A 47340-nucleotide genomic window follows, 5' to 3' on the forward strand; every position below is an offset into this window, starting at 1 on the left:
GCAGCGTGCCCGAACCAGCCTGCGTCCGCAGTCGCGCGGGCTCCAGCGCGGCCGGGACCAGCACCGCGGAACCGGCCGTGAGCCCGGTGTCGAACAGGGCCAATCCTTCGGCGAGGGAAAGCGGGGCGACCTGGCCTCGGGACACGTCGGTTTCGCGGTCCGTCTGGTTCCACGGTCCCCAGGCCAGCGACACCGCCGGGAGGCTCGCCGCGCGACGGGACTGGGCGAGCGCGTCCAGGAACGCGTTCGCAGCCGCGTGGTTGGCCTGCCCCGGTCCGCCGAGCACCCCGGCGGCCGAGGAGAAAAACACGAAGCAGCCCAGTTCCCGATCGCGAGTGAGTTCGTGCAGGTTCAGGGCGATGTCGATCTTCGGGCCCAGCACCGCGTCGAGACGGTCCGGGGTCAGTGAGCCGAGGACGCCGTCGTCGAGCACGCCCGCGGTGTGCACGACGCCGGTGAGCGGGTGCTCCGGCGGGATCTTCTCCAGCACGTTCGCGAGTGCGTGCCGATCGGTGGCGTCGCACGCGGTGATCGTCACGGCGGTGCCGTACGCGGCTAGTTCGTCCGCTAGTCCCCGGGCACCGGGGGCATCGATGCCCTGTCGGCTGAGCAGCAGCAGATTCCGGATCCCGTGCGCAGCCGCCAAATGGCGCGCCACCGCGCTGCCCGAAGCTCCCGTGCCGCCGGTGATGAGTACGGTGCCCTCCGGCTCGAAACCGGGTTCCCCAGCGACCGCGGACGCCCGCTCCAGCCTCGGCACTCGCACGACGCCGTCGCGCAGCGCGAGTTGTGGTTCGTCCAGGTTCAGCGCGGCAGGCAGCAGGTCGAGCGAACGGTCATCGAGGTCCAGCAGCGTGAATCGGTCCGGGTGCTCGGCCTGCGCGGAGCGCACCAGCCCCCAGACCACCGCCCCCGCGAGATCGTCAACGGCCGCGTCCTCCTCGACGGCGACCGCACCCCGCGTCACCACGACCAGGCGGGCGGCCGCAAGCCGCTCCTCAGCCAGCCACGACTGCAGCACCGACAGGACGGACTCGGTCGCCTCGCGCGCCGTGACACCGGGCGCGGATTCGACAAAAACCACGTCCGGCGGTCCGGTTTCCGCGATCGAGGCCAGGTCGCCGCGCTCGGCGTCGAGCCCGTCGAGCAGGCCGTGCGCAGGACCGGACACCGCCCACCGGGGCCGGGCCGGATCCGCTGCTGTCGACACCTCTGTCCACTTGAGACTGAACAGCGAACTGGCACCGTCCGGACGGGCCGCCCGCAGCGCCTCGGCGGAGATCGGACGCGAAGTCAGCGACCGCACCGCAGCAACCGGGGCACCGCCGTCATCGGCGATCTGGACGGAGACTTCGTCCGGCCCGGTCGGGACAATCCGCACGCGAAGCGCCGACGCACCCGTCGCGAACCGGCTGACCTCGCTCCAGGCGAAGGGGATCGAAGTCTTCTCGGCCTCGGAGACGAGAGCCGTCACGTGCAGAGCGGCATCGAGCAGCGCGGGATGGAGGCCGAACGAATTCGCTTCCACCCCCTCGGCAGCACGGACCTCCGCGAACAGCTCGTCGTCGCGCCGCCAGGCGGCAGCCAGCCCCTGGAAGGCGGGACCGTAGTCCAGCCCGGCGTCAAACAGTCGCTGATAGGCGTCCCCGACGTCGAGCGGAGTGGCGTTCGCCGGTGGCCATTCGCCAAGACCCGCCGACGGTTCCGGGGCGCTCACGGTCAGCACTCCGGTGGCGTGCCGCGTCCAGTTCGTGCCGAGTTCGTCGTCCGCCTTCGCCGAGTGCACGCCGACCGGCCGACGGCCCGCTTCCTCCGCGCCGACCACCACCTGGATCCGCACCCCGCCGCGCTCCGGCAGCACCAGCGGCGCTTCGAGGACGAGTTCCTCCAGCACCCCGCTGCCGACCCGGTCGCCCGCGCAGCCCGCCAGCTCGACCAGCACCGCCGCAGGCACCACCGTGCTGCCGAGCACCACGTGGTCGGCCAGCCACGGCTGGGTCTCCGCGGACAGCCGTCCGGTGAAGACGGTCTCCTCCGACTCCGGCAGCCGCACGGCCGCGCCCAGCAACGGATGCTCCGCGGGGACCAGGCCGAACGAACGCACATCGCCGACCGCGCCGGAAGCCCGCGGCCAGTAACAACGGCGCTGGAAGGCGTAGGTCGGCAAATCGATTCGCCGCGCACCGGTGCCTGCGAAGAACTGGTTCCAGTCCACGGGTGTGCCGTGCTGATGGAGCGCCGCGATGGCCTCTACTACTGCGTGGGTTTCGGGCCGGTCCTTCCGCGTAGCCGTGACCAGCACCGCGTCGACGGTCAAGCACTCCTGGATCATCGGGGTCAGTGCGCTGGAAGGGCCGATCTCGACAAACTTGGTGACACCGTTGGCTTCCAGCGCGCGAACACCGTCGCAGAACCGCACCGTGTCCCGCACATGCCGCACCCAATACTCCGCCTCGAACTCCGAGACCAGCTCACCGGTCAGGTTCGACACCACGGGGATCCGCGGCTTACCGAACTCAATCCCCTCGGCTACCGCACGAAACTCGTCCAGCATCCCGTCCATCAGATGTGAGTGGAACGCGTGGCTCACCCGCAACCGTTTAGTCCGAAGACCCTTCGACTCCCACTCCGACACCGCTTCCTCATCGCCGGAGAGCACCACCGAACCCGGACTGTTCACCGCCGCAACAGACACGCCCGGACCAGGCTCGATCTCGTCCTCGGAGACCTGCACCGCCAGCATCGCCCCGCCAGCGGGCAGCGCCTGCATCAACCGTCCCCGCGCCGCCACCAACCGAGACGCGTCCTGCAGCGACAACACCCCGGCAACATGCGCTGCGACCAGCTCGCCGATCGAATGCCCACCAACGAAATCCGGAGTCACACCCCACGACTCGAACAACCGGAACAGGGCCACCTCAAAGGCGAACAACCCCGGCTGAGCAAACCCAGTCTGATCAACCAGACCCGAATCACCCAACACACCCCGCAACGGCGAATCCAGGTGCCGATCCAACTCGTCGCAGACCTCAGCGAAAGCCTCAGCGAACACCGGGAAGGACTCCGCGAGTTCCCGGCCCATCCCAGCCCGCTGAGAACCCTGGCCAGAGAACAGCACCGCCGTCCGCCCGCGCGTCGCCACTTCTCCCTTGTCCACAGTGGACAGCGCAGTCAGCAACCCCGCGCGGTCCCCCACCACCGCGGCCCGGCGCTCCAGCACCGAACGGCCAGCCACCAGCGAAAACGCCACATCCACCGGCCGCACGCACGGCCGCGCGCGAACGTGCTCCGCCAGCCGCTCGGCCTGGTCCCGCAACGCCGCGTCGCTCTTCGCGGACAACACCCACGGCACCACGTCCATGGCCCGGCCCGGTTCTTCGGCCACCGGCTCCGGAGCCTGCTCCACGATCACGTGCGCGTTGGTCCCGCCGACCCCGAACGCCGACACTGCCGCCCGGCGCGGACGGTCTGACTCCGGCCACGGCACGGCCTCGGTCAGCAGCCGGACCGCGCCCACCGACCAGTCCACGTTCGCCGACGGCGCGTCGATATGCAGGCTCTTCGGCAACATCCCGTACCGCAGCGCGAGAACCATCTTGAGCACGCCCGCCGCCCCGGCCGCGGACTGGGTGTGCCCGATGTTGGACTTCACCGAACCCAGCCACAACGGCTGTTCCCGGTCCTTCCCGTAAGTCGCCAGCAACGCCTGCGCCTCAATCGGATCACCCAAGGTCGTGCCCGTGCCGTGCGCCTCGACAACGTCCACATCGGACAACTCGAGACCGGCGTTCTCCAGCGCCGCGCGAATCACCCGCTGCTGCGAAGGCCCATTCGGTGCCGTCAAGCCATTCGACGCGCCGTCCTGGTTCACCGCACTGCCGCGCACCAACGCCAGCACCTGGTGTCCATTGCGCTGTGCGTCCGACAGCCGCTCCACCAGCAACAAGCCCACTCCGTCGGAGAACCCGGTGCCGTCCGCCGCCTCGGCGAACGGCTTGCACCGGCCGTCCGGAGCGAGACCGCGCTGCCGGGAGAACTCCACGAAGGCGGCGGGAGTCGAGATCACCGTCGCCCCGCCGGCCAACGCCAGCGAGCATTCGCCGGACCGCAGCGACCGCACCGCCAAATGCAACGCCACCAGCGAAGACGAACAAGCGGTGTCCACGGTGACCGCCGGGCCTTCGAACCCGTAGACGTACGACAGCCGCCCCGAGGAGACCGCGCCCGAACTGCCGGTCAGCACATGGCCGTCGGCCTCCGAGTTCCCGGCGAATCCGTTGTCGTAGCCGGAGTGCCCGGCGCCGATGAACACGCCGGTCGTGCTGCCCCGCAACGAATCCGGTGCGATCCCCGCCCGCTCGAACACCTCCCACGAGGTCTCCAGCAACAACCTCTGCTGCGGATCCATCGCCAACGCCTCACGCGGGCTGATCCCGAAGAACCCGGCGTCGAACTCGGTCGCGCCGTCGACGAATCCGCCGGTGCGGACGTAGGACTTCCCGGACTTGTCCGGGTCCGGATCGTAGAGCTCCTCGACCGCCCAGCCGCGATCGTCCGGGAAATCGGTGAGCGCGTCCCGGCCCTCGCGCAGCAGCGCCCAGAACTCCTCCGGGGTCCGCGCGCCGGGAAGACGGCAGCCCAGGCCGACGATGGCGATCGGTTCGTGCTCGCCCTCGCGCAGTTCGCGCAACTGCCGGCGAGTGTCGTGGAGCTCCGCGGCCACTCGCTTCAGGTACTCGCGGAGTTTGCCGTCATTCGACATGGAACCCTGCCTTGTCCGGGGTCGGCTGGGAGTGCTGGTCAGCTGAGCTCGTTGTCGACGAAATCGAAAACCTCCTCGTCCGAGGCCGATTCCAGGAGTTCGGCCGCGGAAAGTTCGCCCGTCTCCGCGTCGTCGTTCAGCGTGCGCAGCAACGCGGTCAGCCGCGTTCGCGCGGCTTCGCGCTGCTCCGCGTGGCTGGCGAGCGCGGCGATCGTGTCCGCCAACCGGTCCAGCTCCGCCTCGACCGCCTGTTCCGGATCGCCGGCCAGTTCGGCGCGGAGAAGCCGGGCGAGCGCGTTCGGGGTCGGCTGGTCGAACACTACGGTCACCGGAAGCGCGAGGCCCGTGGCCGCGTTCAACCGGTTGCGCAGGTCGACCGCGGTGAGCGAGTCGAATCCCTGGTCCTTGAACGCGAGGTCGGCGTCGACCGAATCCCGTCCGCGGTGTCCGAGGACAGCCGCCACCGTCGAGCGCACCAGGTCCAGCAACAACTCTTCCTGCTCGCCGGGAGCCAGCGCGGCCAACTGGCTCGCGAGCGAACTGGTGCCGTCGGTGTCGTTCGCGGACGGCTCGGCGGCCGCGAGGATTCGCTGGGCTTCCGGCAATTCGTCCAGCAACGGTCGACGCCGGGCCGAGGTGAAGCGCGGCACGAAGCGGTCCCAGTCGACGTCGGCGACCGCCAGGAACGTCTCGTCCCGGGCCACGGCTTGCCGCAACGCGTCGAGCGCGAGGTCCGGAGCCATCGGCAGAACACCGCGCCGGCGCAACTGCTCCTCCGCCGAGCGTTCCGCCGCCATCCCGGTTTCGCCCCAGGCACCCCACGCGATCGACGTCGCTGCTTGGCCGCGGTCGCGCCGCTGTTGGGCGAGCGCGTCCAGGAAAGCGTTGGCCGCCGCGTAAGCGCCTTGACCGCCGCTGCCCCACACGCCCGCGTTGGAGGAGAACAGCACGAACGCGTCCAGCTCCCGTGCGCCCAGGAGTGCGTCGAGGTTGAGCGCCCCGTCGACCTTGGCGGCAAGCACCTCGGCGAAATCGGCGAGATCGGTCTCGGCCAGCGGAGCCATCGCGACCGCACCGGCGGTGTGCACGACGGCTCGTACCTCGGGGTGCTCTTCGAGCAGAGCCGCGAGCGCTGCCCGGTCGGCCACGTCGCACGCGGCGACGGTCACCCGGGCACCGAGCGCTTCCAGTTCAGCACGCAGCTCAGCCGCACCGGCGGCGTCCGCCCCGCTTCGGCTGGTCAGCACGAGGTGGTCCGCACCGTCGCGAGCCAGCGAACGCGCGACCCGCGAACCGAGCGCACCGGTGCCTCCGGTGATCAGCACGGTTCCGCGCGGCTGCCATTGCGCCGCGGAATCGGTTTCCCGCCCGGGCGCACGCACCAGCCTGCGCGCGAACGTCCCCGACGCCCGCACCGCGACCTCGTCCTCGACCGGTTCCCCGGCAAGCAGGCCGGCGAACGCGCGCTGGTCGAACGCGGCGGGAAGGTCGATCAGACCGCCCCAGCTGTCCGGGTATTCGAGCGTGGCCACCCGGCCCAGCCCCCAAACCTGCGCCTGCAGCGGATGAGGCAACGGATCCGTCGCGCTGGTGGACACCGCGCCGCGCGTCACGCACCACAGCCGCGCCTTTACTCCGGCGTCGGCGAGCGCTTGAACCGCGAGCACTGTCGCCGCGAGGCCGAGTTCCACCCGGTGCTGCGGATGGTGTCCTTCGGCGAGCGCCAGCAGCGAAAGCACGCCCGAAGGCGGCTCCGCGTCGAGCACGCCGCTGAGCCGGTCAGCGAGCGCCACCCGGTCCAGGTCCGTCGCGTCGACCACCACCGGCACAGCCTTGGCACCCTGCGCGGACAACGCGGCTAGCACCGACGTCACCAGTTCGCTGTCCTCGTGCCCCGAAGGCACGAGAACCGGCCAGCTGCCCGACAGCGGACTCGCAGTGGTTTCCGCGACCGGCCGCCATTCCACCCGGTAACGCCAGCTGTCCACAGTAGACTTGTTCCGGCTTCGTTCCCGCCACGAACGCAACGCGGGCAACACGGACTTCAGGGCGGCCTCGTCCACCTCCAGCAGCGTGCCGAGCGATTCGTGGTCCTGCGCCTCGACGTTCTCCCAGAAGCGATCGTCGACGAACGCGGGCGCGGCGGTCGGCGTGACCTCCGGCCAGTACCGCTCGCGCTGGAACGCGTAGGTCGGCAGATCCACCCGGTGGCCCGAGAACAGCGCACTCCAGTCGACCGGCATGCCGTGCACATGCGCCTCCGCGAGCGACGCGAAGAACCGTTGCGCGCCACCGTCGTTCCGCCGCAGAGATCCCACGACCGTCCCCGGAACGTCCCGCGCGGCCAGGGTTTCCTGAAGAGCGAGCGTTAGCACCGGATGCGGGCTGGACTCCACGAAGACCCGGAACCCGTCGTCCGCCAGCGTCCGCGTCGCCTTCTCCAGTTCCACGGTCTGGCGCAGGTTGCGGAACCAGTAGTCCGCGTCGAGCGCGGTGGTGTCCAGCCATTCACCGGTCACTGTGGACAGGAACGGCACCTTCGCCGGACGTGGGGTGATCGAACCGAGCAGCTCGGCCAGCTCCGCGCGGATTTCGTCCACGTGCGCGGAGTGCGAGGCGTAGTCCACTGGGATCTTTCGCGCCCGGATGTCCTCTTCGGACAGTTCCACGCGCAGTTCTTCCACCGCGTCGGGTTCGCCGGACACCACCAGCGAGCCCGGCCCGTTGATCGCCGCGACGGAAAGCCGATCGTCCCACCTGGCCAGCCTCGGCAGCAGTTCGTCCAGCGGCAGCGCCACCGACATCATCGCGCCCCGGCCGCTCAGCTCGCGCAATGCCTTGCTGCGCAACGCCACGACCTTGGCCGCGTCCGAAAGGGACAGTGCACCGGCCACGCAGGCAGCCGCGATCTCTCCCTGGCTGTGCCCGATGACCGCGTCCGGTTCGATCCCGCACGCACGCCACAACCCGGCCAGCGACACCATCACCGCGAACAACGCGGGCTGGACGACGTCCACCCGGTCCATCGGGAGCGCGCCCCGCAGCACGTCGTCCAGCGACCAGTCGACGTACTCCGACAACGCGGCCGAACATTCCGCGATCCGCTCGGCGAACACCGGCGACGCGTCCATCAGGTCGAGCGCCATTCCCGTCCACTGCGAACCCTGGCCAGGGAACACGAACACGCACTTGCCCGGGTCGCGTTCCCGGCCCCGGACCAGCCCCGGCGCGCTGCCCCCGTCGGCGAGCGCGGCCAGCCCTTCGGCGAGTTCGGCGCGATCGGCGGCAAGAACCACGGCTCGCTCGGCAAACCGCGTGCGGGCGGCCAGGGTCGTTGCCGCGTCGACAAGATCCAGCTCAGGTTGAGTGTCCACAAGGGAGCGAATTGCCTGGGCCTGTTCTCGAAGGGCAGCGTCGTTCTTCGCGGACAGCACCCAAGGCGGGTTCGCGGCGAAGACCGGAGTCGCGGCCGGAGTGTCGGCGAACTGCTCCGGAGCCTGTTCGAGAATCACGTGCGCGTTGGTCCCGCTGATGCCGAACGACGACACCCCAGCCCGGCGCGGCCGTCCCGCCGCCGGCCACTCCCTGGCCTCGGACAACAGCTCCACCGCACCGGCAGACCAGTCCACCTCCGCCGACGGTTCGTCGATGTGCAAGCTCTTCGGCAACACCCCGTGCCGCATCGCAAGCACCATCTTGATGACGCCCGCGACACCCGCCGCGGCTTGCGTGTGGCCGAGATTCGACTTGATCGAACCCAGCCACAACGGCTCGTCCCGATCCTGCCCGTAAGTCGCCAGCAACGCCTGCGCCTCAATGGGATCGCCGAGCCTCGTGCCGGTGCCGTGCGCTTCGACAACGTCCACATCGGACGGTTTCAGCCCGGCGTTCGCCAGCGCCTGCCGGATCACCCGCTGCTGCGAAGGACCGTTCGGTGCCGTCAACCCGTTCGACGCACCGTCCTGGTTCACCGCGCTGCCGCGCACCACCGCGAGCACCTCGTGCCCGTTCCGCTGGGCGTCCGACAACCGCTCCACCAGCAGCACCCCGATTCCCTCGGAGAAGCCGGCTCCGTCGGCGGCCGCCGCGAACGGTTTGCACCGGCCGTCCGGAGCGACGCCCCGCTGGCGGGAGAATTCGGTGAAGATGCCCGGGGTCGACATCACCATCACGCCGGCGGCCAGCGCCAGCGAGCATTCCCCGGACCGCAGCGACTGCGCCGCGAGGTGCAGCGTCACCAGCGACGACGAGCAGGCGGTGTCCACGCTGACCGCGGGCCCCTCGAACCCGAAGAGGTAGGAAAGCCGCCCGGACAGCACGCTCGGCGAGTTGCCGGTGCCCACGTGCCCGGCCGATTCCCCGGAGCCCATCGCCATCAGGTTCAGGTAGTCCTGGCCGCTGGTGCCGGCGAAAACCCCGGCGTCGCGCAGGGTTTCCGGCACGATCCCGGCCCGTTCGAAGGCCTCCCACGAGGTTTCCAGCAGCAACCGCTGCTGGGGATCCATCGCCAGCGCCTCCCGGGGCGAAATGCCGAAGAAGGTCGCGTCGAACTCGGCGGCGCCGGACAGGAACCCGCCTTCGCGGGTGTAGCTGGTGCCGTCCCCGTCCGGATCCGGGTCGTAGAGGGCTTCGAGGTCCCAGCCGCGGTCGGTGGGGAACGCGGAGATGGTGTCGGTCCCGTCGGCGAGAACCCGCCAGAGATCTTCCGGCGACCGCACGCCGCCGGGGAAGCGGCACGCCATCCCGACGATCGCCAGCGGCTCTTCGGACCCGGACGCCACGGCGACCGGTACGGTGGCGGGCGAATCGTCGCCGAGCAGTTCGGTGCGCAGGTACCCCGCCACCGCGACCGGCGTCGGGTAGTCGAAGACCAGCGTCGCGGGCAGCTTCAGCCCGGTGACGGTGTTCAACCGGTTGCGGAGTTCGACCGCGGTCACCGAGTCGAAGCCGAGGTCTCGCAGCGCCTGACGCGGCTCGACCTCGTCCGGGCCGGAGTGGCCCAGCACGATCGCCGCCTGGGTGCGGACCGCGTCGAGCAAGAACCGGCCTTGTTCGGCTTCCGGCACGTTGGCGAGCCGGTGCGCGAAGGACGCTTCGTCCGGCTCCGGGCCAGCCCGGTCCGGCTGCCGGGCGTCAGGCAGGTCCGCCAGCAGCGGGCTCGGCCGGGTCGCGGTGAACGCGACGCGGAACCGGTCCCAGTCGATGTCCGCGACGACGAGGGTGGTCTCGTCATCGCTCAGCGCCTGGTGGAGGGCGGTGAGCGCGAGGTCCGGCGTCATCTCGGGAACGCCATGGCGGCGGAACACTTCGCCGACCGAACCGTCGGCCATGCCGCCGCCGGACCACGGCCCCCACGCGATCGAGGTCGCGACCAGCCCGTTCGCCCGCCGGTGTTCGGCCAAGGCGTCGAGGAACGCGTTGCCCGGCGCGTAGTTGCCCAGCCCCGGCGTGCCGACGACCGCCGACGTCGCGGAGAAGAGCACGAACATGCGCAGCTCACGGTCGCGGGTGAGTTCGTGCAGGTTCACCGCCGCGGTCGCCTTTGCCCGCAGGACCGCGTTCATCCTGGCCGGGGTCAGCGACGTGACGACGCCGTCGTCCAGCACCCCCGCGGCGTGCACGATCCCGTCGACCGGGAACCGGCCGAGCAGGTCGGCCGCCGCGTCGCGGTCCGCCACGTCGCAAGCCACGATCGTTGCCCGGACCCCGAGCGCGGCGAGTTCCGCTTCGAGGTCCGCCGCCCCTGGTGCCTCGCGGCCCCGGCGGCTGACGAGCACCAGATGCTCCGCGCCCTGTCCGGCAAGCCACCGCGCCACCCGTGCGCCCAGCGCTCCGGTTCCGCCGGTCACCAGCACCGTGGACGGTGCCTGCCAACCGCTGTTCCGACCAGCTCCGGCGCGCACTAACCGGCGTCCGAACACTCCGGACGCGCGCACCGCCACCTGGTCCTCGGCGCCGCCGAGCACCGCCGACAACCGGGCGAGCGCACGGTCGTCCAGTGTTTCCGGCAGATCGATCAACCCGCCCCAGTGGTCGGGGTGCTCGAGCGCCGCGACCCGGCCCAGACCCCAGACCATCGCCTGCGCTTGGCCCGCCGGGGGATCGAACCGATCCACCGAGACCGCACCCCGGGTCACTGTCCACAGTGGTATTTCACTGTCCATTGTGGTCACTGTCCGGAGCACGCTTACGGTCGCGGCCAGCCCTTGCGGCACCGCGTCGAACTCCGCGAGCGGCCGGTCGTCGAGCGCGAGCAACGACAGCACTCCGGCCACCGGGCCTTCGGCCAGCTTGCCCGCGATCGTCTCCAGTTCGTCGATCACCACGAGGCGGCCCGCGATGCCGTCCGCCAGCGCGGTAGCCCATTCGGCGTGCTCGGCCGGAGCGACGACCAGCCACGTGCCCCGCGTGGCCGCCGACGAGACATCCGGAAGGCGCTTCCACGACACCCGGTAGCGCCACCTGTCCACTTCGGACTCCTGCTGCCGCCGTCGCCGCCACGACGACAGCACCGGCAGCGCTGCCTCCAGCGACCGCACCTCGTCGCCCTCGGCCGTCAGAGCCGCCGCCACAGCGTCGAGATCCCCGCGTTCGACGGCCTCCCAGAACTCGGTGTCCACCGGCTCGGCCGTCGCGGGCTCGGCTGGTTCCGGCCAGTAGCGCTGCCGCTGGAACGGATAGGTGGGCAGGTCGGCTTTGCGGGCACCGGTCCCGGCGAAGAACCTGGTCCAGTCGACTGTCGCGCCTCGGGTGAAGGCCTCGCCCAAGGAGGCGGTGAACCGGTCCAGGCCGCCCTCGTCGCGGCGCAAAGTCCCGATCGCCGCCGCGGCTGTGTCGATGGAATCGATCGTGTCCTGCAGTCCCGGCACCAGCACCGGATGCGGGCTGACCTCCACGAACACCCGGTATCCGTCGGCCAGCAGCTGGCGGGTCGCTCGCTCGAACTCCACGGTCTGACGGAGATTGCGGTACCAGTACTCCGCGTCCATTGCCGCGGTGTCGAGGAGTTCGCCCGTCACGGCGGAGTAGAACGGCACTTCTCCAGACACTGGCTGGACGGGGGCCAGCAGCTCGGCCAGCTCGTCGTGGATCTGCTCGACGTGCGCCGAATGTGACGCATAATCCACCGGAACCCGCCGCGTCCGGACACCTTCCCGCTCGCACGCCGCGATCAGCTCGTCCAGCGCGTCCGGATCTCCCGAGACCACCACGGAACCCGGGCCGTTCACCGCCGCGACCGAGATCCGCGGGTCTAGCCGGTCCCGCAGCTTCTCCACCGGCTCGGCGACCGAGACCATCCCGCCTTTGCCGGACAGCACCTTCAGCGCCTTGCTCCGCAGCGCCACCACCCGGGCACCGTCCTGCAACGACAACCCGCCAGCCACCACCGCAGCCGCGATCTCGCCCTGGCTATGACCCACCACCGCCGCAGGCCGCACGCCATGGGACTTCCAGACCTCGGCCAGCGACACCATCACCGCCCACAACACCGGCTGCACCACATCAAGCCGCTCCAACGAAGCACCGTCACGAAGAACATCCAGCAACGACCAGTCCACAAAGGACTCCAACGCCGCCGCACACTCCGCCAACCGCTCCGCGAACACCGGCGACGACTCCAACAGACCCAGCGCCATCCCAACCCACTGCGAACCCTGACCCGGGAACACAAAAACCACATCCCCGGACTCCGCAGCCAACTCCGCAGGCACCTCACCCGCCGCTACGGCATCCAAGCCCCGAAGCAACTCATCCCGGTCCCGACCCACCACCGCGACCCGACGATCCAACGCGGCACGAGCGGTCGCCAACGAGAACGCCACCTCAGTCAGGCTCGCCCCATCCGGCAACTGAGCCAACCGCCGAGCCTGATCCCGCACCGCCGCTTCACTCTTGCCCGACAACACCCACGGCACCACGTCCAGCTCACGACCAGGTTCCGCGACCGGCCCGTCCGGAGCCTGCTCCACGATCACGTGCGCATTGGTTCCGCTGATCCCGAACGACGAAACCCCAGCCCGGCGCGGCCGCTCCGACTCCGGCCACTCCCTCGACTCAGCCAGCAACTCCACCGCACCCGCCGACCAGTCCACATGCGACGAAGGCGCGTCAATATGCAAGCTCCGCGGCAAAACCCCTTGCCGCATCGCGAGAACCATCTTGATGACACCCGCGACGCCCGCCGCAGCCTGGGTATGCCCGATGTTGGACTTCACCGACCCCAGCCAAAGCGGCTGTTCCCGATCCTGACCATAAGTCGCCAGCAACGCTTGCGCCTCGATCGGATCACCCAGCGTCGTCCCCGTGCCATGAGCCTCAACCGCGTCCACATCGGACGACCCAAGACCGGCATTAGCCAACGCCGCCCGGATCACCCGCTGCTGCGAAGGACCATTAGGCGCAGTCAAACCATTCGACGCACCGTCCTGATTCACCGCAGAACCACGCACGACCGCCAGCACCTCGTGCCCATTACGCCGGGCATCAGACAAGCGTTCCACCAGCAGGAGCCCAACGCCTTCACCCCAGCCAGTGCCGTCCGCCGCCTCCGCGAACGGCTTGCACCGGCCGTCCGAAGAAAGACCCCGCTGCCGGGAAAACTCGACAAACGTCTCCGGCGTCGACATGACCGTCACGCCACCGGCCAGCGCCAGCGAACACTCCCCGGACCGCAGCGACTGCACCGCGAGATGCAACGCCACCAACGACGACGAACACGCCGTATCCACCGTCACCGCCGGACCTTCAAAACCGAACACATACGACACCCGGCCCGACAGCACACTCGCCGCGTTCCCGGTGATCCGATGCCCCTCGGCCTCGTCTCCGGACCGGTCGTAGCTTCCGTACCCGGAAGAACCCGCCCCGACGAACACCCCGGTCGCGCTGCGACGCAACGATTCCGGGTCGATCCCGGCTCGCTCGAACACCTCCCACGACGTCTCCAGCAACAACCGCTGCTGAGGATCCATCGCCAACGCCTCACGCGGGCTGATCCCGAAGAACCGCGCGTCGAAGTCCGTTGCCTCGTAGAGGAATCCGCCCTCGCGGGCGTAGCTGGTGCCGCGGTGTTCCGGATCCGGGTCGTACAGCGCTTCGACGTCCCAGCCCCGGTTGCCGGGGAATCCCGAGATCACGTCGGCCCCGCTGGAAACGAGGTCCCAGAACTGCTCCGGCGAACTCACCCCGCCCGGATAGCGGCAGCCCATCGCCACGATCGCGATCGGATCGTCGGTGACCGCACCGGCCGAGGCGACCGCTGGCACTTCCGCTTCGTCGCCGGACAACAGCGTGCGCAGGTGCTCCGCCAGCGTTCGCGGGGTGGGATGGTCGAACACGACGGTGGTGCTCAGCCGGATTCCGGTCGCCGCGTTCAGCCGGTTGCGGAGTTCGACCGCGGTCAGCGAGTCAGCGCCCAGCTCTCGGAAGGTCTTGACCGCCTCGACCGACCCGGCCGAACCGTGCCCGAGAACCCGCGCCGTTTCCTCCCGCACCAGGCCGAGCAGCAGACGATCCTGTTCGCCCCGGGTCTGGCCCGCCAGCCGCTGCTGCAGCGAGGACTCGGCGGGACGTCCGGCGGCGGAACGCCGGGCCGGTCGCCGGGCCAGCCCGCGGAAGAGCGAGCCGCTGACCACGCTCAAGTCGAGCGGCACCGGCGCGAGGAGCGCGCGGTCGTTGCCGAGCGCGGCATCGAACAGCGCGAGACCTTCGTCGTCCGACAGCGGCCGGATCCCGTCCCGGGCAAGCCGGGCGAGGTCGGTGGCGCCCAGCAGATCCACCATGCCGCCGGAGTGCTCCCACACGCCCCACGCCAACGACACCGCCGGAAGGCCCTGCGCGCGACGCTGCTGGGCGAGAGCGTCCAGGAACGCGTTCGCGGCGGCGTAGTTGCCCTGCCCCGGCCCGCCGATCAGGCCCGCGATCGAGGAGAACAGGACAAACGCGCGCAGGTCGTGCTCGCGAGTGAGTTCGTGCAGATTCAGCGCCGCGTCGGCCTTCGGCCGCATCACCGCGTCCAGCCGCGCCGGGGTCAACGAATCGAGGAGACCGTTGTCCAAAGCACCAGCGGCGTGGACGACCCCGGTCAGCGGATGCTCGGCCGGAATCGCGTCCAGCAGCCGCGCCAACGCGCCACGATCCGCCGCGTCGCAAGCCGCCACCGTCACCACTGCACCGAGGGCGACCAGCTCAGCGGTCAACTCCGCCGCCCCCGGAGCGTCCGCACCCCGGCGGCTGGCCAGCACCAAATGCCGAACCCCGTGCACGGTAACCAAATGCCGGGCCACCAGACCGCCCAGCGCACCCGTGCCGCCGGTGATCAGCACCGTCCCGTCAAGAGCCAGCTCCGCACCCTCTCCGGCCAGTACCCGCGCCAACCTCGGCACCCGCACCACACCGTCGCGCATCGCGAGCTGCGGTTCATCCAGATTCAGCACCTCGGGCAAGCGCTCCAGCGACGCCGGGCTGTCGTCGAGGTCCAGCAACAGGAACCGGCCCGGGTTCTCCGACTGCGCCGACCGCACCAATCCCCAAACCGCGCCCGCCGAGAGATCCTGGACACCCTCGTCCGGCTCCGCGGCCACTGCCCCGCGCGTCACCACCACCAGCCGCGAGTCCGCGAACCGCGCCGTGCCCAGCCACGTCTGTGCCACTGCCAAGAATTCGGCGGCCGGACGGCCTTCGACGAACACCACTTCCGGCGTCGCACCGCTGTCCACCAGCGCCGCCAGGTCCGGATACCGGTCTGCCTCGATGCCGAGCTCCCCCAGCACCGCCCAGCCGCCGGCCTCGGCCACGGCACCCGTCGGCACCTCGGCCCATTCCACCCCGAACAACGACTCCACGAAGCCGGCTGGACGTCCCAACTGCTGCTGATCAGCCGGCCGCAACACCAAAGATTCGACAGCCGCTACCGGCGCGCCAGCCGCATCGGCGAGTTCGACGGCGAACTCGTCCGGGCCCACAGGAGAAAGCTTCACCCGCAACGTCGACGCACCCGAGGCGTACACAGTCACGCCAGCCCAGGACGACGCCAACTGCGGCTGGTCCTCCCCGGCAACGATGTGCAACGCCGCGTCCAACAGCGCCGGATGTACCGCGAACGCGCCGGCTTCGGTCTCGTCCGGCAAAACGACTTCGGCGAACACCACATCGCCCAGCCGCCACGCCGCGGTCAGGCCCTGGAACATCGGGCCGAACGACCGGCCCTGCTGGGGATAGAAGTCCTCGACCGACACCGCGGACGCACCTCGCGGCGGCCACTCCGCCAGCTCGAACTCCGGCACCGCCCCGCCCGGCGAAACGAAACCGGTGACGTGCTGGGTCCACGGCTGGCCCGCCTCGTCCGGGCGGGCGTACACGGCCAACGGCCGGACCCCGGACGCAGCAGGCTCGCCCACCTTGACCTGGACCTGGACCCCGCCGCGCGGAGGCAGCACCAACGGCGTCCGCACGGTCAGCTGGTCCAGCGCCGCGCATCCGACCTGGTCGGCGGCTCGCACCGCCAACTCCACGAAACCGGCCGCCGGGAACAGCACCGACCCCAGCACGGTGTGGTCGGTCAGCCACGGCTGGGTTTCCACCGACAGCCGACCGGTCAGCACGACCCCGTCCGAATCCGGCAACGGCACCGCCGCGCCCAGCAACGGATGCTCGGCCGGGGCCAACCCCATGCCGCGGGCGTCTCCGGCGAGGTTCGGCATGAGCCAGTACCGCTGCCGCTGGAACGCATACGTCGGCAGCGAAACCCGGCGCGCACCGGTACCCGCGAAGAACGCGTCCCAGTCCACTGTGGACCCGGAGACGAACAACTGGCCGACGGCCTCGGTCAGAGCCTTCGGCTCGCTACGGTCCTTGCGCAGCACCGGAATGAGCGCTGCGGCGGAATCGAGCGAATCCCCGATCATCGCGGTCAGCACGCTTCCGGGCCCGATCTCGACGAATCGCGCGACACCCCGCGCCGCCAGCGTGCGAACCCCGTCGGCGAACCGCACAGTCTCGCGGACGTGCCGAACCCAGTACTCAGCGGAGAATTCGGCGATCAGCTCACCGGACACATTGGACACGACCGGAACGCGCGGTTCGCGGTACTCGACGCTTTCGGCGACCCGGCGGAACTCCGCCAGCATTCCGTCCATCCGATGCGAGTGGAACGCGTGGCTCACCCGCAGCCGTTTGACCCGCCGTCCTCGCGCTTCCCAGTGCCCGGCGATCTCCAGCACCCGGTCCTCGTCACCGGAGACCACCACGGATCCGGGGGCGTTGACCGCCGCGAGGCTCGCCCGCGCTTCCGGCCCGGACAGCATCGGCGCCACCTCGGCCGCGTCGGCCTGGATCGCCACCATGACCCCGCCCTCGGGCAGCGCCTGCATCAACCGGCCGCGCGCCGCGACCAGCGCGACCGCATCGTCCAGATCGAGGACACCGGAGAGATGTGCCGCCGCGAGCTCGCCGACCGAATGCCCGCCCACGAAATCCGGGGTGATCCCCCACGACTCCAGCAACCGGGCCAGCGCGACCTCGACCGCGAACAGCCCGATCTGGGTCCACGCCGTCTGATGCACCAATTCCGCGTCCGGCGAGCCTTCGGCGGCGAACACCACGTCTCGCAATGCCCGCGCCGAAGAAGGGTCGAACCGCTCGCACACCGCGTCGAAAGCTTCGGCGAACACCGGGAACCGCGCGTGCAGTTCCCGGCCCATTCCCGGACGCTGCGAGCCCTGACCGGCGAACAAGAACGCCGTCTTGCCCTCGACCGGCGTCCCGGAACCGGCCATCGAGTCCAATCCGGCCAGCAATTCCGCGGTGGTCTCGCCGGTCACGACAGCGCGATGTTCCAGCGCGGACCGCCCGGCGGCCAACGAGAACGCCACGTCCACCGGCGCGTGCCCGGCGCCGGCGGCGAGCCTGCTGGCCTGTGCCCGCAACGCTTCCGGGGTCTTGGCCGAGAGCACCCACGGCACCACGTCCAGCGTGCGGCTCGGCTCTTCTTCGGGAATCGGCGCGTCCGGAGCCTGCTCGACAATCACGTGCGCGTTGGTCCCGCTGATCCCGAACGACGAAACCCCGGCCCGGCGCGGCCGGTCCAGCGGCCATTCCCTCGCCTCGGACAACAGTTCCACCGCACCGGCGGACCAGTCCACCTGCGCCGAGGGCGCGTCGAGATGCAGGCTCTTCGGCAGAATCCCGTGCCGCATAGCCAAAACCATCTTCATCACCCCGGCCACCCCGGCCGCGGCTTGGCTGTGCCCGATGTTCGACTTCACCGAGCCCAGCCACAACGGCCGCTCCCGGCCCTGGCCGTACGTCGCCAGGATCGCCTGCGCCTCGATCGGATCACCGAGCCGGGTGCCCGTTCCGTGCGCCTCCACAGCGTCCACATCGGACGGTTGAAGTCCGGCATTGGCCAATGCCGACCGGATCACCCGCTGCTGCGAAGGACCGTTCGGTGCCGTCAATCCATTCGAAGCACCATCCTGGTTCACCGCGCTGCCGCGCACCACGGCCAGCACCTCGTGCCCGTTGCGTCGAGCGTCGGAAAGCCGCTCCAGCAAGAGGATTCCCACGCCCTCGGAGAACCCGGCACCGTCCGCGGCGGCCGAGAACGACTTGCACCGCCCGTCCGAAGCCAGCCCGCCGTTGCGCGCGAATTCCTCGAAAACCGAGGGATTCGACAACACGGTCGCCCCGCCCGCCAGCGCCAGCGAGCATTCGCCGGACCGCAACGACTGCGCCGCCAAATGCAAAGCCACCAACGAAGACGAGCACGCGGTGTCCACCGTCACCGCAGGGCCCTCGAAGCCGAACACGTACGAGACCCGGCCCGACGCGACGCTTCCGGCGCTGCCGTTGCCCAAATAAGCCGCCACACCATCCGGAACCGCGCCCAGCCGAGCCCCGTAATCGTGGTACATCAGGCCCGCGAACACACCGGTCGCACTGCCCCGCAACGAATCCGGATCGATGCCCGCCCGCTCGAACGCCTCCCACGACGTCTCCAGCAACAACCGCTGCTGCGGATCCATCGCCAACGCTTCGCGCGGCGAGATCCCGAAGAACGCGGGGTCGAACTCGCCCGCGCCGGAGAGGAAACCGCCCTCGCGGACGTATCCGGTGCTCGACATCTGCCAGCCGCGGTCGGCCGGGAACGCGGACACGGCGTCGCGGCCTCCGTCGAGCAGCTCCCAGAAGGCTTCCGGAGTGTCGATGCCAGCGGGAAAACGGCAGGCCATCGACACGATCGCGATCTGTTCGTCCGACGCCGCGCGCGCCACCGCCGGTCCGGTCGGCTCAACCTCGGCGCCGAACAGCTCCGCGCGCAGGAACGCGGTGACCGCGACCGGGGTCGGATGGTCGAATTGCAAGGTGGTGGGCAGCCGCCGACCGAGGGCGGTGACCAGCTGATTGCGCAGTTCTACCGCCGTGAGCGAGTCGAAACCGAGTTCGCGGAAGGTCAGGTTCGGTTTGATCGCCTCGGCGTTCTCGCGCCCGAGCACCGCCGCTGCCCGGGACCGCACGAGTTCGAGCAGCGCCTCCTCCCGCGCTGCCGGAGCCATCGCGGTCAACTGCCGGACGAACTCGGTGCCGTGCACGACGGATTCCGCGGTGTCGGTGCTCCGCAGGACTCGCGCGGCGGACGGCACCTGCCCGAACAAGGCACTGGGACGGCTGGAAACGAAGGCCGGAAGGAACCGCGCCCAGTCGACGTCGGTGATCGCGACCGCGGTCTCGCCTTGGCCGACCGCTTGCGCCAATCCGGCGAACGCGGTGTCCAGGTCCATGGACGACAGCCCGTGGCGGCGTCCCGATTCCCGCTCTCGCGGATTCGGCGACTCCAGCATTCCCCACGCGACCGACGTCGCGGTGTGCCCGTGCTCGCGACGCTGCCGGGCCAGCGCGTCGAGGTAGCTGTTCGCGGCGGCATACGCGCCGAACCCCGCGCCGCCCCACACCCCGGCGACCGACGAGAACAGCACAAACGCGTCCAGCTCCTGGTCCCGCAGCAGAGCGTCCAGGTTGGCGGCACCAACTGCCTTCGCCGCGACGCTCTCCGCGAACTCCTCAGGGCTGCTCTCAGCGAGCGTCGTCGGCCGGAGCACCGCTGCGGCGTGGATCACGGCCCGCACCCGATCCCCGTCGGCGGCGAGACCGGCCAGCAGCGCTTGCAGCGCGTCGCGATCGGTGACGTCACACGCGGCGATCGTGACCCGCGCGTCCAGCTCCTCGCGCAGCGCGGCCATGCCGTCTGCCGCCGCGCCACGGCGGCTGACCAGCACCAGATGCTCAGCGCCCTGCCGGGCCAGCCACCTGGCGATCGACGGTCCGAGTTCCCCGGTCGCCCCGGTGACCAGGACCGTGCCCCGGGGCACCCAGGTCTCGCGGCCGTCCTCGCCGAGCGGAGCGGGTTCGAGACGACGGCCGAGCAGCCCGGACGAACGCACCGCGAGCTGATCCTCGCCCTCGATTCCGCCCAGCGCGTCGGCCAGCCGGGCGCGGGCGCGGTCGTCGAGGACCTCCGGCAGATCGATCAACCCGCCCCAGCGACCGGGGTGTTCAAGTGCGGCGACCCGGCCGAGCCCCCACACCATCGCCTGCGCCGGGCTGGTGCCGGACTCCGCACCCGCGGTCGCGACCCAGATCCGCGCGGGACCGACCTCGGCTCGCACCAGCGCGAGCGTCCCGGCCAGCCCCACGCTGAGCGCCGGATGCCGGGGATGCGGTCGCTCGTCCAACGCCCACAGGGACAACACCCCGGCGAACGGTGCCGATTCGAGCAGCGCGGCCAGGTTCTCGGTGTCGTCCTCGCTGACCTCGACCAGCCGAGCCTCCGCGCCGCGCTCGGTCAACGCGCGCACGCACCCGTCCACGCGAGGATCGTCGGCAAAGCCTTGCGGCACCAGCACAAGCCACAGCCCCGCTACAGCCTCCGCAGGACGACCGGTGACCGGCCGCCAGCCGACGCGATACCGCCATGAGTCCACTGTGGACAAATGCGTCTGCCGGCGGTGCCAGGACGACAGCGCGGGCAACGCCGCGTCCAGCGTCGTCGCGCCGTCCACGTCCAGCACAGATGCCAGCTCGCCGCGGTCCACCGCGTTCCAGAACTCGGCATCGAGCGGACGCCCGCTCGGTTCGTGTGCCACCGGCTCCGGCCAGTACCGCGCGCGCTGGAAGGCATACGTGGGCAGGGCGACCCGACGGGCCGCGGGCAGCGCCGCGGTCCAGTCGATCCGGACGCCGCGAACGTGCGCCTCCGCGGCCGAGGACAGCAGCCGCTGGTGGTCGCCTTCGCCGAGACGGAGGGTGTGCACGGCGGCGACCTGCGTGCCGTGGTCGTCGGCGATGTCCTGGACCGGAACCGACAGCATGGGGTGCGGTCCCGGTTCGACGAAGACGTCGAAGCCCTCGTCCAGCAAGGTGCGCACGGCCTGGTCGAAGCGCACGGTCTGGCGCAGGTTCCGGAACCAGTAGTCCGCGTCCAGTTCGGCGGTGTCCAGGAACCCGCCGGTCACGGTCGAACAGAACCGGATCGGGCAGCTCCGCGGCGCGATCCCGGCGACCGCCTCCCGCAGTTCGGCGCGGACCGATTCGATCTGCGGCGAGTGCGAGGCGAAGTCCGCCTGGATGCGAGCGGCCCGCACCCCGGCTTCGGCCAGCGTCTCCGCCAACCGGTCGACGGCCTCCGGGCTGCCCGCGACGGTGACCGTGCGGGGCCCGTTCACCGCGGCGACAGCCAGCCCGTCGCCCGCTTCCGCCAGCAGTTCTTCGACCTCGGCGACCGGCGCGGACACCGACAGCATCGCACCGTGCCCGGACAGCTTCGCCGCGATGAGCTGGCTGCGCGAGGCGATCAGCCGCGCCGCGTCCTGGAGCGTCAACGCCCCGGCGACGTGCGCCGCGGCGATCTCGCCCTGCGAATGGCCGATCACCGCGGACGGCACGACGCCCAGCGAGCGCCACACCGCCGCCAGCGACACCATCACCGTGAACAGCGCGGGCTGTACGACATCGACCCGCGACAACGGCGGTGCACCCCGCCGGCCCCGCACCACGTCGGTCAACGACCAATCCAGGTACGGCTCGAACGCTTCCGCGCACGCCGCGACCGATTCGGCGAACACCGGCGACGAGTCCCACAGGCCCCCGCCCATGCCCTTCCACTGCCCGCCGGCACCGGAGAACACCAACACCGTCCGGCCGCTGGCGTCCGCCGTGCCGCGGACCACGTCCGGGTGCGCCCCGCCAGAGGCCACGGCGTTCAGCCCGGCCACCAAGTCATCGCGATCAGTTCCGACCACGACAGCGCGCTGCTCGAACGCGGACCGGCTCGTGGCCAGCGAATACGCCACGTCGGCCGTCGCGAATTCCGGATGTTCCCGGACCTGCTCGGCCAACTCCGCCGCCTGCGCGCGCAACGCCGCCTCGGAGCGGCCGGAAACCACCCACGGCACCGGGACCTTCGCGGTGTCCGTTTCGGGCACCTCCGATCGCGGCGGCTCGGCGAGCACGACATGACAGTTGGCGCCGCCCATGCCGAACGCGCTCACTCCCGCGACGAGCGGCAGGTCTTCCCGCGGCCAGTCGGCCAGCTCGCGCTGGACCCGTAAACCCAGTTCGGGCAACGGGATCGCCGGGTTCGGGGTTTCGTAGTTGAGGCTCGGCGGAATCCTCCGGTGCTTGATCGCGAGCACGGACTTGAGCAGACCCGCGATCCCCGAGGCAGCGCCGAGATGGCCGATGTTGGTCTTGATCGAGCCGACCCGCAACGGAAGGCCGGCGTCGCGCCCGGAGCCGAGGACCGCGCCCAGCGCGGCGGCCTCGACCGGATCGCCCGCCTTGGTGCCGGTGCCGTGCAGTTCGACGTACTGCACGTCCGACGGAGCCACCCCGGCGTTCCGGTACGCCGACCGCAGGTTGTCCTCCTGCGCAACGGGATCCGGATCGGTCAGGCCGTTGCCCCCGCCGTCGTGGTTCACCGCGCTGCCGCGGATCACGCAGTGCACGAGGTCGCCGTCCTCGAGCGCGCGGGACAGCGGTTTGAGAACGACCGCGCCGCCGCCTTCGCCGAGCACCGTACCGTCCGCCCTGGCGTCGAAGACAAAACAGCGGCCGGACGGGGACAGCGCGCCGAGTTTCGCCAGCGTGGCCGTGTTTTCCGGGGTCACGGCCAGGTTCACGCCACCCGCGATCGCCAGCGAGGACTCTCCGCGGCGCAAGCTCTCGCACGCGAGATGCACGGCCACCAGCGAGGACGCCTGGGCCGAATCGACCGTGAGGCTGGGGCCGCGCAGGCCCAGCACGTACGAGACGCGGTTGGAAATGATTCCGCGGTTGGTTCCGGTGGCGGTATGGTGCGTGAGCCCGGCCGAACCGGCACGCAGCAACAACCGTTCGTAATCCCCGGAACTCGCGCCCACGAAGACTCCGGTGCGGCTTCCGCGCAGGCGATCGGCGGCGAGGCCGGCTTCTTCGATCGCCTCCCAGGCCAGTTCGAGCATCAGCCGCTGCTGCGGATCCATCGCCACGGCTTCGCCCGGCGAGATGCCGAAAAAGGCGGGATCGAATCGGTCGATACTGTCCAGAAAACCGCCCCGGCGATATTCCTTAATCCCCGTTTCGGGAAACTCCGGATTATCCCATCGGCCAGCCGGAATCTCGACAATACCGTTCGAGCCATTTTCGAGCAATCGCCACAGCGCGGCCGGACCGGAGGCACTCGGCAGCCGGCACGAGATACCGACGACCGCGATCTCCTCGCCGGTCAGATCCGGCCTGGAGCTTCCCGTGCGAAACAGATCTGTCACGGCAGTACTCGACCCCACAATCCGCACGTCGTTGGCATATTCCAGCAGCAGCGACGAACCGCGGCGGCACGCGCGCGCAGGTCGTCGCCGGATTTCGGCAGCGCCGAGCCCGGCCGCGCCAATGCGATCGGAGACTTCGCCGCGGCCCGCGAATCAAGAAACCGGTTATCTTAATATTTCGTCGTCAAGTTCGCCAGCCCCAGTGCACGTGATGCCGATTTCCGTCAGTCTCCCCCGGCTTGCGTGATCTTCCGCAGCTTACGTGCCGCCCCCTCGCCCGTAAAGGCAGTCGATCTCTTCTTCCGCTCGTCCGCACAATCGTCGCCTTGCGGCCACGACGCTCAGTCGCAATCGTGGACGGCAACCGGCGACGGCCCCGAGAAAGGACCGAAAATGGAAGCCAGCGGACAGCTGTACCTCGACCTCCTGGAGAAGGTGGTCACCAACATGATCTACGGCGACGCCCCCACTCCGAACGCCTGGGTTCCCGAGACGTCCTTCACCCGCGAGCACCGGGAGAACGGCCTCGACTGGCCCAGCACCGCGCACACCATGGTGGGGCTCAAGCGGATCCGCAACGTCCGTTCCTGCCTGGAACAGGCCCTCGCGGACGGGGTTCCGGGCGACTTCATCGAAACCGGCGTCTGGCGCGGAGGGGTCTGCATCTTCGCGCGCGGGATCCTGAAGGCGCACGGCGTTTCCGACCGCCGCGTCTGGCTCGCCGATTCCTTCGAGGGCATCCCGGACACCGGCCCGGACGGGCATCCGATGGACCAGGAGATGGCCCTGCACCAGGCCAACGAGGTGCTCGGCGTCTCGATGGAAACGGTGCGGGAGAACTTCGCGCGCTACGACCTGCTCGACGACCAGGTCCGGTTCCTGCCCGGCTGGTTCGAGAACACGCTGCCCACCGCGCCGGTCGAGAAGCTCGCCGTGATGCGGCTCGACGGCGACCTCTATTCGTCCACAATGGACGCACTGGTCAACCTGCACCCGAAGCTGTCCCCGGGCGGCTTCGTGATCATCGACGACTACGTGATCCCGGCCTGCCGCAAAGCGGTCGAGGAGTTCCGGGAAACCGAGGGCATCGAAGACCCGCTGGAAGAGATCGACGACTACAGCGTGTTCTGGCGGCGCGGTGCCTGACCGGCACTGAGAGGCGAGGTATGCCACGCGCGAGTCTTCGCCGGCGAGCGCGTGTCACACCGCCGTCTTCGCTGGCGCACGCTGTTCAAGTGCCGATTCCGCCGGGGTTGAACACGCCCGCTCCACAGCACTGGCGGTAGTTAAACACAACGGCCGAACACCGGCAACAAACCGCGGTCCGCTGTCGCCGGGAGCGATCGGGCGAACAGCACGGGACTGGCGGGCAGCTACGACGAACGGCGGTTGTCCGCCGCCGCACCACCGGGTACTTGTATTTTTACAACCACCACCGGGTAGTTGTATTTTTACAACGTTGTAACGCCCGAGTGGAGGCTGGTCTCCGTGCCGCTGAACCGCAGACGTTTCGTCACCGGGACCGTCGCCACTCTGCTGACCGCAGCGTCCGCCTGGCCGGCCGAAGCCGCGTGCAAGCCCGCACGCGGCGGCTTCTACACGCCCAACGCCGCCCCGCTCTCGCCCACCGCGTTCCTCAAACTCCCGCCGGGAGCCGTCCGGGCCCGGGGCTGGCTCGCCGGCCAACTGCGGCTTCAGCTCGACGGCCTCTGCGGCCACTACCCCGAGACGTCGCACTTCCTCGACTTCGACACCACCGGCTGGGTGCATCCCGAACGCGGCGGCTGGGAAGAGCTGCCGTACTGGCTGCGCGGGTACGTCGACCTCGCCATCGTCACCGGGGACAGCACCGCGCTGGCCTCGGCAGGCCGCTGGATCGACGCGATCCTCGCCACCCAGCAGGCCGACGGATTCTTCGGTCCGAACGAACTGCGCACCAGATCCCGGGGCGGGCCGCACTTCTGGCCGTACCTCCCGATGCTCCAGACGCTACGGTCCTGGCAGGAGTACACCGGCGACGGACGAATCGTCCCGCTGCTGACCAGGTTCTTCCGGTACATGAACGCGCAAAGCACCGACGTGTTCGACGCGGACTGGCTGAACATGCGCTGGGGCGACGGCCTCGACAGCGTCTTCTGGCTGTTCAATCGCACCGGCGACCCGTTCCTCCTCGACCTCGCCGACAAGATCCACCGCTACGGGGCCAACTGGGTCGGCAATCTGCCGAGCCTGCACAACGTCAATGTGGCACAAGGATTCCGCGAACCAGCCCAGTACTCGCTGCGCTCCGGCGACGCGAAGCTGGTCCAAGCGTCCTATCAGGACTACGACCAGATCATGGCGGCGTACGGCCAATTCGCCGGCGGCGGGTTCGCCGGAGACGAGAACGCGCGCCCGGGATACGGCGATCCGAGGCAGGGCTTCGAAACCTGCGGGATCGTCGAGTTCATGGCGAGCCATCAACTGCTCACCAGACTGACCGGAGACCCAGTCTGGGCCGACCGCTGCGAAGACCTCGCCTTCAACTCGCTCCCCGCCGCACTCGACCCGGCTGGGCGCGCGGTGCACTACATCACCAGCGCGAACAGCATCGATCTCGACAACGTGCCCAAGACCGAAGGCCAGTTCCAGAACGGCTACGCGATGCAGGCGTATCTGCCCGCCGTCGACCAGTACCGCTGCTGCCCGCACAACTACGGCATGGGCTGGCCGTATTTCACCGAGGAACTCTGGCTGGCCACTCCGGACAAGGGCCTCGCCGCGTCGATGTACTCGGCGAGCAGCGTCACCGCGAAGGTCGGCGACGGCACCTCAGTAACCATCGACGAGGACACCGCCTACCCGTTCTCGGAGACGATCACCTTCACCATTCGAACACCTCGTCAGCTGCGTTTCCCGTTGTACTTCCGGATTCCTTCGTGGTGCGCCACCCCGCAACTCACCGTGGCAGGCACGCGGGTCGCGGCACCGGCGGGGCCTGCTTTCACAAAAGTCCAGCGCACGTGGCGAAACGGCGACGTCGTCACCCTGACCCTGCCCCAGCGAACCTCCGTGCGATCCTGGTCCGCGAACCACGATTCCCTGTCGGTGGACCACGGTCCGCTGACGTACTCGCTGCGGATCGGGGAACAGTACGAGCATCTGGGCGGTTCCGCACAATTCCCGGAGTACGCCGTGCACGCGACCACCCCTTGGAACTACGGCCTGGCCGTCGACCCCGGTACCGCGGCCTCGGCGATGACCTTCGCGGCTACCGGTGGGCCGTTGCCGGACAACCCTTTCACCCCGGACACCTCTCCAGTCCGAATCACCGCGCCTGCCCGGAAAATCACCGAATGGACCGCGGACGACCAGAACGTCGTGACCCCTTTGCAGCCTTCCCCAGCACGCAGCACGGCAGAGGTTGAATCAGTCACCCTGATCCCCATGGGCGCGGCCCGGCTGCGGATCACGTCCTTCCCCACAGTCTCGCCCGACGGCACCCAGTGGCTCCCCGGCGGTGGCGGTGCCGCGTTCCGGATCGCGAATCTCAACTCCGGCAAGGTCCTCGGCGTGGACGGCATGTCCACTGCGGACAGTGCCCAAGTGGTCCAGTTCGGCAATAACGGAACCGCCGACCATCTCTGGCATCTGATCGCCAACGGCGACGGCTGGTACCGGATCCGCAACCGCAACTCCGGCAAGGTGCTCGGCGTCGACCGGATGTCCACTGCGGACAGCGCCCAAGTAGTCCAGTACACCGACAACGGAACCGCCGATCACCTCTGGCAGCTCATCGACAACGGCGACGGCTGGTTCCGCATCGTGAACCGCAACTCCGGCAAGGTCCTCGGCGTGGATCGGATGTCCACCGCAGACAGTGCGCAAGTGGTCCAGTTCAGCGACAACGGAACCGCGGACCACTTGTGGCGGTTGCGTTAGCTTCTGGAAATCCCGGGGCACGATCAACCCTCCTCGACCGTTCGTCTGCGCAGGGTCGCGACGGGTTGACTGTCGTCGCCGGACCCGAGCCCAGATCCGGCGATCGGGAGGGCCTGGCCAACGCCTACCCCGGGAAAACGGCGATTCGCCCTGGCGATGATGCCCGGTGTCGTCCAGCGGCATGAACAACGGCACCGCTGACCGACGACGGCAATCACGCTCGACCGGCCGCGAGATCAATTCAGCCGCGCGGCCTTTCCGCTTTCGGCGACCCGCAGCAGCGCTTTCCCGATCATCGCGGCCTCCTCGTCGCTGAGGTGCGCCGAGAAATGCCGCTCGATGCTCCGCAGGTAAACCGGCGCGGTCTTGCGCAGCGCGCGGACGCCCTCGTCGGTGATCACCGCCCAGCTGACCCGGCGGTCGTCCGGCTCCGGACGCTTCGTCGCCAAACCGGCGCGCACCATCTCGTCGACCAGGCGGCTCACTCTCGTCCGGCTGAGCACCACCCGGTCGGCGACCTCCGCCATCCGCAGCCCCTTCTTCCCCGCCGCGTTCAATTCCAGCAGGACGTCGTACCAGGCCAGGGGCACGGTTCCGCCTCGGTGCACGTCGGTTTCGATGGCTCGCACCGCGGCGCTGTGCGCGAGCAGCATCGCCCGCCATGCCTCCAGGCCGATCTTCGGGTCGCTCACGCCTCCAGCATAGGTCATTGCGTGCGGGCGCACCTAATGAGTAGAGTGCGTGCGGACGCACCTAAATCCTTCGAGGAGGAACGATGGCCAACCCCATCACGCGGGACGAGGTCAAGCAGCGGATCGACGCCGGGGCGGCGATCGTCGTCGAAGCGCTGCCCGCCGATTACTACGCGAAGGCGCACCTGCCCGGCGCACTCAACCTGCCGGTCGACGACGTCGAGAGACTCGCGCCGTCCCTGTTGCCGGACAAGGACGCCGCGGTGATCGTCTACTGCGCCGACTCGCCTTGCCAGAACTCGGGCAACGTGGCGAAGCACCTGGCAGAACTCGGCTACACCCAGGTCTTCGACTACGACGAGGGCAAAGCCGACTGGATCGCCGCCGGACTGCCGACCGAATCCGGCAACTAAGACAGAAGGGAACGGAACCCGGCATGACAGACGCAACAGCGGCTACCCGCGTGGTCGCCGGAACGGAACTTCCCGCCGCGGGGACCTGGAAGGTCGACCCTGGGCACGCCGAGGTCGGTTTCGTGGGCAGGCACTTCCTGCTCACCAAGGTCCGCGGCCGATTCACCGGGGTGGACGCCACGCTGGAAATCGGCGAGCGGATCGAAGACACCACGGTGCGCGCGGTCATTGAGACGGCCACTGTGGACAGTGGAGATCAAACCCGGGACGACCATCTTCGGTCCGGCGATTTCTTCGATGTGGAACATCACCCGCGGGCGACGTTCGAATCCGTATCGGTCACCGCGACCGGCACCACGGCGACCATGGTCGGAAACCTGACCATCAAGGACGTCTCACGTCCGGTCACCCTCGCGGTGGAGTATCTCGGCCACGCGCGCGATCCGTGGGGAAACGACCGCGCGGTGTTCTCCGCTCGCGGCAAAATCAACCGCGAGGATTGGGGACTGGTCTGGAATATGGTCCTGGAATCGGGCGGCCTGCTCGTCTCCAAGGAGATCGAACTCGTCCTCGAGGTCGAGGCGATCCGTTCCGTCTGAGCGCGCACCCCCGGTTCGGGGGCAGTGCGGACTGCTCGTTCGCGGGCGCGACAGATTTCCCTGCCCGCGCGGAAATCGTGGACCGGCCGGGTTGAGCGAGAGCCAGCCCGGCCGGTCGGATCGTTCAGTTCGCCTCGGTCACCACCGCGGCGGCGAGAGCGAACTGCTCCCGCGCCGCCTCCTCCTCACCCCGGGCCTGCCGACAAGCCCCGAGCCGATTCCGGACCTCGATTTCCGCCCACGGCGACATCTGATCCGTCAACGCCCCCAATGCCCGGAGATGACACGAGAGCGCGATGTCCGAATTCCCCAGACCCTGTTCCGCGGAACCAAGTCTGGACAGCGAACTCACCAGCAACAGTTGATCCTCGACCCGCTCCGCCAGTTCGACCGCCGCGCGCAAGGGTTCCGCCGCTTCCGCCGAGCGGCCGAGATGCAGCGCGACGCTGCCGATGTGGCTGGAGACCCGGCCCAGCATCGCCGGATTGCCCGTCGCGACCGCGACTTCCCGCGATTCGGCGAAACAGGCGAGCGAGCGTTCGTAATCGCCCTGTTTGAAATTCACGTAGCCGAGCCCGGACACCGCCCGCTCGACGAGCCAATCGTCCGCCACTTCAAGTGCCAGCGTGCGAGCCTCGCTCAGCACCCGTTCCGCTTCGTCGAGCGGTCCGGTGAGCATCATGACCATTCCCAGCCCGCACAACCCCCGCGCCGTTTCCCTCCGGTCGCCGGTTTCGCGGCTGACTCGCAGACCTTCTTCGCACCATCGCCGGGCCTGGACGGAATCGCCCAGCGCGAGGTACGTCCAGCCGAGTCCGAAACGCAGCGCCGTCGCCATCCGGCGATCCGCCACGTTGTCCACTTCGGACAGCGCGACTTCCAGCAGGGCAAGGCATTCCCGGTACCGGATCCGCCGGACGAGGTAGTCGACGGCGCCTTCGGCGATCCAGCACGCGTAGTCGGAGTGCCCCGCGGCGACCGCGGACGAGACCACTTCCACCAGGTCGCCCGCCCGGTCCAGCCAGGCCGAAGCGTCCACCAGCCCGCCGAACGGCGACTCGGCGAGTTCCGGGCCGCTGGGGAAACCGGGTTCGCCCCATTCGCTCGCCACGCGGCAGGCCTGCAGATACACTCCGAGCCCGCTGGCGACGTCGGGTTCGTCCGCGGCTAGGCGGCGGGCGTAGACCGCGACCAGGTCGTGCATCCGGTACCGGCCCGCGGCGGGCGCCTGCACCAGGTTCGCGTCGACCAGGTCTTCCAGCACCTTTTCCGCCGCACGACGGGAACAGCCGAGCATCGCGGCGAGGACCAGTTCGTCGAACTCGGGCGCGGGGGCGCGGCCCAGCGTGCGGAAGGCGCGTCGCGCGTCAGCCGGAAGCTGGTCGTAGGACAGCCGGAACGCGGCCTCGACGCTGCGTTCCTCGGCGGTCAGTTCGCCGAGGCGGCCGGTGTCGTCGGCGAGCCGGTCCGCCAGGTCGCGGAAGGTCCACATCGGACGGTTTTGCAGCCGGGCTCCCGCAATGCGCAGAGCAAGCGGAAGCCGTCCGCACAAGCTGGCCAGCTCGCGCACAGCTTCGCGTTCCTGCCCCGCACGAGCCGGGCCGACGATCCGGCTCAGCAAGCCGGTCGCGGCGTCGGAAGTCAACGGCCCCAAGGAAATCCGGCGTTCCACGTCCAAACCGGGCAGTCGGCGACGGCTGGTGATCAGCACCCGGTTCCCGGTTCCGCCGGGCAGCAGCGGACGGACCTGTTCGGCGCTGACGGCGTCGTCCAGCACCAGCACCAAGCGCAGCGGAGCGGTCGCGGCGCGCCAGTTCGCGGACAGTTCGTCCAGGTCGTCCGGAATGTGCTGATCGTTGACCCCCGCCGAACGCAGCAACCGGCGCACCACCCGCACCGGCGCGAGCGGGGCGCGGCTGGTGCTGTGCCCGTGCAGCCCGACGAACAGGCACCCGTCGGGATGTTCCTCGCGCAACAGCTGGGCCGCGCGCACCGCCAGCGCCGTTTTGCCCGCCCCGGGCACCCCGTCCACCGCGGACACCGCGCTCCCCGGCGAGGCGAGCCGGGCCAGTTCGTCGTCGCGGCCGGCCAGCTCTCCGACGTCGTGCGGCAGCTCGTCCCGAATCCTGGGCAAGGCAGCTGGCCGAGCCGCGACACCGAGCGCGCCGTCGTCGCCGCGCAGCACCGCTTCGTGCACGCGACGCAGGTCCTCGCTGGGCTCGAGCCCCAGCTCGTCGAGCATCCGGACGCGGAACTCGCGCCAGGTGTCGAGCGCGTCGGTCTGCCGGCCGGCGCCGTAGAAGGCCCGCATGAGCAGCCCGGTCAGCGGTTCGCGATCCGGATGCTCGGCGAGCAGCGCCGACACCTCGCTGATCGCCGACTCGTAGTCCCCCAGCCGGATCAGCGCGTCCGTCCGCCCCTCGACCAGCCCGACGCGGCGTTCGCCGAACCGGCGCCGCTCCCGTTCGGCGAACGGGCCGGGCAGTCCGGCCAGCGGAACGCCCTCGTAGAAAGCCAGCGCCTGGCCGTAGCCCTCCGCCGCCGCGGCGAGCGAACCGGTCGCGGCCGCCTTCTTGGCGCGGGCGGCGAGCTCCTCGACCCGCACGGCGTCCACCCCGACGCCCGCCCCGGCGAACCGGTATCCACCGGGGTCGGTCCGCAGCACCGATTTCGCGTCCGCACCGGCCGCGGCCAGCGATTTCCGCAGCTGGTAGATGTAGCCGGGCACGCCGTCGCTCTCCGGCGGACGCTCGCCCCACACCCGGTCGACCAGCTCGGCCCGGCTGACCGTCACGTCCGGCCGCAGGAGCAGCGCGACCAGCATCGTCGTCCGCAGCACCGGCCCGAGTTCCAGCGGCCGCCCGCCGTACCAGCCGCGGACCGGCCCGAGCACGGCGAACTCCAGCCGGGACCCGGGCTCGCGCTCCGCCCCTCCCCGGCCGGTTCGCGCGGCACCCGATGGCATACCGAGAGTTTAAGTCAGCCCTCTTCACGCTCTCGTGGACAGCTCACCGCGACGTTGTCCGGGCCGCCCACTGGTCCCGGGTCAGCTCGTACTCGACCTCACCGTGTTCCGTGCCCGGCAACGGATCATCGAAATGCAGGTGAAACGTGCGCACGTAGGTGAGCCCGGCCCGCTCCATCACTCGCCGCGACGGGGTGTTCACCGCCATCGTCTGCGCCCACACCCGCCGCGTGCCCAGCTCGGTGAATCCTTTGTGGATCGCCGCACGGGCGCCTTCCGTCGCATACCCGCGTCCCCAGGCCTTCGCCATCAGCCGATAGCCGAGTTCCAGCTCCGCCGTGCTGCCGTCATCGGGCGGCTGCAGGGAAATCCAGCCGACGAACTCGCCGCTCGCCCGCTCGATCGCCGCCCACTGCCCGGCCGGCCCGCGTTCGTAATCGCCGAGGACCGCGGGCAGCACCTTCTGTTCGATCTCGGCACGGGGCGTCGGCGCGCCGGTCAGGAACCGCATCACTTGCGGGTCGCTGTCGAGCTGGACCAGATTCTCGACGTCGGCTTCGGTAAACCGCCGCAACAGCAACCGATCCGTCTCCAGAACTATCATCCGACCACCAATCCGGCCGCCTCCGCGACCCGTTCGCGCGATTCCAGCAACCGCGTCCTGAGCTTCGGCAAATCCACCCCTAGCAACCTGCCGTCCCGCTTAACCGCTTTCCCCCCGACGAAGACGCTGTCCACCAACCCCGGATGTCCAACGGTGACCACTGTGGACACCGGATCGCCGACCGGGAACACGGACAGGTCCTCCGCGTCGACGAGCACCAGATCCGCGTCCTTCCCGACACTGACGCTGCCCGCCCGGTCTTCCCGTCCACACGTCCGGGCACCGTCCACAGTGGCGAATTCGAGCAGGTCACGCGCGACGAGACCGCCGTCGAGACCGCGTTGCACGGCAAACGCCGTGCGCATAGCCGAAAACATGTCACCCCCAGCGGACGGACAGTCGTCAATGGACAACGACGGGCGGATCCCGGCGGCCAGCAGCCGTCCGGTTTCCGGCCAACCGAACCCCATCTTCGCCTCGACGTCCGGGCTGATCGACACCGAACAGCCCGCGTCCGCGAGGATCGCCAGCTGAGCGTCGGTGAGACCGTTGCCGTGAACTATCGTCGTCCGATCGTCAAGCAGTTTTCGTTCGTGCATCTCGGGAATCGAGTCGCGCACCGAGCGGTGGATGTGCACGCTCACCCTCAGTCCGAGTTCCCTCGCCAGCGCGACATCCTCGGCTGTCGTGTCCATCGTGGTCAGTATCGGCCCACGCAGCCCGAACGCCATCTCGTCGCCGGGCAGCCGATTCCGCACCCGGGCGGTGTCGGCGGGTTCCATCGCGCTGTAACAGAAGATCGACCTCCCCGGGGCCTCCTGGAGCGCGTCGACCGCCGCGTCGGCGTTCTCCGGCCGGTCGGAACAGTGGAACCAATCGAGCAAGGTCGTCACGCCCGAGTTCAGCGCTTCGAGCCGTCCCAGCAGATTGCCGAGATACACGTCCTCCGGCTGGTAATGCGGCCTGAGCCTCCCGTGCATGGTTTCGCGGTACTCGGCGAACGTCCAGTCCGCGCCAAGCCCGCGAAACGCCGTCTGCCAGGTGTGCCGATGCGTGTCGACGAACCCCGGCAGGACGATCTTGCCCGTCGCGTCCACGACTTCGGCGTCGGCTCGGATCGCGGGACCGACCGCCGCGATCCGCCCGTCCTCGATCAGCACGTCCCCGCGCGGGAGATCTCCCACCGCCGGATCGAGACTGACCACGATCCCGTTCTGGAGCAACGTCCGCATGAGCCCTCCCCAAAGTTGATGCATCAACTCTAGTTGATGAGTCAACACCCCAGGTAGGCTTCCCGCTCATGACCCCCGACGACTGGGAACTGTGGAACGCCTGGGTGCGCGCCCAACGCCTGCTCACCCGCGAGCTCGACCGCGGACTGCAGCGCGCCTGCGGCATCTCGAAGGCCGAGTTCAGCGTCCTGGTGACCCTGTGGCGAACCCCCGGCCACGAAGCGCGCGTCGCCGACCTGGTCGAAGCCCTCGGCTGGGAAAAGAGCCGCCTCTCACACCAGCTGACCAGGATGGAGTCGCGCGACCTGGTCACCCCGACCCGCACCGGACGGAGCGGCCGGCGCACCGGAATCAGCCTCACCGCACACGGCCGCTCGGTCATTCAGGAGGCCCTGGAGGTCCACGGCGACAACATCCGCCGCCACTTCCTGAATGAGCTGACCCCCTCACAGGCCGATGCGATCCGGTCCTGGGCGGACCAGACGATCGGACGCATCGAGCCAGGTCGCTGACCGGACGCTACCGTGTTCCGAAGATGACTACAGGTATCCGAAAGGTTGATGCCGATGAGCGACGCACCGCGCAAAGCAGCGTCGCCGGCCGCGGACCGGACGCTGACCGTTCTGGAAGCACTTGTCCGGGCGGAAGAACCGCTGACGCTGACCGCGCTCGCGAAGGCCGCCGGGGTACCGCTCGCCACCTGCGCGTCTATCGCCTACACGCTGGAGCAGCGGGGATATGCGGTCCGCAGAGTCGTCGGCCGAAGTCACTTCTGGCGCCCCACCCTGCGCCTGTACGGCTTGGCCATCGAACTGATCCGGAAAGTCGACCTGCCCTCCCTGGTCCAGGCCGACCTGCGGCGGCTTGCGGAAAGCCTCGGAATGCCCGCACATGTCGGGATCCTGGAGGACGCCTCGGTCGTTTATGTGGCCAAGGCTTCTACGCCCGGGTTCGTGCAGTTCGATACTTACCGCGGGAAGGTCGCGCCGTTCGACCTGACTGCGCTTGGCCGGGCGATCGCCGCGCATCTTCCGGAGGCGGAACTAAAGCCGTTGCTGTCGCGCCTTTCGCGTGGGGTTGGACCTAAGGCCGCTGCCCCTGATGCGGGTCAGTTCTTGGCGTTGCTGGCGAAGGTGCGGGCGGATGGGTATGCGATTGAGAGCGAGGAGGAGCAGGCTGAGATCGCTTGCCTCGCCGCGCCGTTCTTCGACGCCGAGGGGGCTGTAGCCGGGGCCGTGGGGGTGACGGGGTTTGCGCGGCAGTTGGTTGGGGAGAAGAGGAAGGCTGCGGCGCGGGGCGTGGTGCAGGTTGGACAGGAGGTTTCACGGCGGCTGGGGTTTGTGTTGTGAGCGTTCGACTGCCCGCACCGCGAGCAACCGCCATCCCTAGGCATCAGCAGCAGCCATATCAATGATCCGATAAGCATAGGTGGCGACAACACGATCGATATCCAAGTTGTACTTCGGGTTCGCCACCTTGTTGAATCCCATCACGACATGTTTATAGAACGCCACATCACGCTTGCCGCCCGTAAAAAACGTGAAATGCAAGCTGGGGTTCCTGGCGGCAACAAGGCTTCCTAGAAACACGGCCACGTCGTTCACCACCGCGTACCAGAGATTTCGGAGATGTTCCGGATTCCGTTCGACGTTTATCCGGAACCAGTCATTCAGCTCCTGCACCGACTCACGCGCCTGCCTCTTCGTCAACTCCGCATGCGGCTGGGCGTACGGCGGAAGATACGGTTCGTAGCCATCCCAGTTCATCTCATCTTATTGCCACACGAATGTTCGCGGACTGCAGGGCCTGAAACAGCGGATCCGTGATCTCTGCACGATTTCAACATCTCTTTATCTGCATTTTGCTGCCACTGGTCAGCGACATGCGACCGGGCTTCACAAGCGACGGGGTCCTCGCACCGCGAGGGCTGGCATGGACCACGGACGGCGAGCGGTTGTTCGCCATCACCCGGCCGGCCAACGGGTCGGAGCCCGCGTTGCGGGTGCTGAAGGATCCGACCGACCGGTAAGCCTCCACCGCACGTCTACAGCCCGGCCGCGTCGCGTCCGGCCGGGCTGCTTCTTGCGGCTCGGCAACAGCATTGCTTCTCCTCCGTCGATCGACTATCTTCCTGAATCAGGAAGACTTCTACGAAATACCGGAAGATAGGCCAACCGGAGTATCGGGGAGACGTCGTGGGCGCACTGTTGCGCTGGGCGGAGGCCGACCGCGCCGCGGTGCGGGGTGTGCTTTCCGAGGCGCTTGTCTTGGTGCCCATCGGCGCGACCGAGCAGCATGGGCCGCATTTGCCTACTGGGACGGACGCGTTTCTCGCGGCTGCCGTGTGCGAGCGCGCGGCTGAGGTGGCGGCACCGCGGGCCGAGCGGGCGTTGTTGCTTGCCCCGCCGCTTCCGTACGGGGCTTCGGATCATCATCTTCCCTTCAACGGCACGCTTTCCCTTTCGGCCCAGACCTTGTCGCACGTGCTTGACGATCTGGCGCGGTCGATCGCGGTTCAGGGCGGGCGGCGGATGGTCATTGTCAACGGGCACGGGGGCAATGCTGGCGTCTGCCACGCGTTCGCGGGGGCTGCGTCGACCCGGCATGGGCTTGCGGTGGCGCATACCGACTACTGGCGGGTCCTCGAGTCCGAAGACATCGTTCCTGGGCATGCTGGCGAGTTCGAGACTTCGATGATGCTGGCGGTCCATGGGGAACTCGTTCAGGAGACGGCCGCGAGAGAGAAGCCCAAAACGGCGCGAGTGTCTGATGTGGACATCCATTCCAGGAAAGCCTGGCGGGAGATTGACGGGTATACCGACCAACCCCAGTTAGCCACGGAGAGTCGGGGCACCAGGTGGTTCGATAGGATCACCAACGAGCTGGCGGACCGGTTTGTGGCGCTGGCGAGGGTGTTGTGAAGCCATGATCGTGGACGTGCACACGCACACTCCGACCCACCAGGCCGCGGTGCCGGAGGACGAGCTGCGCGTTTACGAGGGGTGGCGCACCGACCGAGCGGTGGTCACCACGAATTCCTGGGACGACTACGACAAAGCCACTGCGGCGGCTGATCTGTCCATTGTGTTCAACATCGCCGTCGAGAAACCCGAAGAGGCCACGGGGTTGCCGTATCGGGCGGAGGACACCAACACTGCCACGGCGGCGTTCGCGGCGGACGATCCCGAGCGGCGGATCGGGTTCATGTCGGTGAATCCGACCGCGCCCGACGTGTTCGAAGAGGCTGACCGGTGTCGCGAACTGGGGCTGGCCGGGGTGAAGCTCGGGCCGAATTACCAGAACTTCGACCCGCTGTCGCAACCGGCGTTGGACTTCTACGGTTACTGCGAGCGGAACGGGTTGCCGATCTTGTTCCACCAGGGGGCATCGCCGATTCGGCAGGCACCGCTGCGGTACACGTATCCGCTCGTCACCGACGAGGTCGCGCTGCAGTTCCCGGAGCTCCGGATCGTCATGGCGCACATGGGACATCCGTGGGGACGCGAGACCGTGGTGACCATCCGCAAGCATCCGCACGTGTACGCCGACGTCTCCTCGATCTACCTCCGGCCTTGGGTCTGCTACGAATCGCTGCTCGCGGCGCAGGAGTGGGGCGTGCCGCACAAACTGCTCCTCGGCTCGGACTTTCCGATCGCCACGACCGCGGAGGCGATGGCGGGGATGCGGCGGGTCAATAACATCGTCGAGGGCACGGCGTTGCCCAAGATTTCCGCAGAGCTGATCGAGGGAGTCATTCACGCGGACGCGGTCGCCGCGCTTGGCCTGGAGAGGACATCGCGATGACGCCGATCCGGGGAGTCTCTCCCGTTCTCGAGGTGCCTTTTACCGAGGACGGCGAGATCGACGTTTCCGGATTCCGGCGTGTGGTCCGGCATGTGCTCGGGACCGGGGTCGGCAGTGTGATGTTCCCTGGATTCGCGTCGGAGTTCTACAAGTTGGCGGAGGACGAAAGGCAGACCCTCACTGAGATATTGCTGGCGGAGACGGCGCTGCGGCCTGATGTCTTGGCCATCATCGCGGTTCAGGATCATGCGACCCGGCTTGCGGTGAAGCGGGCTACCGAGGCGGTCGCCGCGGGCGCTGATTTGATCAATCTTTTGCCGCCGCATTATCTGCACCCGTCCAGGAAGGCGCTGGTCAAGCATATTCGGGAGGTGCTTGACGCGGTGGATCCGACTCCGGCGGTGTTGCAGTACGCGCCCGCCGAGACCGGCACCCGCCTTGATGCGGACGTCCTGCGCAAGATCGCGGCCAAGCACGCCAATCTGCAACTGGTCAAGGTCGAGTCCAGTCCGCCGGGGCCGTTGATCGCCGAGCTGGCCGCTGGGGATCCGCCGATTCCGGCGGTCGAGGGGTACGCGGGGGTGCAATTGCCGGACGCGATCCGGCGTGGGGCGGTCGGGACACAGCCGGGATGTTCGTTCACCGAGATCTACGTGGAGATCTGGCGGCGGTTCGAGAACGGGGACGACGCGGGCGGGGAGGAACTACACCGCAGTCTGCTCCCGTACATCTCCTACTGGATGTTGGACACCGAGCGGATCATCGCGACGGAGAAGCTGATTTCGGTACGTCGTGGGCTGATCACCAGTCCGTACTGTCGCGCGCCCGCGCACCGGCTCGACGCCGAAGACATCCGGATGATCGACCGGTTTCTAGCGGAGTTCCGTGAGTTTCTGTGAATACGGTCGAAGACATCGAGGTCGTCGCGATCAGTCCGGTCGTGCGGCCGGAACTCGTCGTGGCCGGGGCTCGCGGGACGCATGATCGTTCCGACTTCTTACTGGTCCGGGTGACCACTTCGGACGGTGCGACCGGCCTAGGCGAGGTCAGCGCGACGCTTCAGTGGAGTGGCGAAGACGCTGGTACGGCGGAATACCTCATCAGAAAGGCCCTCGCTCCGGCGATACTCGGCCGGCCGCTCGTCCCGGTCGCCGATCTTGAGCGGCGCATGGACCACGCGGCGGCCGGTGCGCCGTTCACCAAAGCCGGGATCTCGACGGCGTTGTGGGACGCGTACGCACGCACGCTCGGCGTCCCGCTCGCGGTGGCACTCGGTGGTCCATTAAGGACCAAAGTGCCGGTGAAATGCTCGCTCAGCGGCAGCGGGCAACGACTCCAGGACGTCTACCAGGCGGCATTCGAGGCGGGTTTTCGCAGCTACAAGCTGAAGATCGGCTTCGATCCCGAGGAGGACGCACGTCGGCTCGCAGAGGCCCGCGCGCTCGTCGGGGCGGATACGTTCCTCGGTCTCGACGCGAACGGCGGCTACCGGCCTGCGGGCGCGGCCCGGGCAATCGAGTTGCTGCACGAACATAACCCGGCGTTTTTCGAGCAGCCGGTGGCACCTGGAGATCTTGCCGCGATGCGAAACCTGCGCGGGCGCGGTCTGTCCATTGTGGCGGATGAAAGTGTGTTCGGCATGGACGATCTCGTGTCCGTGATCCGAGCCGAAGCGGCGGACGCGGTCAGCCTGTACATCGGCAAGGCGAGCGGGCCGGGCCGAGTGGTGTCGATGGCGCACCTCGCGAACGCGTTCGGACTGGACGTGGTGCTCGGGTCCAATGGGGAGCTGGGCATCGGCGCGGCGGCCCAGTTGCACGCCGCGTGTGCCGCACCGGGGCTGTCGACTCGGATTCCCTCCGACATTATCGGCGCGCACTATTACGAGCGCGACATCCTCAAGACGCCGTTGAACAGCGACGGCCAGAAGGTCCGGCTCGGCGACGCACCTGGCCTCGGCGTCGAGGTGGCCGACGACATCGCCGCCGGGTTCAGGAGCGTCCGATGAACCGGTCGAGCACGTTCGCGGTCACCGCGGAGACGCCGTCGTCCACCAGTACCGCGGAGGTCCAGGCAATCGAGCCGACCGAGAACGCCTCGCCGCCGCTGGCCGTTGCGTAACACGCGATCTCGCCGCCGCCGTCGCCAGGGTTGAGGCCGCGCGCGAGTACGTGAGTCCCTTGTGGACTGTGCGGGCCGGTCTTGTCGGTTTCGTGGCCGGAAGCACCGCCAGGGCATCGTTCGTGCAGGCTCCGAACGCCGAACCGGTCCCCTTTGTCCAGTCCGGTGCCGCGGAAAGCCCAGTGGCCGGGGTCGAGCACCTCGTATGGTGCGCCGGTCATCGCGCCCGCACTGGTGAACACCACGCCGAACAGCTCCGACGTCGGCCGGAACGTGCGGTGCATCCGGCTCTCATAGGGACCGGTCTCGATGGCCTGGGTACGAAATTGCAGCGCGTCAGCGGTGAAGGCCACTTCGCAGTCGGCGACATTGCCGCCGAAGTTGGCCAGCTTTCCGCCGCGGTCGTGCACCCAGGAATAGACGACGGTGTACATCTCGCGGGTCCAATATTCCGGATGGGTGCTCAGGACCAGCGCGCGGTAACTGTTGAGAGGCAGGGTGCCGTCGTGCAGGTGTGCGTCGGAATAGAGGTCGTACTCGTAGCCGTTGCGTTCCAGCCAGCTGAGCAGCCGCCATTCCGCGGCCGCCAGGTGACACGGCTGCCTTCCGCGGATCGGGTCCTCCGGCTGGTCGGCTGCACTGAGCTGGTTCAGCGGTTCCGGGCGTTCGAAGGACAGCGGCGGGTACGCGTCGTCCGGCAGCGCGTGTTCGCTGAAGCTGGATTCGAGATAGCGGGGCATTTCCAAGCGGGGCACCAAAACTGGTGCCGACGGCAGTCCGGAGGCGTTGATGTAGTTGCTGCGGCCGCCGAAATTGTTGTAGGCGTTCCAGGTGTTCGTGGAGGCGACCACGGCGAGCGGCGCGGTCGGCTGGCGCGGCGCGACCACCCAGGGAAAGGAAAATCGGGCTCCGGACTCCCCTTCGACGTGAAAGTAGTACAGGCCGCTGCGATCCGGAGCCGTGACGTATTGCCGGTGCGACGGATCGACGTAGCCTTTTTCGTTGAACCGCACGCCGGTTCGCGTGTAGTCGCCGTCTGGTGTCACCTGCACGGTCGCGCGCGGCGCGTGTTCGTCGAACCAGCCGATCAGCGCCGTCTCCTCGGCCGCCGCGCCGTGTCGCCACAGGCTCAGCCGGTACGGCTCGGGGCTGTGGATCCGGAACTCCCCCTCGTCGCCGCTGCGCGCCCATTTCGGCCAGATATAGCCGAAAATCTGGTCGGACAGCAGCCGGAACTGGCGCGGTTCGCCAGAACCGAGCGCGACGTCGACGTGTTTGGCTCCGTAGCCGTCCTTGGCGAGGGTGACGCGGTAGTCGCCGGGCGGGACGTCGGCGTGGATCGCGCCGGTCGCGGTGGAGCGCGCGGTCCAGTGCGACCGGTGGTCGCTAATCTCGACGGTCGCGTCGGGCAACGCGAGGTAGCGTTCGTCGCTGACATATCCCAGCAAGGTCATACCGTCGCGGCTTTCGGTTCGACAGCCGGCTCCGGCAACGGTTGCCCGGAGCGTTCGGGCAACATCAGCATCGCGACCGCGCTGAGCACGCAGCCGGCGATCACGTAAATGCCGACGCCCCACACCGCGCCGGTCGCGCCGACCAGCCACGCGCTGAGGTACGGCGCGAACCCGCCGCCGAGCACCGCGGTGAGCTGATATCCCAGGTTGACGCCGGTGACGCGCGAGCGGGTGTCGAACAATTCGGACAGAATCGTCTGGGACAGCGCGGACATCGCCATCACGAACACCGAGAAGCCCAGCACCATCGCGACCGCCACGAGGACCGGGTTCTTCGTCTCGAACAGCCAGAACACCGGGAAGATCACCACCGCGAGCCCGGCGCAGCCGCCGAGGAACACCGGCTTCCGGCCGATCCGGTCCGACAGCGCGCCCCAGGTCGGCGCGAGAATGATCTGTGCCCCGGCGGCGACCATTGTCGCGGTGAGCGCCACCGACGCGGGCATGCCGAGATCTTTTTTGATGTACGACGCGCCATACGTGGTGATGACATAGCCGCCGATGCTGTTGGCGAAACCGAACAGAACGCCGTAGATCAAATTGCGCGGACGCCGCAGTACAGCGACCAGTGGAATGCGCGATCCGGAATCCTTCTCGCGGGCGCGTTCAAACTCCGGCGTTTCGCCCACTCGAAGCCGGATGATCAAACCCGCGACCAGCAGCACGAAGCTCAGCAGGAACGGGATCCGCCAGCCCCAGGCCAGGAAGTCCCGTTCGGGAAGCGTCGCGAACAACGCCATCAAACCGGAGGAAATGAGCAGCGCGACGCCTGCCCCGGAAAGGAGCAGCGCACCGTAGAGACCGCGTTTGCGCGGCGGGGCGTGCTCGACGGCCAGCGAGATCGCGCCGCCCATTTCGCCGCCGGTCGAGAAGCCCTGCAGCAACCGCAGGAGGACGAGCAGAATCGGGGCCGCGACGCCGATCTGGCGGTATCCGGGCAGCGCGCCGATGAGAATCGTGGCGATCCCCATCAGCACGATGGTGAGGATCAAGGCGCTCTTCCGGCCGAACCGGTCCGCGAGATGGCCGATCACGACGCCGCCGACCGGACGCAGCACGAACCCGACGGCGAAGGTGGCGAACGACGACAGCTGTCCGGTGAGCGGGTCCGCGGACGGGAAGAACACAGCCGGGAACACCACTGCGGCGGCTAGGCCGAACAGGTAATAGTCGTAGTACTCGAGCAGCGTGCCGATACTGGAAGCCAGCACCGCGGACCGGCGCGCCGAGCGCGTCGATCCGGAGCTGTCTGAGTGAGAGCTGTCCGCGCCCATGACGCCCGCACCTCCTGATCCGATGGCGGATCAAGGCCGGTCGACCTCGACCCGACAACCCCGAATCACGTATTTACGAGATACCGTAGATACGTCTTCTATTTCGGAAAGATTAGTCTATGCTGGCGGCGTCGGACAAGGGGAATCTCGGGCGGGCGCCGGCGGGTTTCCGCAGTGCGAGCAGCGGGCCGCCGAGCCGTGGAGGGGTCGACCATGACGTTGAGCCGTCGTCGTCTTTTGCAGTTGTCCGCGGTCGCGGCGGGCACGGCCGTGGTCGGGACCGGAACCGTTGCGGAGGCCGCTGAAAAGGAGCCGGACTGGGGCGCGTTGCGCAAACGGCTGCACGGTGCGCTGCTGCAGCGAAATCACGCTGGCTACGAGGAAATCCGGCCGCCGTTCAACATCCTTTACGACGACCGCTACCCGCCTGCGATCGCCCGGTGCGTCGACGCCGACGACGTCCGGAAGTGCCTGGCTTTCGCCGCGGAAAACAAAATCAAGTTCGCCGCCCGCAGCGGCGGCCACAGTTATGTCGCATATTCCACTCCGGGCGACGGATTGGTCGCGGACCTCAAGCTGATGAACCGCGTGGAGGTCCGCCGGAACGGCACCGCGGTCGTCGGCGCCGGCACGCGACTGATCGACGTCTATCACGCGCTGGCCGCCGAAGGCCGCGCGCTGCCGGGCGGAACCTGCGGTTCGGTCGGCATCGCCGGGCTCGCGCTCGGCGGCGGAATCGGCGTTCTGATGCGGAAGCACGGACTGACCTGCGACCATCTGGCCGGCGCGAAAGTGGTGACGCCGTGCGATCTGCGGCTGCGTTCGGTCGACCCGGGCTCGGACCTCGGCTGGGCGCTCACCGGCGGAGGCGGCGGGAACTTCGGCGTCACCACGGAATTCACCTTCCGCACGGTGCCCGCTCCGCCGCGGGTCACGGTGTTCGTGGTGAACTTCCCCGAAGGATCGGGCACCGACGTCTACGGTGCCTGGCAGGACTGGATCACCGCCGCGCCAAGGGAATTCTGGTCGAACATCTCGGTGCTCGGCGGCCCGAACCCGGCCGCGGGCGTGCCCGGCTGCCTCCTCGGCGGCGAACAGCGGGCGCGCGAGCTCATCGCCGATCTGGAACGCCGGGCCGGGGTCAAGGGCACTGTCAGCGGTTTTCAGGAGACCGACTATCTCGGTGCGATGGATTTCTGGTCCGGAAGCCTGGGGCGGCGCCGGTTCATGGCCGCCTCCCGGGTGCTGGCGCGAAAAGCCGATCCGGCGCAACTGAGCGCGCTCGTCACCGGCGAGACCAAGATCGCGCTGGAAGTGAACCCGCTCGACGCGGCGGTCTCCGACGTCCGCCCCACCGACACCGCGTTCGCCCACCGCGGCGTTTTCGGCGACGTGCAGGTCTATCTCAGTGCCGACCCCGGCGTCGACCGGGAGACCGCGAAGCACGAAGTGAACGACGTCCAAGCGCGGCTGGCGAAATTCGCCACCGGCGGCGCTTACGTCAACTACCTCAACGACGACCAGAAGGATTGGGCCACCGCGTACTACGGGGTGAATCTCGGGACGCTCCGGGCGGTAGCGGCGAAGTACGACCCGAGTGGGGTGCTCGCGTTCGAGCAGGGTCTCTCGCCGCGCCCGGTGTGAAAGCCGGTCTGCGGCCGGCGCAGGACTCCGGCCGCAGACCGGCGGGCTACGCGGCGACCTGCAGGATCCAGGTGACCCCGAAGCGGTCCCGGAGCATGCCGAACGCCGGGGCCCACTGGGACGGGCCGAACGGCTCGATGACCGTCGCGTCCTCGGACAGCTTCTTCCAGAACTCGCCTGCCTCGTCGACGGAATCGCCGCTGACGGACAGGAAGAACTTCTCCGTGGTGACGGTCATGCCGTTCTCGCGGGTGGTCTCGCCGACCGGCGCGGCGGCGGCGACGCCGGGCACGTCGTAGGCCATCACCTGGAACCCGTTCTCGCCGACGACCTGACCGAACACCACGCGGTCCGCGCCGGGCGCGTCCTTCGGCATGCCGAAGTCGCCGTAGGTGGCGATCCGGGTCTCCCCGCCGAACACCGACCGGTAGAACTCGAGCGCCTCCCTGGCCTCGCCCCGGAAGTTCAAGTGGGCGACGGCGTGCACTGCCATGATTTCGACTCCTCGTTTCCCGCGCCGGACTCGTTCCCGCGCTGGAACCGAGACTCGCAGCAGTAGCGGTCAGGCAGTGGCCGCTACTTCGGGCATGATCGAAACCATGCGAAAGATGACCGACGACGAGCGACGGGACCGCATCGGGCTGCGGCACGCACTGGCGACCGCCGCGCCCGGAGTGGAGGCCGCCGTCCGCGCGGTCACGTGCTTGCACGCCACCGAGGCCAGCAGCATCTATCTGTCCGCGTACGCCCGTTCCCGCGCCGACCGAGAGTCCATTTCGGACGCATTGTTCGGCCGACGGACTGTGGTGCGGCAGCTGGCGATGCGCCGGACCGTCTTCGCGTTTCCAGTCGATTTGTTCGCTGCGGCAAGGGGAAGCGCGTCGGCTCGGGTCGTTCGGCAACTGACCGCACGGCTGGCGAAAGACGCCGAGCTGGCCGGGATCGACGATGGCCCGGGGTGGGTCTCGAACCGGTGCGCCGAGGCTCTCGCGGCGATCCGCGAAGAACCTGGCACCGCTGCACAGTTACGCGCTCGCGTTCCCTCGCTGAGCACGCGGATCGCTGCCGAAGGACGGCCCACCGTTCTCGCTCCCGTGGGGTCCCGCGTGCTCTCCGCGCTCGCGGCCAGCGGTTCGGTGGTCCGCGGGGACAACGCCGGAAGCTGGCAGACGTCGCGTCCAGTGTGGACGGCCGTTGAGGAGTGGCTCGGCGAGGACCCGGGCGTCCTGGACGAACGGGAGGGCTACCGGGAACTGGTGCGGCGGTGGCTGTGGTCGTTCGGGCCGGGGACGGAGGACGACCTGGTGTGGTGGCTAGGCGCGACGAAAACCGCGGTCCGCCGGGCGCTGGACGACGTCGGCGCGACACCTGCACTGCTGGAGGACGGAACCCCGGCGTGGCTGCATCCCGCCGACGAGGAAGAGGTCCGCCTCGGCGGGGACTGGGCGGCCCTCCTCCCGACCCTCGACCCGACGACCATGGGCTGGCGCCGCCGCGACTTCTACCTGGGCGGCCACGGCCCGCACCTCTTCGACGGCGCGGGCAACGCCGGTCCGACCGCGTGGTGGAACGGGCGGATCGTCGGGACGTGGACGCAGCGGCCGGACGGGGTGGTGGAGGTTGTGCCGATCGATCCGTTGCCGGGGGCTGCGGCGAGGGCGTTGGATGTGGAGGCTGCGAGGCTCACCGCGTGGTTTGGCGGGGAGGTGGTCGCGACGGGGTATGTATCGCCGTTGGTTCGCGGGCGGGTCAGCCGAGGTCCTGCCGACGGAGCCTCGGATCGGTAAGCGACGGCGGGATCCGGCCCGCACCGCCTGGTTTGACGGGGAGGTGGTCGCGACAGGGTATGTATCGCCGTTGGTTCGCGGGCGGGTCAGCCGAGCACCCGCCGACGCAACCTCGGCTCGATAAGCGACCTCGGAACATACGACACATCGATCGGCCCCACATCCGCACCCGGCGCGACGATCTCGTCGATCCGGTCCAGCAGATCCCCGTCCAGCCGGGTATCAGCACCAGCCAGCAGGTCGTCGAGCTGCGGCAACGTCCGGGGGCCGATGATCGCGGACGTCACACCCGGATGGTTGACCGCGAACGCCAGCGCCAGACGCGTCAGCGAAATCCCGGCTTCCTCGGCAAGCAGCGCGAACCGTTCGACCGCCGCGTGTTTGCGTTCGTCGGTCATGTGGCGCGGGACGAAACGCAGCTGCGCTTCCCGAGGCTGCTCGCCACCGGGGCCGGGCCGGTAGCGGCCGGTCAGCAGGCCCATCGCGAGCGGGCTCCACACCAGGACTCCCATGCCGTACCGGCGGCACACCGGCAGGATCTCGCTCTCGATTCCCCGGTTGAGCAGCGAGTACGTCGGCTGTTCGGTCCGCAGCCGGGCCAGGCCCGCGCGGTCGGACACCCATTGGGCTTCGACGATCCCGGACGCCGGGAAGTTCGAGGACCCGACCGCGCGCACCTTGCCGCTGCGCACCAGGTCGGTCAGCGCGGAGAGGGTTTCCTCCAGATCGGTGTCGGGATCGGGGTGGTGGAGCTGGTAGAGATCAACATGGTCGGTTCGCAGGCGCCGCAACGACTGTTCGATCTCCGCGACGATCCAGCGCCGGGAGCTTCCACCGCGACCCGGGCCCATCGAGCCGTTCACCTTCGTGGCCACCACCACGTCGTCGCGGCGGCCCTTCAATGCCGCGCCGAGGATCTCCTCGGACTCCCCATCGGGCCCGTAAACGTCAGCGGTGTCAACGAAGTTGATCCCAGAATCGAGCGCCCGGTGCACCATCCGGGCGCACTCGCCGTGATCGGGGTTGCCGATCTTCCCGAATTTCATCGTGCCAAGGCAATAGACGCTGACCTTGATCCCGGTCCGCCCTAAAAGCCGCATCTGCATGTGCCGGTTCCTAATCGGTAGTAGGGGTAGTTCTTCCAGCTCGTGGCTGAGGCCTGTTTGGCTCCAGACGTTCGACGTCTTAGGAAAGAACGGCCTGGT

The 47340-nt window shown here is 68.9% G+C and carries 23 protein-coding genes (1 of these 23 cut by a window edge); 12 read left to right on the plus strand and 11 right to left on the minus strand.

The window, feature by feature from the left end:
* Both ACZ7SW_RS38880 and ACZ7SW_RS38885 read right to left on the minus strand, forming a co-directional pair.
* Window positions 1–4762, minus strand: the 5' portion of a protein-coding gene (locus ACZ7SW_RS38880) for an SDR family NAD(P)-dependent oxidoreductase (protein ID WP_470235364.1). It extends 584 nt beyond the left edge of the window; only the first 4762 of its 5346 coding nucleotides appear in the window; its start codon is at window positions 4760–4762; its stop codon lies off the left edge, out of view.
* Between the two features lie 38 nt (window positions 4763–4800).
* Window positions 4801–23565, minus strand: a complete 18765-nt coding sequence (locus ACZ7SW_RS38885) for a type I polyketide synthase (protein WP_470235365.1) — start codon at window positions 23563–23565, stop codon at window positions 4801–4803.
* Window positions 23566–23958: 393 nt separating this feature from the next.
* On the opposite strand from ACZ7SW_RS38885, the gene ACZ7SW_RS38890 reads away from it, so the two are divergent.
* Both ACZ7SW_RS38890 and ACZ7SW_RS38895 read left to right on the plus strand, forming a co-directional pair.
* Entirely contained in the window at window positions 23959–24711 is a 753-nt protein-coding gene (locus ACZ7SW_RS38890; protein ID WP_470235366.1) for a TylF/MycF family methyltransferase, read from the plus strand.
* A 342-nt stretch (window positions 24712–25053) separates the two neighbouring features.
* Window positions 25054–27486, plus strand: a complete 2433-nt coding sequence (locus ACZ7SW_RS38895; RefSeq protein WP_470235367.1) for an RICIN domain-containing protein — start codon at window positions 25054–25056, stop codon at window positions 27484–27486.
* Between the two features lie 236 nt (window positions 27487–27722).
* Here the strand turns inward: ACZ7SW_RS38895 and ACZ7SW_RS38900 are convergent, their stop codons facing one another.
* On the minus strand, window positions 27723–28178 hold the full coding sequence (locus ACZ7SW_RS38900) for a MarR family winged helix-turn-helix transcriptional regulator (protein WP_470235368.1): 456 nt from the start codon (window positions 28176–28178) through the stop codon (window positions 27723–27725).
* An 83-nt stretch (window positions 28179–28261) separates the two neighbouring features.
* Between ACZ7SW_RS38900 and ACZ7SW_RS38905 the strand changes: the two genes are divergently transcribed.
* Window positions 28262–28591, plus strand: a complete 330-nt coding sequence (locus tag ACZ7SW_RS38905; RefSeq protein WP_470235369.1) for a rhodanese-like domain-containing protein — start codon at window positions 28262–28264, stop codon at window positions 28589–28591.
* 23 nt (window positions 28592–28614) lie between these two features.
* Window positions 28615–29190, plus strand: a complete 576-nt coding sequence (locus ACZ7SW_RS38910; RefSeq protein WP_470235370.1) for a YceI family protein — start codon at window positions 28615–28617, stop codon at window positions 29188–29190.
* A 124-nt stretch (window positions 29191–29314) separates the two neighbouring features.
* Here the strand turns inward: ACZ7SW_RS38910 and ACZ7SW_RS38915 are convergent, their stop codons facing one another.
* From ACZ7SW_RS38915 to ACZ7SW_RS38925, 3 genes are read right to left on the minus strand one after another with little or no spacing between them, the layout of a single operon-like run.
* The gene (locus ACZ7SW_RS38915; RefSeq protein ID WP_470235371.1) at window positions 29315–32155 is read right to left on the minus strand and encodes an AfsR/SARP family transcriptional regulator; all 2841 of its coding nucleotides are present in this window, start codon (window positions 32153–32155) and stop codon (window positions 29315–29317) included.
* 43 nt (window positions 32156–32198) lie between these two features.
* Window positions 32199–32759 (minus strand): GNAT family N-acetyltransferase, encoded by a 561-nt coding sequence (locus ACZ7SW_RS38920; protein ID WP_470235372.1) that lies wholly within the window; start codon window positions 32757–32759, stop codon window positions 32199–32201.
* Entirely contained in the window at window positions 32756–33991 is a 1236-nt protein-coding gene (locus ACZ7SW_RS38925; protein ID WP_470235373.1) for an amidohydrolase family protein, read from the minus strand. Before ACZ7SW_RS38925 ends, ACZ7SW_RS38920 begins: the two co-directional genes overlap by 4 nt.
* Window positions 33992–34059: 68 nt before the next feature.
* On the opposite strand from ACZ7SW_RS38925, the gene ACZ7SW_RS38930 reads away from it, so the two are divergent.
* Together ACZ7SW_RS38930 and ACZ7SW_RS38935 are read left to right on the plus strand one after the other, a co-directional pair.
* Window positions 34060–34503: a MarR family winged helix-turn-helix transcriptional regulator gene (locus tag ACZ7SW_RS38930; protein WP_470235374.1), complete on the plus strand. Its 444-nt coding sequence runs from the start codon at window positions 34060–34062 to the stop codon at window positions 34501–34503.
* 54 nt (window positions 34504–34557) lie between these two features.
* The gene (locus tag ACZ7SW_RS38935) at window positions 34558–35340 is read left to right on the plus strand and encodes an IclR family transcriptional regulator (RefSeq protein WP_470235375.1); all 783 of its coding nucleotides are present in this window, start codon (window positions 34558–34560) and stop codon (window positions 35338–35340) included.
* A gap of 36 nt (window positions 35341–35376) precedes the next feature.
* Here the strand turns inward: ACZ7SW_RS38935 and ACZ7SW_RS38940 are convergent, their stop codons facing one another.
* Window positions 35377–35757 (minus strand): hypothetical protein, encoded by a 381-nt coding sequence (locus ACZ7SW_RS38940; RefSeq protein ID WP_470235376.1) that lies wholly within the window; start codon window positions 35755–35757, stop codon window positions 35377–35379.
* Window positions 35758–36186: 429 nt separating this feature from the next.
* Here ACZ7SW_RS38940 and ACZ7SW_RS38945 point away from each other — a divergent pair, with 429 nt between their 5' ends.
* Genes ACZ7SW_RS38945 through ACZ7SW_RS38960 form a run of 4 tightly spaced genes read left to right on the plus strand, consistent with a single transcriptional unit; the run spans window position 36187 to window position 39803 of the window.
* Window positions 36187–36912: a creatininase family protein gene (locus tag ACZ7SW_RS38945; RefSeq protein ID WP_470235377.1), complete on the plus strand. Its 726-nt coding sequence runs from the start codon at window positions 36187–36189 to the stop codon at window positions 36910–36912.
* 4 nt (window positions 36913–36916) lie between these two features.
* Entirely contained in the window at window positions 36917–37795 is an 879-nt protein-coding gene (locus tag ACZ7SW_RS38950) for an amidohydrolase family protein (RefSeq protein ID WP_470235378.1), read from the plus strand.
* Window positions 37792–38694 (plus strand): dihydrodipicolinate synthase family protein, encoded by a 903-nt coding sequence (locus ACZ7SW_RS38955; RefSeq protein WP_470235379.1) that lies wholly within the window; start codon window positions 37792–37794, stop codon window positions 38692–38694. Before ACZ7SW_RS38950 ends, ACZ7SW_RS38955 begins: the two co-directional genes overlap by 4 nt.
* Entirely contained in the window at window positions 38691–39803 is a 1113-nt protein-coding gene (locus ACZ7SW_RS38960; RefSeq protein ID WP_470235380.1) for a mandelate racemase/muconate lactonizing enzyme family protein, read from the plus strand. Before ACZ7SW_RS38955 ends, ACZ7SW_RS38960 begins: the two co-directional genes overlap by 4 nt.
* Here the strand turns inward: ACZ7SW_RS38960 and ACZ7SW_RS38965 are convergent.
* Complete coding sequence (locus ACZ7SW_RS38965) at window positions 39787–41370, minus strand: N,N-dimethylformamidase beta subunit family domain-containing protein (protein WP_470235381.1); 1584 nt, start codon at window positions 41368–41370, stop codon at window positions 39787–39789. The two genes, ACZ7SW_RS38960 and ACZ7SW_RS38965, sit on opposite strands and share 17 nt — an antisense overlap.
* On the minus strand, window positions 41367–42704 hold the full coding sequence (locus ACZ7SW_RS38970; RefSeq protein WP_470235382.1) for an MFS transporter: 1338 nt from the start codon (window positions 42702–42704) through the stop codon (window positions 41367–41369). Before ACZ7SW_RS38970 ends, ACZ7SW_RS38965 begins: the two co-directional genes overlap by 4 nt.
* A gap of 213 nt (window positions 42705–42917) precedes the next feature.
* Here ACZ7SW_RS38970 and ACZ7SW_RS38975 point away from each other — a divergent pair, with 213 nt between their 5' ends.
* Window positions 42918–44348, plus strand: a complete 1431-nt coding sequence (locus ACZ7SW_RS38975; protein WP_470235383.1) for an FAD-binding oxidoreductase — start codon at window positions 42918–42920, stop codon at window positions 44346–44348.
* A gap of 46 nt (window positions 44349–44394) precedes the next feature.
* Here ACZ7SW_RS38975 and ACZ7SW_RS38980 read toward each other — a convergent pair whose 3' ends face one another.
* Window positions 44395–44841, minus strand: a complete 447-nt coding sequence (locus ACZ7SW_RS38980; protein ID WP_470235384.1) for a VOC family protein — start codon at window positions 44839–44841, stop codon at window positions 44395–44397.
* A gap of 106 nt (window positions 44842–44947) precedes the next feature.
* Between ACZ7SW_RS38980 and ACZ7SW_RS38985 the strand changes: the two genes are divergently transcribed.
* Window positions 44948–46135 (plus strand): winged helix DNA-binding domain-containing protein, encoded by a 1188-nt coding sequence (locus ACZ7SW_RS38985; RefSeq protein ID WP_470235385.1) that lies wholly within the window; start codon window positions 44948–44950, stop codon window positions 46133–46135.
* A gap of 86 nt (window positions 46136–46221) precedes the next feature.
* Here ACZ7SW_RS38985 and ACZ7SW_RS38990 read toward each other — a convergent pair whose 3' ends face one another.
* A complete protein-coding gene (locus tag ACZ7SW_RS38990) occupies window positions 46222–47241 on the minus strand; it encodes an aldo/keto reductase (RefSeq protein WP_470235386.1) in 1020 nt (339 codons plus the stop codon).
* Window positions 47242–47340: the final 99 nt, after the last annotated feature.

It is taken from the genome of Amycolatopsis sp. NPDC114484 (genome assembly GCF_055633755.1).

Bases quoted from the DNA above. Each gene is read 5' to 3' on its own strand.
- ACZ7SW_RS38970 (WP_470235382.1), bottom strand. From the start codon at position 42,704: ATGGGCGCGGACAGCTCTCACTCAGACAGCTCCGGATCGACGCGCTCG.
- ACZ7SW_RS38965 (WP_470235381.1), bottom strand. From the start codon at position 41,370: ATGACCTTGCTGGGATATGTCAGCGACGAACGCTACCTCGCGTTGCCC.
- ACZ7SW_RS38890 (WP_470235366.1), top strand. From the start codon at position 23,959: ATGGAAGCCAGCGGACAGCTGTACCTCGACCTCCTGGAGAAGGTGGTC.
- ACZ7SW_RS38955 (WP_470235379.1), top strand. From the start codon at position 37,792: ATGACGCCGATCCGGGGAGTCTCTCCCGTTCTCGAGGTGCCTTTTACC.
- ACZ7SW_RS38975 (WP_470235383.1), top strand. From the start codon at position 42,918: ATGACGTTGAGCCGTCGTCGTCTTTTGCAGTTGTCCGCGGTCGCGGCG.
- ACZ7SW_RS38985 (WP_470235385.1), top strand. From the start codon at position 44,948: ATGCGAAAGATGACCGACGACGAGCGACGGGACCGCATCGGGCTGCGG.
- ACZ7SW_RS38925 (WP_470235373.1), bottom strand. From the start codon at position 33,991: ATGCGGACGTTGCTCCAGAACGGGATCGTGGTCAGTCTCGATCCGGCG.
- ACZ7SW_RS38920 (WP_470235372.1), bottom strand. From the start codon at position 32,759: ATGATAGTTCTGGAGACGGATCGGTTGCTGTTGCGGCGGTTTACCGAA.
- ACZ7SW_RS38930 (WP_470235374.1), top strand. From the start codon at position 34,060: ATGACCCCCGACGACTGGGAACTGTGGAACGCCTGGGTGCGCGCCCAA.
- ACZ7SW_RS38940 (WP_470235376.1), bottom strand. From the start codon at position 35,757: ATGAACTGGGATGGCTACGAACCGTATCTTCCGCCGTACGCCCAGCCG.
- ACZ7SW_RS38905 (WP_470235369.1), top strand. From the start codon at position 28,262: ATGGCCAACCCCATCACGCGGGACGAGGTCAAGCAGCGGATCGACGCC.
- ACZ7SW_RS38950 (WP_470235378.1), top strand. From the start codon at position 36,917: ATGATCGTGGACGTGCACACGCACACTCCGACCCACCAGGCCGCGGTG.
- ACZ7SW_RS38910 (WP_470235370.1), top strand. From the start codon at position 28,615: ATGACAGACGCAACAGCGGCTACCCGCGTGGTCGCCGGAACGGAACTT.
- ACZ7SW_RS38915 (WP_470235371.1), bottom strand. From the start codon at position 32,155: ATGCCATCGGGTGCCGCGCGAACCGGCCGGGGAGGGGCGGAGCGCGAG.
- ACZ7SW_RS38980 (WP_470235384.1), bottom strand. From the start codon at position 44,841: ATGGCAGTGCACGCCGTCGCCCACTTGAACTTCCGGGGCGAGGCCAGG.
- ACZ7SW_RS38990 (WP_470235386.1), bottom strand. From the start codon at position 47,241: ATGCAGATGCGGCTTTTAGGGCGGACCGGGATCAAGGTCAGCGTCTAT.
- ACZ7SW_RS38935 (WP_470235375.1), top strand. From the start codon at position 34,558: ATGAGCGACGCACCGCGCAAAGCAGCGTCGCCGGCCGCGGACCGGACG.